Here is a 56,282-nt window from a genome sequence, read left to right as displayed (position 1 = left end):
AAGAAGCAATCGGAAGTTTGCGACTTAATTATTATAGACACATAACCACCATATAAAGTGTACAGCCAAAATAAAAAGCGTCCAAAATTGAACAACGCAATTTTGACGCTTTCTTTTTTCAAATTTAACAATGATCCAGATGTCTTATCTTTCGTAATGTGGTACAACTACACGCCATCCTTTAGGATCGTCTAATTTTCCACTTTGAATACCTGTGTAGTGATCATAAAGTTCTTGTGTAATAGGGCCTGTTTGATTATCATTAATTACAATCTGTTGATCTTTAAATTGTAATGTTCCTACAGGTGAGATAACTGCTGCTGTGCCGGTACCGAACACTTCTTGTAAAGCGCCTTCTTTATGAAGATCAAATAATTCATCAATCGAAATACGACGCTCTTCGACTTCATATCCTAATGTTTGTGCCAATTCAAGCACCGTTTTTCTCGTAATCCCTGGTAAAATACTACCGTTTAATTGTGGCGTAACCACTTTGCCATTAATGACAAAAAAGATGTTCATACTTCCTACTTCTTCAACATACTTTTGTTCTACACCATCTAACCATAGCACTTGATCAAAACCGAGTTCATTTGCATTTGCTTGGGCAAGTAAACTTGCAGCGTAGTTTCCTGCTACTTTCGCGAATCCAACGCCTCCACGCACAGCACGTACGTATTCATCTTCAACATAAATTTTAGTTGGGCGTAATGAATCACCGCCATAATATGAACCCGATGGTGATAAAATAATTAACAAGCGATATTCGTGGGACGGGTGAACACCTAACACACCTTCTGTCGCAAATACAGTCGGTCGAATGTAAAGAGACTGACCTTCTCCATCTGGTACCCAATCACGATCAATATCTACGAGCTGTTTTAATCCTTCTAACAATAATGCTTCGTCAATTTCCGGCATTTTTAAACGTGCCAACGACTGATTGATACGTTTAAAGTTTTCCTCAGGTCTAAACAAAACAACCTCGCCGTTATGTTTGTATGCTTTTAACCCTTCAAATACTGATTGGCCATAGTGAATACTCTGTGCTGACGGTGAAAGTTCAATTGGACCATAAGGAATAATCTTTAAATCGTGCCATCCTTTTTCTAATGAGTACTCAAAGCTTAACATGTAATCAGTGAAGACTTCACCGAAAGTAAGCGATGCATTGTCGGGCTTTTCTTTGAGTGATTTTCTGGCATCAAGTTTAATGAGTTCTGACATGATTATTCCTCCTAAATATGTAAATGTAATATATGCATTATAACAATGACAGTCATACAATTCAATGAGAATTCTGAAAATTAAAACAACTTATAGATTTTATTTTAATTTTTGTGAGATATTTCTGCCATTTCAAAAAGATAGCGCTATTTCGATTAACCTATACGAAACAACTATATTATCATCTATCTTACTTTCTAACTGATTGAACTTCAATTGATTTGATATATGCGTCGGCCCTCATATTGTTGTTAAATCCTGAAATGACACGATAACAAGTAAAAAACAGTAAAGTTATTGAAATGCTGAATTTCCTTCAGCCACATACTTTTCAACAACTTTACTGCTTTATTTCATATTTATTTAGGCTTTATGACTTTCTTTTTCGCGAATACCTTCTAACATACGTGTGGTCATCGCTTCTAAATCATATTTAGGGTTAAAGCCCCATTCGCCACGTGCACAACTCGTATCAATATTATCTGGCCAACTTTCAGCAATATCTTGACGTACAGGATCTACATTATAATCTAACGTAAATTCAGGCATATGCTCTTGAATTGCTGCCTTTACCATTTCTGGTTCTATACTCATTGCACTTAAGTTATATGCATTACGATGAATCAGTTTACCGCCGTCCGCTTCCATTAATTGAATAATCGCTTGTATCGCATCATCCATAAACATCATATCCATATATGTGTTTTTATCAATGTAGCTTGTGTACTTACCTTCTCGAACCGCTTGGAAATAAATATCAACGGCATAATCCGTTGTACCGCCACCGGGCTCTTTAACATAAGAAATCAAACCAAGGAAACGAACACTGCGCGTATCCACACCAAATTTAGTAAAATAGTAATCGCACAATAATTCCCCAGAAACTTTATTTACACCGTACATCGTATTTGGTCTTTGAATTGTAACTTGTGGTGTATTTTTCTTAGGTGTGTTGGGTCCAAATGCACCGATAGAACTTGGGGTGAAAAATTGTAAGTTTAAGTGACGCGCTGTTTCTAACGCATTTACAAGTCCACCCATATTCAAATTCCATGCCAATAAAGGCTTTTGTTCAGCAGTTGCAGACAATAGCGCAGCCATATGCATCAAAGTGTCAGGCTTAAATGATTCTGCAATTTGCATCATTTTATCTGCATCTGTCACATCTAATATTTCAAAAGGACCTTCCGCAACTATAGAACCTGCTTCTGGCTCACGAATATCAGTAGCAAGCACATTTTCAGTCCCATAAACTTCACGGCATTTTGCGACAAGCTCCGTCCCAATTTGTCCTAACGCACCGGTAACCATAATTCTTTTCATAACGTCATCCATCTCCATTCTGTGTTTCTCCTGAGGACACATGTGTTTTATGTACAATCATTTTCTGTAAAATATAGTACAATTATAACATTTAAGCGTTTTCTTGTATATGCATGATATACATAGAAATACACATTGATTTCAAATTCTAACTTTATCGTAATTTTAAATATCAAAGATACCTTAATGCTAAATCGGTTTGAGCTATAAGCATATTTTAAGCTAAAGATAAAGTTATAGACAAATAAAGGAAATCACCCACTAGATTTGTATTCGTTTATAACCATTTTTACGCAAATGCAGTTATCTTTACCAAGGTTTCACAACAAAATTAATTCTCTATCCTGATACGATAGACGCATAAATCAAAAAAGGGCAAGGTAAAATCATTACACTGCTATGTTAAGTGTACACCTTGCTCTTTAAAGATGACTCGAAATATTGCCCTTTACTAGCTCAAATAACGAATCTTAATATATAATTTTTAAGTTAAATGACTTCTAATTCTTTACCCACACGTTCATACACTGCTAATGCTTCATCTAACATTTCTTTTGTGTGTGCAGCTGTTGGCATATTACGTACACGTCCTGTACCACGTGGCACAGTTGGGAATACGATAGACTTAACATAAATGCCTTCATCCATTAAACGTTTACTAAATTGTTGTGTTTTCTTTTCGTCTCCAATAATTACAGGCGTAATCGGTGTTTCAGATTTGCCTGTATTAAATCCTAAACGGTTAAGACCTTCTTTTAAGTAATGCGCATTGTCCCATAGGCGATCATGAAGTTCAGTGGATGCCATTAATTTATTGACCGCTTCAGTAATAGCTTTTGTATCCCCAGGTGCCAATGAAGTAGAGAATAAGAACGGACGTGATTGTACTTTCAACCAGTCAATTAATTTTTGTGAGCCCGCAACATAGCCACCCACAACACCAATTGCTTTAGATAATGTTCCGATTTGGAAATCAACTTTGTCTTGTAAGCCGAAATGTTTAACTGTACCTGCACCTTTACCCATCACACCTGAACCGTGTGCATCATCCACGTAAACCATGATACCGTATTCTTCACAAATTTCGACAATTTCAGGTAATTTAGCAACATCACCATCCATACTGAAAACACCGTCAGTAATGTACATCACTTTATTGTATTGTCCAGATTCTACAGCTTCTTTTGCTTTTTGACGTAAATCATCCATATCTGAATGGTTAACACGAATAATTTTCGCTTTTGATAAACGGCAGCCATCAATAATTGAGGCATGGTTTAATTCATCAGAAAGAATAGCATCGTTTTTATTCATAACCGCTGAAATCGCAGCCATATTACAATTGAAACCTGATTGGTAAGCAATTGCCGCTTCTGTACCTTTAAATTTCGCCAAAGTCGCTTCAAGTTCATCATGTAAATCTAATGTACCATTAATAGTACGTACTGCCCCTGCACCTACACCATGAGAATCAATGGCACTTTTAGCTGCCTTTTTCAAATCTTCGTTTGTTGCTAAGCCTAAATAGTTATTTGAAGAAAGGTTAATGTATTTTTTGCCATTAATTTTAATTTCAGGACCGTTTGCACCTTCAATTGTATCAATTTCATTATAAAGACCATTATCTTTTAAATAACTAATATTTTCTTCAAGAAAGTCATTTAACTTTTGTACCATGGTTAAGTTCCCCTTTCAATTTTCATACACTTTAATCATAACGTATTTTGTACAAACTTAAAAGCAAGTGTATAATAAATGAAATAACTGCGAGTAAGGAGGGAGCATCGTGACTGATCGGTTCCAATTGGCTTATGAAAAAGAACAGGATATGATTGAAACACGCCGTTACCTTCATCAATATCCCGAATTGTCTTTTCAAGAAAAACATACCCATGATTATATTGTAGAGCGTCTCCAAAAATTAAACTTTCAAATTGATGCGCATGTAGGACAAAACGGTATATTAGCGCGTATATCAGGCGAAGAGCCCGGTCCTACAATTGCTTTGCGTGCTGATTTCGATGCACTACCTATCGAAGATTTAAAAGACGTCCCTTATCGTTCTAAAGTACCAGGTGTTATGCATGCCTGTGGTCATGATGGCCATACGTCTATATTATTAACCGTTGCGGAACTATTACACGCGCATCAATCGGAGTTAAAAGGAACGGTCGTTCTGATATTTCAATATGGCGAGGAATTAACACCGGGCGGCGCTCAAGAAATGATTGCAGACAATGCATTAATGGGCGTCGATAAAATCTATGGTAACCATTTGTGGACAGGCTACCCTACCGGCACGATTCATACACGACCCGGGCCTATGATGGCACAGCCAGATGAATTTCATATTACGCTCTTTGGTAAAGGTGGTCATGGCGCGAAACCTCATGAAACCATCGACCCCATCGTTATTTTGGCAGAATTCATTTTAAGTGCTCAAAAAATCGTCTCAAGAACGATAGACCCCGTCAAACAAGCAGTACTCTCTTTCGGTAAGATTGAAGCAGGAAACGCCGATAGCGTTATTCCTGATACGGCCACTTGCCAAGGCATTGTTCGAACTTTTGATTCTGAAGTTCAAACACACATCTATCATAAAATGGATAAGCTGCTTCAAGGACTCGCATTAGCAAACGATATCACTTATTCATTTGATTATATTAAAGGTTATTTACCTGTCTATAATCATGAAGCATCAGCAGAAACCGTTAAAAAGGCAGCCAATGCATTGAACTTTCGATACCATGACTCTGATCTCATGATGGTTGGAGAAGATTTCTCTTTTTATTTAAAAGCCAGACCCGGTGCTTTTTTCTTTACGGGTTGCGGTAACCCACAAAAAGAAACCGATTGGCCCCATCATAGTCCACACTTTGATATTGATGAAAGTGCGATGAAGTACGCCGTAAGTACATTCATGAAAATATTAGAACTTGAAGGCAACTTTTAGTTAAAGTTTCAAGTTGAGAGTATAAGCAATATAGAAAATCTTTTTGATAATGTTGTTACTTCTCAAACAACTAATCCAGGTGCACTATCGTACATTAATGGACAATTTCATATTTATAATGAGTTAGAAAGAAGAGGACAGTAATGATTTGATTGTCCTCTTTTTTACGTTTTATTCCCTCGTTAAAATGAACTTACTTTTATATCAAACTCCCTTTTACTTCATTTATTATTCTATATTTTTATTGTTGAAAAATTGATATTATCCAATAGCCAAAATTCATGTAACCGCTTAATACAAGTCATATCAACGACTTAATAAATTGATATTTTTAAAGTAACTATTTTCATCTAAATAATAAAAACATTGTTTTTGATTAAATTAGTTTTGTGTTCTAGACTTAAAATAGGCGTAAGTCATATGAGTGATCTATTTGATGCCTTGCTTATATATTTTAGGTATGAATCGTTCACTGATACTGACTTATCTTACATGATAAGGAAGGAATTGATAACATGACTCATCAAAACTATTCAGCTGCAGATATGGTGATTGATACTTTAAAACATCACGGTATTGACTATGTATTTGGTATACCGGGTGCAAAAATAGATTTTCTTTTTAATGCATTAAAAGATGATGGCCCTGAACTCATTGTTACGCGTCATGAGCAAAATGCTGCCATGATTGCTCAAGGAATTGGCCGATTAACTGGAAAGCCAGGGGTTGCCCTTGTAACAAGTGGACCAGGGGTGAGCAATCTTACTACTGGCCTTCTCACTGCAACTTCTGAAGGTGACCCTGTGCTTGCTATTGGTGGACAAGTTAAGCGTAATGACTTACTTCGTTTAACCCATCAAAGTGTGGACAATGCATCATTATTGAGATCTTCTACAAAATTCAGTGCGGAAGTTCAAGATCCTGAATCATTATCAGAAGTGATGACAAATGCGATTCGAGAAGCAACTTCTGGAAAAAATGGTGCAAGTTTTATCAGTATTCCACAAGACGTTATTAGTGCGCCAGTTCAAACAGAAGCAATCGCTGTTCCTCAAAAACCAAAATTAGGTGTTCCTGCAGAGGAAGACATTAAAAATATTGTCGAAGATTTAAAATCTGCACAATCACCTGTATTATTAGTGGGAATGCGTAGTTCTAGTGAAGCTGAGACACATGCGATTCGTCAACTTGTTGAAAAATCAAAATTACCTGTTGTTGAAACATTCCAAGGTGCAGGTGTCATTAGTCGTGAATTGGAGTCACACTTCTTTGGAAGAATAGGTTTATTTAGAAACCAAGTGGGTGATGAGCTTCTTAGAAAAAGTGATTTAGTTATCACAATTGGTTATGACCCAATTGAGTATGAAGCAAGTAACTGGAATAAAGAATTAGAGACTGAAATTATCAATATTGATGAAGTTCCTGCAGAAATCACAAACCATATGCAACCTAAAGCTGAATTGATTGGTAATATATCAGAAACAATTCAACTTATTTCTGAACATATTGATCATCCGATCTTAGACGAAGAAAAGTTACAAAAGCTCGATTCACTTAGAGATAATATATCTGAAGCAACAGGGATTAAAGCAACACATGTTGAAGGTGTCCTTCACCCTATCGAAATTATCGATGCGATGCAAAAAACAATTAGTGACGATTCAACAGTGACTGTCGATGTAGGAAGTCATTATATTTGGATGGCTAGAAAATTTAGAAGCTATAAACCACGTCATTTATTGTTCAGTAATGGGATGCAAACATTAGGTGTCGCTTTACCTTGGGCAATTGCTGCTGCACTCGTTAGACCTCATGAACGTGTAATCTCAGTTGCTGGAGATGGTGGCTTCCTATTTTCTGGTCAAGAACTTGAAACAGCAGTTCGTAAAAACCTTAATATTACACAATTGATTTGGAATGACGGACGTTATAATATGGTTGAATTCCAAGAGGAAATGAAATATCAACGTTCTGCAGGTGTTGAATTCGGGGAAGTTGACTTTGTCAAATACGCAGAGTCATTCGGAGCAAAAGGCGTTCGCGTCACTACACCAGCAGAATTAGAGCAAGCAATTAAAGAAAGTTATACGACAGAAGGACCTGTTTTAATTGATATTCCGGTCAATTATGCCGATAACATAAAATTATCAACAAATGTACTACCCGATGCATTAAATTAAACAGAAAAGAAAGCAAAGGAGTAATTCGAGTATGGCACACACATTATATCAACACGGTACTTTAGGTACGTTAATGGCGGGATTATTAGAAGGCACTATGAGTGTAAAAGAAGTACTGGAACATGGTGATTCTGGACTTGCAACATTAACAGGATCCGACGGTGAAGTGATTTTTCTAAATGGAGAAGCTTATCATGCAAATGAACATAAAGAGTTCGTTAAATTAAAAGGCGATGAAATGACGCCTTATGCAACAATTACACGCTTTTCTGCTGATGAAACTTACCAAACAGAAAATAAATCTTCTGAAGACGTGTTAGAAGAAGTGAAAACGCATATGCTAAGTGCAAATATGTTTTCATCTGTAAGAATTACAGGAACATTTAAAAAAATGCATGTGCGTATGATGCCTGGCCAAGAGCCACCTTATACACGTTTAATCAATTCTGCGCGTAGACAGCCAGAACAAACAGAAGAAAATATTCAAGGAACGCTTATTGGCTTTTTTACACCTGAACTCTTTCATGGGATAGGTTCTGGAGGATTTCATATCCATTTTGCTGATGATGCCCGTCAGTTTGGTGGACATGTCCTCGATTTTGAAGTCGACCATGTTACAGTTGAAATTCAAAACTTCGAAAATTTTGAGCAACATTTCCCAGTTCATAATCGTACATTTACAGAAACTGAAATAGATTATAACGACATTGCTGATGAAATTAGAGAAGCTGAATAAACCCTAAAAGTGGCTTATTCATTTAAATCTAATTAACCATAGAAGACGAGACTGAGCATTGTATTTAAACAGTATGTTGCTCGATCTTCGTCATCCTTACTTAAAGAGGGGATGAAATATCATCATATTCATATGTGCTCACTCGCGCTAGGCTTGGGAGACTGTTAGTGATTGAATATGATACCCCTCTTTTTTATAAATGATTAAAAGTTATATGCACTGTTTTTTGTAATCTATTTTAAGCCAATTACAAATGATTAAGGAGGCAGACTTCAACGTCTTGCCTTCTTATTTTTTATAAGTTAAAACCAATGTCCCCTCCTCCCTTTTTATATTTTATTGTATAGGTTGAAACGATTTTCAATTGATTAGGTCAGTTCTTCAGCTAATACTTTAAATATTCAAACGATAATCTTCAGGTTTCACAATAGGGACCACACGCATAAAGAGATATTTAAATAAGAAATTGAATCCAACCGGCGCAATAATAAAAGCAACTAACATTTTTATAAAATTAGTTATATTCCAACCACCGTCTACTAAATTTAAGTAATTAATGGGTCCAACTAAGCCACTAAATCCAAAACCTGCACTCATAGGTGTGCCAATAATATTTAATAGAGAGGCAATCAGACCGCAACAAGCCGCTGTACATACAATGGGTAGTAAAATAATGGGCTTTTGCGCTGCATTCGCCATCGACATTTTAGGCGATCCAATAAAATGTGCCACACTTGTTCCTTTCGTATTAACTGACCAACCTAATATCGCAAATCCAAAACCAGCTGCACAAATACCAATATTTGCTGCACCTGCACCAATGCCTGAAATTGAAATCGCAAGCGAAATACCTACAGTTGTAATCGGCGACACAATCATTATGCTAAATATCACTGCTATGATGATACACATTACGACTGCCTGAAGGCTCAACAGGGCTGCGACGCCATGTCCAATCCATGTGGTGATTTGCATGACATACGGCAACATCAAGCGTCCAATAAAGCCAACACCTACGAGTAATATAAGTGGTATCACTAAAATCGTATAGGCTTTTAACTTATCACCAATAAACAAAATCACAGCCGCTCCTAATGCTGCTGTCAGTCCCATATTGATCACATCACCCGTACCTTTAAGGATAATCATACCTTCTTTTCCAAATTGTGCTGCACCTGATGCAAACATCGTCGCTAATCCTAATGCTGTAGCTTGTATTGGATTAAATTTAAAATTTAAGCCGGTTAATACACCTACAACAAGTCCCATCATTGCATTAGACAATGCTAAAGCCCCTACAATAGGTTTCAAAAATGGCAGAACAGGCACTAATACTTTCATTAACTCCCCTAGTAATGCACCTGGAATAAGTACAACGACGACACCAATAGCCATGCCATTCAAAATATTCATTACAAATTGCTTTGCTGTCAAATTCTCCATGGTTTTCCCACTTTCCAATTCAAATTAAATAGTTCAATTTATCCCATCTTATACACAACACACTCAACGGAGTCATATCCCGCAATCAAAAGTGAAGTGGGAATATTTAGATAATTTCCATCATACACGCTTTAACGCTTAAAAGCAATAAATTTCGGGCAAAAGTGTACTTTTGAATTAATAGAATACTTTTACCAATAAGATGCCATTGATCTTTCAATTCAACGCAAAGCAGTAGACACTTATATATCATCAAGAAAAAATAGTTATTTTTAGCATTACTCTCTAGATAAGCTAGCTTTTTATTGTTTTACTTCTATAAATAGTTTAGTAGTGCATTGTAACATTTTATGTATGAATCATTTTGAAACGCAACAAAAAAGAGATTAAGTAACGCGATGCTACTTAACCTCTTTATTTTGCTTATCAATCCGATTTGACAGAGCGCCAATATAAAAGAGCTAACCCAACAGGGCTAGCTCTTTTATCTCATCAAATAGATGAATTATTTTTCGATTTCAGTAACAACGCCTGATCCTACAGTACGTCCACCTTCACGAATTGAGAAACGAGTACCGTCTTCGATAGCGATTGGTGAAATTAATTCAACTTCCATTTCAACGTTATCGCCAGGCATAACCATTTCAGTACCTTCTGGTAAGTGAACAACGCCAGTTACGTCAGTAGTACGGAAATAGAATTGTGGGCGGTAGTTAGAGAAGAATGGTGTGTGACGACCACCTTCGTCTTTAGATAATACGTAAACTTCTGCTTTAAACTTTGTGTGTGGTGTAATTGAACCAGGAGCAGCTAATACTTGACCACGGTTGATGTCTTCACGTGCAACACCACGTAATAAAGCACCAATGTTGTCACCAGCTTCAGCGTAGTCTAATAATTTACGGAACATTTCTACACCAGTAACAGTTGTTTTAGAAGATTCTTCAGCTAAACCGATGATTTCAACTTCTTCACCAACTTTGATTTGACCACGTTCAACACGACCAGTAGCAACTGTACCACGACCAGTGATTGAGAATACGTCCTCAACTGGCATCATGAATGGTTTGTCTGAGTCACGTTCTGGAGTTGGAATGTAATCATCAACAGCTTGCATTAATTCTAAGATTTTTTCTTCGTATTCTGGTTCGCCTTCTAAAGCTTTTAATGCTGAACCAGCGATTACAGGTACATCATCACCTGGGAAGTCGTATTCAGATAATAAGTCACGAACTTCCATTTCAACTAATTCTAATAATTCTTCATCGTCAACCATGTCAACTTTGTTTAAGAATACAACTAATGCTGGTACACCAACGTTACGTGATAAAAGGATGTGTTCACGAGTTTGTGGCATTGGACCGTCAGCAGCAGATACTACTAAGATACCACCGTCCATTTGAGCAGCACCAGTGATCATGTTTTTAACATAGTCAGCGTGTCCAGGACAGTCAACGTGTGCATAGTGACGTTTGTCTGTTTGGTATTCGATGTGTGAAGTATTGATTGTGATACCACGTTCTTTTTCTTCTGGTGCGTTGTCAATCATGTCGTATGATTGTGCAACAGAGTCACCATTTTTAGCTAATACAGTTGCGATAGCAGCTGTTAAAGTAGTTTTACCATGGTCAACGTGACCGATAGTACCAATATTGGCATGTTCTTTTGAGCGATCGAATTTTTCTTTTGCCATTATGAAATCTCTCCTCTTTGAATAAGAATTAATATTTTAAATATCTCTCATGAAAGTTACTCACCAACATGAGATAGATAATGATATTTCCTTTATAAATCATTTTACTGAAAAAATCAATTTATAAACAAGGCTTGCCCTTAGTCATATTAACATGATTCGCGCTAATTTGTAATGATTGAATTACTCGCCTTTGTTCTTTTTGATGATTTCTTCAGAGATTGATTTTGGCACCTCTGCATAGTGATCGAAGTACATTGTATAAGTACCGCGACCTTGCGTGTTAGAACGTAATGAAGTTGCGTAACCGAACATTTCTGAAAGTGGTACATAAGCGTTTACCACTTGTGCGTTACCACGTGGTTCCATACCATCTACACGTCCACGACGCGCAGTAACGTCACCCATGATATCACCCATGTATTCTTCAGGCATTTCGATAGTTACTTTCATCATTGGTTCTAAGATAACTGGATCACATTTTTTAGCAGCTTCTTTAAGCGCTAAAGATGCAGCAATTTTGAAGGCCATTTCAGATGAGTCGACATCGTGGTATGAACCGTCAAATAATTTTGCTTTAACATCGATTAATGGGTAACCAGCTAAGACACCATTTTCCATAGCATCTTTAAGACCTTGTTCAACTGATGGAATGTATTCACGAGGAACTACACCACCAACGATAGCATTTTCGAATTCGAAACCTGCACCTGTTTCGTTTGGTGTGAATTCAATGTGTACATCACCGTATTGACCACGACCACCAGATTGACGAGAGAATTTACCTTGAACTGCAGCAGATTGTCTGAATGTCTCACGGTAAGACACCATTGGCGCACCTACGTTAGCTTCAACGTTAAATTCTTTTTTCATACGGTCAACAATGATGTCAAGGTGAAGTTCACCCATACCACCAATGATAACTTGACCTGTTTCTTCATCTGTATGCGCTTTGAAAGTTGGGTCTTCTTCTTGAAGTTTCACAAGCGCTTGAGTCATTTTATCTTGGTCAGCTTTAGATTTTGGTTCAACTGATAAGTGGATAACTGGCTCTGGGAATTCCATTGACTCAAGGATGATGTCATTTTTCTCTCCACAAAGCGTGTCACCTGTACCAGTATCTTTAAGACCTACAGCAGCTGCGATATCACCAGAATATACAGTGCTGATTTCTTGACGTGAGTTTGCGTGCATTTGAAGGATACGACCTACACGTTCACGTTTGTCTTTTGTTGAGTTTTTAACATAAGAACCTGAAGTTAAAGTACCTGAGTATACGCGGAAGAATGTTAACTTACCAACGTATGGGTCAGTCATAACTTTAAATGCAAGTGCAGCGAAGTCAGCATCGTCGTCTGCTTTCGCAATCACTTCTTCATCAGGATCGTCCGCACGATGACCAATGATTGGTTTAACATCTAACGGAGAAGGAAGGTAGTCAATAACAGCATCAAGCATTAATTGAACACCTTTGTTTTTGAACGCTGTACCACATAATACAGGGTAGAATTCAACGTCTGTTGTTGCTTTACGAATCGCGTCTTTAAGTTCGTCAACAGTGATTTCTTCTTCACTGAAGATTTTTTCCATTAAGTCGTCGTTTGTTTCAGCAACAGCTTCGATTAATGTTTCACGTGCTTCTTCTGCACGTTCACGGTAGTCTTCAGGAATTTCAGTTTCTTCAATTTCTGTTCCTAAATCATTTGTGTATTTGAAACATTTCATTGTAACTAAGTCGATGATGGCATTGAAGTCATCTTCTGCACCAATTGGTAATTGGATTGGTGCTGCGTTTGCTTGTAAACGATCATGTAAAGTGCTTACTGCATAATCAAAGTTAGCACCTAATTTGTCCATTTTGTTTACGAATACGATACGTGGTACGCCGTATGTTGTTGCTTGACGCCAAACTGTTTCAGTTTGAGGTTCAACACCTGATTGCGCATCTAATACTGTCACTGCACCATCAAGTACACGTAAAGAACGTTCAACTTCAACAGTGAAGTCTACGTGTCCTGGTGTGTCGATGATGTTAACACGGTGACCATTCCATGCTGCAGTTGTAGCGGCTGAAGTAATCGTAATACCACGGTCTTGTTCTTGTTCCATCCAGTCCATTTGTGAAGCACCTTCATGTGTTTCACCAATTTTGTGGATACGTCCAGTGTAATAAAGAATACGTTCAGTAGTAGTCGTTTTACCCGCATCAATGTGTGCCATGATACCGATATTACGCGTGTTTTTCAAAGAAAATTCTCTTCCCATGGGTATTCTTTCTCCTTCCAGAATAATAGGATAATATATTTAGATATAGCTTTACCCTAAGCACGTACAGCTCTCTCAAACAAGCAAAATGCAAGTTGATTGTTACTGATACTGGAATTGCTCAGGGAATTAGCACATATCTTACCAGCGATAGTGAGCGAATGCTTTGTTCGCTTCAGCCATTTTGTGAGTGTCCTCACGTTTCTTAACTGCACCACCAGTATTGTTTGCTGCGTCTAAGATTTCGTTAGCTAAACGCTCTTCCATCGTTTTTTCACCACGAAGGCGCGCATAGTTTACTAACCAACGTAAACCTAAAGTTGTACGACGCTCTGGACGAACCTCTACAGGCACTTGATAGTTTGAACCACCTACACGGCGAGCTTTAACTTCAAGTACTGGCATAATATTGTTAATTGCTTCATCGAAAACTTCCATAGCATCGCGACCTGAACGTTCTTGAACTAGGTCGAACGCTGAATAAAGAATACGTTGAGCAGTTCCACGTTTACCATCTAACATAATCTTGTTGATTAATTTTGTTACTAACTTAGAGTTGTGAATTGGATCCGGTAACACATCTCTTTTAGGTACTGATCCTTTACGAGGCATAATACAAGTCCTCCCTTCCTATTATAGTATATTTATATTCTATCAGTCATGATTAAAAGGCTGATTTTACAATCTTTTAACCTTATTTTTTAGGTTTTTTAGTACCGTATAATGAACGGCTTTGCATACGACCATCAACACCAGATGTATCTAACGCACCACGTACGATATGGTAACGCACACCAGGTAAGTCTTTTACACGTCCACCACGTACAAGTACAACACTGTGCTCTTGTAAGTTGTGTCCGATACCAGGGATGTATGCGTTGATTTCAATGTTGTTTGATAAACGCACACGTGCATATTTACGTAACGCTGAGTTAGGTTTTTTAGGTGTCATAGTACCCACACGTGTACATACGCCACGTTTTTGTGGAGAATTCAATTTAGTGAATTGTTTCTTTTGACTATTGAAACCTCTATTTAAAGCTGGTGAGTCTGATTTTTGAGTTTTGCTTTTTCTTGGTTTACGTACTAATTGGTTAATAGTAGGCATTTCAAGTTTCCTCCTCTCTTCATTTCTTAATCCCACACATCCAGGTGGTTCATTTTTAGGTTAAATAAAATTTAGTAAGCAAAAACTTACTAATCTCATTTGAGCAAAGCAACAACCGTTGCTTTTACATTTATACCAACATATTCTCCCAATGCTTTGCGGCTTGGAAAGAATTCGATAGGTATCTTATTTTGATTGGCAAAGCATAACACGCGTGCTAAGAGATGCACATTAACATCTTCACCGATAATCAATGTTTTTACACGTTGTTTTTGAAGCGCTTTTAGCGTTTCTTTTAAACCAACAACGTAGGCTTGTTTGTTTAAGCGTGTGACTTTTTCATTAGACATTTACATATCCTCCAAAGTACTTGCTTGCATCAACCTTTACTATATTATCATTTTCATAAATGCTTCGTCAACTGTTATTCACAATAAATATTGATTTTTAGAGACTTATGAATACCTGTCAATCTTATATTGGGGATGCAGGCAGTCTGATTTCAATATTGTATACACGATATCGAAATCAGCCCCTACCTTTTATTTCTGTCAATACAGATCATATATTGACATATCCCAATATTACAACTTACTTCAATGATTCTAATTAGTCGATAATGACTTGCTCTTCAAGGCCTTGTTGTGGCGCTTCATCTTTTTCAATATCAACTTTACTGTAGCGTTTCATACCCGTACCTGCAGGAATTAATTTACCAATGATAACATTTTCTTTAAGTCCGAGTAAGTCATCACGTTTACCTTTAATCGCAGCATCTGTAAGAACACGTGTTGTTTCTTGGAAGGATGCCGCTGACAAGAAGCTTTCTGTTTCAAGAGAAGCTTTTGTAATACCTAATAAGACTGGTTTCGCAGTCGCAGGACGCTTACGTTCTTTAAAGGCTTCGCGGTTCGCATCTGTAAAGTTATGGATATCAACAAGTGATCCTGGTAATAATTTCGTGTCACCCGCTTCAATGATACGAACTTTACGTAACATTTGACGTACCATGACCTCAACGTGTTTATCGTCGATTTCTACACCTTGCATACGATAAACTTTTTGAACTTCTTTAAGCAAGTATTCTTCTGTCGCTGTTAAACCAGCAACTGCAAGGAAGTTTTTCGGCTCAATTGAACCTTCCGTTAATACTTCACCACGTTCTACGGATTGGCCAATTTCTACTTTCAAGCGTGATGTACCAGAGGCAAGATATGAGCGTGTTTCGTTCGCACCTTTAACAACGATTTCTTGTTGTCTATCTTTGCCAACTGTGATGTTATCAATCACACCTTCAATTTCAGTAATAACGGCTTGACCTTTAGGATTACGCGCTTCGAAAATCTCTTGGATACGTGGTAAACCTTGTGTAATATCACTACCAGCAACCCCGCCTGTGTGGAATGTACGCATTGTTAATTGTGTACCAGGTTCACCGATAGATTGTGCAGCGATTGTACCTACTGCTTCACCAACTTCGACTTTTTCACCTGTTGCCAAGTTTTTACCATAACATTTTTCACAGACACCATGTCTTGTGTTACATGTAAATGCAGAGCGGATATACATTTCTTCAATACCAGCATCCGTAATTTCTTTAGCGATTTCTGGTGTAATTAATTCGTCTGGACGAATGATAATTTTATCTGTCTCAGGATGACGTACAGTTTCTTTTGAATAACGACCTTCGATACGTTCAATAAATGGTTCGATCATTTCAGTACCTTCTTTAATATCTGAAACGAGTAAGCCACGGTCTGTACCACAGTCTTCTTCACGAACAATGACATCTTGTGCAACGTCAACAAGACGACGTGTCAAGTAACCAGAGTCAGCAGTTTTCAGTGCTGTATCGGCAAGACCTTTACGCGCACCGTGAGTAGAGATAAAGTACTCTAATACCGTTAAACCTTCACGGAATGATGAAGTGATTGGAAGTTCGATGATTTTACCAGATGGTGCGGCCATTAAACCACGCATACCTGCAAGTTGCGTAAAGTTAGATGCGTTACCACGGGCACCTGAGTCACTCATCATGAAGATTGGGTTCGTTTTATCAAGTGATTTCATCAATTTAGCTTGGATTTTATCTTTTGCATTTGTCCAAATTTCAATAACCGCATTATAACGTTCTTCTTCTGTTAATAAACCACGGTTGAATTGTTTTTGAACGCGCTCAACTAATTTTTCTGATTCATCCAAGATTTCTTGTTTATCTGGTAATACAACAATGTCTGCTACACCTACTGTAATACCTGCTTTTGATGAATACTTAAATCCTAAGTCTTTCATCAAGTCAAGCATCATAGACGTATCTGTAATGCTAAAGCGATTGAACACTTCTGCGATAATATTACCCAAGAATTTTTTGTTGAATGGTGGAACAAGTTCAGTATTTTCAAAGTACTCAGCTAGACCACCTTCACCAAGTTCTGATGGATCAACAAAGTATTTATCTGGTGTGTTTTTCTCAAGGTTCGTTGCTGTTGGCTCGTTAATGTACGCAAATGAGTCCGGAATAATTTCGTTAAAGATGACTTTACCTACAGATGTCGCTAAAATTTTGTTATTTTGTTCCTCAGTAAATGTAGGGTTGTTGAATGAAGAAGCTTGGACACCAATACGTGTGTGTAAATGTACATGACCATTCGCATAAGCTTTGATGACTTCATTCGTATCGTTAAACATCATTCCTGTATTCACAGCGTCTTTACGTTCTAATGTTAAGTAATAGTTACCTAATACCATGTCTTGTGATGGTGTTACGACTGGTTTACCATCTTTAGGGTTTAGGATGTTTTGTGCAGCAAGCATTAACATACGTGCTTCAGCTTGTGCTTCTTTAGATAATGGAACGTGAACCGCCATTTGGTCACCGTCAAAGTCTGCGTTATAGGCAGTTGTAACAAGTGGGTGCAAACGAATCGCACGGCCTTCAACTAATGTAGGTTCGAACGCTTGGATACCTAATCTGTGCAATGTTGGCGCACGGTTTAAAAGTACAGGGTGTTCAATAATAACATCTTCTAAAACGTCCCAAACTTCGTCTTCAGTACGCTCAATTTTACTTTTAGCATTTTTGATGTTTGTCGCAATTTCACGTTGTACTAATTCTTTCATTACAAACGGTTTGAACAATTCTAATGCCATTTCTTTCGGTAAACCACATTGGTACATTTTTAAGTTTGGACCTACTGCGATAACTGAACGACCTGAATAGTCTACACGTTTACCTAACAAGTTTTGACGGAAACGACCTTGTTTCCCTTTTAACATATGTGAAAGTGATTTTAATGGACGGTTACCTGGTCCTGTTACAGGACGACCACGACGACCGTTATCAATTAACGCATCTACAGCTTCTTGTAACATACGTTTTTCGTTTTGAACGATGATGCCAGGCGCACCTAAATCTAACAAACGTTTTAAACGATTGTTACGGTTAATAACACGACGGTATAAGTCGTTCAAATCACTTGTAGCAAAACGACCACCATCAAGTTGAACCATTGGACGAATCTCAGGTGGAATAATTGGAAGTACGTCTAAAATCATCCAAGCTGGGTTGTTACCAGAGTTACGGAATGATTCAACAACTTCTAAGCGTTTGATAGCACGTGTTAAACGTTGACCAGTTGCAGATTCTAATTCGTCACGTAATACTTTTAATTCTTGATCTAAATCAATCTCATCTAATAAATCTTTAATCCCTTCAGCACCCATTTTTGCAGTAAATTGACCAGGGAATTTATCATAATATTCACGGAATTCTGCTTCAGAAAGCAATGTTTTCTTTTCTAAGCCTGTTGGTCCTGGATCCACAACGACATAAGAAGCAAAATAAATAACTTCTTCTAACGCACGTGGTGACATGTCTAATAAAAGACCCATACGACTTGGAATCCCTTTAAAATACCAAATATGCGAAACTGGAGCTGCTAACTCAATGTGACCCATACGTTCACGACGTACTTTTGATTTTGTCACTTCTACACCACATCGGTCACAAATCATACCTTTGTAACGTACACGTTTATACTTCCCACAACTACATTCCCAGTCTTTAGTAGGTCCGAAAATTCTTTCACAGAATAGACCATCTTTTTCTGGTTTTAAAGTACGATAGTTAATTGTTTCTGGTTTTTTGACCTCACCATATGACCAAGAGCGGATTTTTTCAGGTGAAGCGAGTCCTATTTTCATGTAATGGAATTTATTTACATCAATCAAGGAGCCTACCTCCTTTAGTTTAAATTAGCTGTGCTAGTTGATTGATTCACACGATTTCATAATATATTAAAGCAATGTCTATTTAACGAACAGGATAGAGAGGATGCATGTAAGTTTCCACACATCTCTCTTCTCGAATAGCAAAAGCGCCACTCGTCTCCCTATCGTTTTAATCAAGTTCAGGTTAAGTCTTTAACGCGTTTCATGTTCTCAGCGCAATTAAATTCTTAAAAGTTACATTGAACGTACATAACTATCGGCACGCTATGACGTCTCATGCGACTTTGCGATCTCCTATTCAAGATCGATTTTGATTTTCAACATGCATTTATTCGTTAAATTCTTTTTGAGATTCTGGAACAGTAGATGGTTGAATATTGACTTTACGATCTGGAATATCATCCTCATCTAAATCGCGCATTTCAATTTCATTGTCTTGTTCATCCATCACTTTCACATCAAGGCCTAAACTTTGTAGCTCTTTCATCAATACGCGGAATGATTCAGGAACACTTGGTCTTGAAATGTTTTCACCTTTAACAATCGCTTCATAAGTTTTCACACGACCTACAGTGTCATCTGATTTGTAAGTTAAGATCTCTTGAAGTGTGTATGCTGCACCATAAGCTTCGAGTGCCCATACCTCCATCTCACCAAATCTTTGTCCACCGAATTGTGCTTTACCACCAAGAGGTTGTTGTGTAACTAATGAATATGGTCCAGTTGAACGTGCGTGAAGTTTATCATCTACCATGTGCGCAAGTTTCAACATGTACATCACACCAACTGAAATACGGTTGTCAAATGGTTCTCCTGTACGGCCATCGTAAAGTACTGTTTTACCGTCACGTGCCATACCTGCTTCTTCAATTGTAGACCATACGTCTTCATCGTTGGCACCGTCAAATACTGGTGAAGCAACGTGAATACCTAAGTTTTTAGCAGCCATACCTAAATGCAACTCTAAAACTTGTCCGATATTCATACGTGATGGTACACCTAGTGGGTTTAACATGATGTCAATTGGACGGCCATCTGGTAAGTACGGCATATCTTCTTCAGGAACAATTTTAGAGATGACACCTTTGTTACCGTGACGACCACACATTTTGTCCCCTACATGAATTTTACGTTTTTGAACGATGTACACACGAACAAGTTGGTTCACACCTGGTGAAAGTGAATCATCGCCTTCTTCACGGTTAAACACTTTAACATCAAGAACAATACCACCTGCACCGTGTGGTACGCGTAATGACGTATCACGAACTTCACGTGCTTTTTCGCCAAAGATCGCATGTAATAGGCGTTCTTCTGCTGTCAATTCAGTAACACCTTTAGGCGTCACTTTACCGACTAATATATCGCCATCTTTTACTTCTGCTCCAACGTATACAATACCGCGGTCATCTAAGTTTTTCAGTGCGTTTTCTGAAACGTTTGGTATATCGCGAGTAATTTCTTCAGGCCCAAGTTTTGTGTCTCGTGCTTCAGATTCATATTCCTCGATATGAATTGAAGTATAAACGTCATCTTTAACAAGGCGCTCACTCATAATTACGGCGTCCTCGTAGTTATAACCATCCCAAGTCATAAATCCAACAACAACGTTTCGACCTAAGGCCATTTCTCCGAGTTCCATAGATGGACCATCTGCAAGAATTTCGCCTTTTTCAACAACGTCGCCTGCTGCGATAATAGGACGTTGGTTATAACATGTACCTGAGTTTGAACGTTTGAATTTCGCTAATGGATAACGGTCTAATTCACCTTCTACTTCTTGACCATTTTCTTCAACTAAGCGACGTACTAAAACTTCGCTTGATTGAACATGTTCAACGCGGCCACGATACTTAGAAATAACAGCAGCACCTGAATCACGTGCGGCTACGTGCTCCATACCTGTACCTACGAATGGTGATTCTGGGTTTAACAATGGTACTGCTTGACGTTGCATGTTCGCACCCATCAATGCACGGTTAGAGTCATCGTTTTCTAAAAACGGAATACATGCTGTCGCAGCTGAAACAACTTGTTTAGGCGATACGTCCATGTAGTCCATTTTTTCTTTAGCCATAGTTGTGTTGTTACCACGGAAACGACAAACGATTTCGTCATCGATAAAACGTCCGTTTTCATCAAGTCTTGAGTTCGCTTGGGCAACAACATAACTGTCTTCTTCATCAGCAGTAAGGTAATCAATACGGTCTGTAATTGTGTTTGTTTCAAGGTCTACTTTTCTGTATGGAGTTTTAATGAAACCAAATTCATTCACACGTGCATAACTTGAAAGTGAGTTGATCAAACCAATGTTTGGACCCTCTGGTGTCTCGATTGGACACATACGGCCATAGTGAGAATAGTGTACGTCACGAACTTCCATTTGTGCACGTTCACGTGTTAAACCACCAGGCCCTAAAGCTGATAAACGACGTTTGTGTGTTAACTCAGCAAGTGGGTTCGCTTGGTCCATGAATTGTGATAATTGTGAGCTACCAAAGAACTCTTTAATTGATGCAATCACTGGGCGAATGTTAATCAATTGTTGTGGTGTGATTGAGTCAGTATCTTGAATAGACATTCTTTCACGTACCACACGTTCCATTCTTGATAAACCAATGCGGAATTGGTTTTGTAACAATTCACCAACTGAACGTAAACGACGATTACCAAGATGGTCAATGTCATCTGTATAACCGATACCATGCAATAAGTTAAAGAAGTATGACATAGACGCCACGATGTCAGCAGGTGTAATACATTTCACTTCTGAATCTGGGAATGCATTACCAATCACAGTTGTTGTACGTTCTTCATCATCATTTGGTACATAAACTTTAATAGATTGTACTTCTACAGGTTCATCGATAATACTATTAGGAAGTTCGTAAACTTGTGCGTTAGCATTTGTTTCAAGAACATCCATGATTTCGTCTAACTTACGACGATCTAAAACTGTGCCTTCTTCAGCAACAATTTCACCTGTGTCAGTATTTACAATAGGTTCAGCTAATTTTTGATTGAATAGGCGATGCTTTAAATGTAATTTTTTATTTGCTTTATAACGTCCTACGCTTGCTAAATCATAACGTTTAGGGTCAAAGAAACGAGAATACAATAAGCTTTTAGCATTTTCTACCGTTGGTGGTTCACCTGGACGTAAACGTTCATAAATTTCTAATAATGCTTGTTCTGTATTTTCAGTGCTATCTTTTTCTAAAGTGTTTCTTAAGTATTCATTGTCACCAATTAAATCAATGATTTCTTGGTCAGTTGAATAACCTAATGCACGTAATAATACTGTTAATGGTAACTTTCTTGTTCTATCAATACGTACATAAACAACATCTTTCGCATCTGTTTCATACTCTAACCATGCACCGCGGTTAGGAATAACAGTCGCATCATAGTTCACACGACCATTTTTATCTAACTTTTCATTAAAGTAGACAGACGGTGAACGAACTAATTGAGATACAATAACACGTTCCGCACCATTAATTACAAAAGTACCTGTTTCTGTCATTAAAGGGAAATCTCCCATAAATACTTCTTGATCTTTCACTTCGCCTGTTTCTTTAATAACTAGACGAACTTTAACGCGTAATGGCGCCGCATATGTTGCATCACGGTTTTTTGATTCTTCTAAATCATACTTCGGTTCACCTAATCTATAATCTACAAATTCCAATGAAAGATTACCTGTGAAGTCTTCGATTGGAGAAATGTCGCGGAACATTTCTAAAAGACCTTCTTTTAAGAACCAATCATACGATTTTGTTTGAATTTCAATTAAGTTTGGTAACTCTAAAACTTCTGAAATTCTTGCGTAGTTTCTACGTTTACGATGTCTTCCATATTGGACAAATTGACCTGCCAAACAGATTCACCCCTCAAAAATTGTGCGAACACTTTTCAGTTCTCATCATGTAACAAGACAAAAAGAAAACGGTAGCACATAATCGATGACACCATTTTCTATTCTATAAGTCTTATTTTGAAATGTTACAATGAAACTTTAACCGTAAAAGTACACACTTATTGAACATAATTATTTCATCTTACAACTATATCATAGTCAATATTTAAAATCAAGATTTAAAACTCTTTAATATGTGATAACCTTTACTATTTTTAACAGATGAGACGTTTCCAAAAACCTCGTCCATTTTTTTCTTAGCAGATGGCATGCCTTGCTTTTTTTGTATAACGACATACAACGCACCCTCAGTTTTAAGCACGCGGTATGCATCTGTCAAAATTTGGTGAACCACTTGTTTACCAGCACGAATGGGTGGATTAGTTAAAACGTAGTCACATGCTTCGTCTTCTATCATGGCTAACCCATCACTCTCTTGTATCGTCACATTTGAGATGCCATTCGCTTTGGCGTTTCTTTTAGCTAATGCTAATGCGCGATGGTTTACATCTAACATTGTAATATGATCATGGGGTGCAACTTTGGCCACCATTAAACCAATCGGTCCATAACCACAACCGACGTCAATAATCCTTTTCAATTGACCTGGCGGGTGTTCATTTAAAAATGTCTGTATCAATAAATCAGAGCCGAAATCAACTTTATCACGAGAAAACACACCTGTATCTGTTGTGAGTGACAGTTCGTGTTGCTGATAATAATAGCTAATTTCTCTCTCATCTGGTGTTGCATCAGGATGTGCATCATAGTAATGACTCACGGTGTCACACCTCTTTATCGTATTATATTCAAAAACCCGCTATTCCAAAAATAGCGGGTTTTTCACTTATCAACGAATTATTTTAATTCTACTGAAGCGCCAACTTCTTCTAATTGTTCTTTAAGTTTTTCAGCTTCTTCTTTTGGTAAAGCTTCTTTGATGATGCTTGGAGCACCGTCAACTAATTCTTTAGCGTCTTTTAATCCTAAACCAGTTGCTTCTTTAACAGCTTTAACAACTTTGATTTTAGATGAACCAGCTGAAGTTAACTCAACGTCAAATTCAGTTTTTTCTGCTGCTGCGTCTCCACCAGCAGCACCTGCTGCTGCAACTGGTGCTGCTGCAGTTACACCAAATTCTTCTTCGATTGCTTTAACTAAGTCATTTAATTCTAAAACAGACATTTCTTTAATTGCTTCAATGATTTGCTCTTGATTAGCCATGTTATTATTCCTCCAATTTTTAAGTTTTAATTTATCGTTTATTCTGCGTTTTCTTCTTTGTTTTCTCCAACAGCTTTAACTGCATAAGCAAAGTTGCGCATTGGCGCTTGTAATACAGAAAGAAGCATTGATACAAGACCTTCGTGTGATGGTAATGAACCAACTGTTTTCACTTCGTCAGCAGTAATGATACTACCTTCCATGATACCCGTCTTGATTTCTAAAGCTTCGTGTTCTTTAGCGAATCCAGCGATGACTTTAGCTGGGGCTACAACGTCTTCAGTAGTGAATGCTACTGCTGTAGGTCCAGTTAAGAACTCGTCTAAACCTTCAATGCCAGCTTGTTCTGCTGCACGACGTAACATAGTGTTTTTGTATACTTTGTACTGAACACCAGCTTCACGTAATTGTTTACGTAATTCAGTTACTTCTGCTACTGTTAAACCACGGTAGTCAACAACTACTGTAGAAACAGAACTTTTAAGTTGATCAGTAATGACGTCAACTTGTTGTTTTTTCGCTTCAATGATTCCAGACATTTTGACACCTCCATCGATAAGTTTTAGGTGCTTTTTATATTTAAGTCCAAGACTTAAATATAAAGCACTTTTTACCCACGGCAAAAAGTGCTTGAAAGTTCATACGTTCAAGTCCATTTTAGCCTCGGTAGGATGATTTTTAAGTTCAGTTAGAACTCCTACTGTCTTAGGTAAAATATTCAACAAAAATTAATATAACGGCTTTTGTGTAATAAGTCAACCATTATTTTCTATTTATCAAGTCACTTAATGATTTAGCGCATCATTAAGAGATAAGTCTTAAAGTTTGAAACTTGCAGTATCGACTTTGATACCAGGGCCCATTGTAGTTGTTACTGCAACAGACTTAAAGTAAGTACCTTTAGCTGAAGATGGTTTCGCTTTTGTTAACACATCTTGTAAAGTTTTGAAGTTTTCAACTAATTTTTCTGTATCGAAAGAAACTTTACCGATTGAAGCGTGTACGATACCCGCTTTTTCTGCACGGTATTCAACTTTACCTGCTTTGATTTCTTCAACAGCTTTTTTAACGTCCATTGTTACTGTGCCAGTTTTAGGGTTTGGCATTAAACCTTTAGGTCCTAATACACGACCTAATTTACCAACTTCACCCATCATATCTGGTGTTGCAACAACAACATCAAAATCAAACCAACCTTGTTGGATTTTGTTTACATATTCTGCATCTCCAACATAGTCAGCACCTGCTGCTTCTGCTTCAGCGATTTTGTCGCCTTTAGCAAAAACTAATACACGTTGAGATTTACCAGTACCGTGTGGTAATACTACTGCACCACGGATTTGTTGGTCATTTTTACGTGTATCAATACCTAAACGGAAAGCCACTTCAACTGAAGCATCGAAGTTAGCAATAGATGTTTCTTTAGCTAAGCTGATTGCTTCTTCTACTGTATAGAATGCTTGGCGATCAACTTTGTTTAAAGCTTCATGATACTTTTTACCTTTTTTAGCCATTTTTTGTCCTCCTTTAGTGGTTTTATCGGAATGTCCTCCCACATTTACTTGCTTCAAGCAAGTTGAGCGCAGATAGTCCCTAGCACAAATCTGTGCGAATCACAGTGAATGCTTTCTTGTTCATAGGCTACCTGCGTTCTTACGAAAATTTATTTTCTCATTGTCTTATTTGTTAATCAGTTGGTAATTACTCAACAATAATACCCATACTACGTGCAGTACCTTCAACGATACGCATAGCTGCTTCTTCGTCTGCAGCATTTAAGTCAGGCATTTTAGTGTTAGCAATTTCACGTACTTGATCTTTTGTTACTGTAGCAACTTTAGTTTTGTTTGGCTCACCAGAACCTTTTTCAATACCAGCTGCTTTTTTAAGTAATACAGCTGCAGGTGGTGTTTTAGTAATAAATGTAAATGAACGATCTTCATAAACATAAATTTCAACCGGAATAATTAAACCTGCTTGTTCTTGTGTACGTGCGTTAAATTCCTTTGTGAAAGCCATAATGTTCACACCGGCTTGACCTAATGCAGGACCAACTGGTGGTGCTGGGTTTGCTTTACCTGCTGGAATTTGTAACTTAACTACTTTTTCTACTTTTTTAGCCACGATGTGCACCTCCTTGATATCGTGATGTGGTCACAGGGCTCAATTTTGCCCTCCCACTCTTAACATTTCGTGACGAAATGTAGCGCTATGAATGCGCGACTTCGTAATTGTAACATTTTCATACGCTGAATACAACTCATTTTTTATAACTTTTTACACGTTTAGAGTTTTTCTATTTGATCAAATTCAACTTCAACTGGTGTTTCGCGTCCAAACATATCAACTAATACAGTCAACTTAAATTTATCCGCTTCAATTTCACTGATTTCGCCCACTTGATTTGCAAACGGCCCAGAAGTAATACGGACTTGTTCACCTAAATCCACTTCTACATCAATTGTCTTTTCTTTCATGCCCATTTGCTTAAGAATAAAACGTGCTTCATCTGGTAATAATGGGTTAGGTTTTGAACCCGCCCCAGCTGATCCTACAAATCCAGTTACACCTGGTGTATTTCTAACAACGTACCACGATTCGTCCGTCATGACTAACTCAACTAATACGTAACCAGGAAATGTTTTCTTCATTTGCTTTTTAGCTTTTCCATCTTTAACTTGTGTCTCTTCTTCTTCAGGAATCACAACTCTAAAGATTTGTTCTGTCATGTTCATTGACTCAACACGTTTTTCTAAATTCTTTTTCACTTTATTTTCATAACCAGAGTAGGTATGTACTGCATACCAACGTTTTGCCCCTAACTCTTCAGACATGCTGACAACTCCTCATTCACTATTTTATCATTTTAATTAATTGACCAATTCCAATATCTAAACCGTAGAAGAATAACAAAAAGAATAGCACTGTCATGACTACGATTGTTGTGTATTTTACAAGTTCTGGTCCAGTTGGCCAGCTTGTTTTTTCCATTTCGGATTTAACGCCTCGGAAAAAGCTTTCTTTTTTTGGCATAACGAAAATCCCTCCTATTTATTTAGATTCCTTATGAAATGTATGTGTATTACATTTTGCACAGAATTTCTTTAATACGAGCCGGTCAGTTTTATTGATCGTTTTCGGTACATGATAGTTACGGTTTCCACATTCCTCGCAATTTAATGGCACTTTTTTCAACTTATTTCACCTTGCTTCTATAATACCAGTTTACTATACATAAGTTTATGTTCAATTGTCAAACCACACTATTCGTCCAAAAGTACTTTCAATTTCTTACGGATTCGGTAGATGGCATTATATATTTTTTTATCTTCAGCCTTTAATGCCAATGCAATTTCTGACGGTTTCCATTCCTCAATCAGATATTTCAACACCTGCATTTCAAAATGACTTAATCCACGGTCCGCTAGTTTTAATACTTCATGACAAAATTGTTGCGATGTACACCCACTTTGATATTGCTGTGCCAACATAACTTGGTATTGCGTCGCATAGCGTTCAATATAGTTGTCGAATAACCGTTCATGCGTCATCTTTTTACGGCGATAGTCTATTTTACGTAAATAAATTGCGCGATGAATATAATGTTCGAAAGGGACATCGTAATAAAAATTCTCGCTTTGTATCTTTTTAAAAATGGCTAGCAACACTTCTTGGATAAGATCTTCGCAATCTGCCGGTATGATACTAAAGTCACTAAAACTTTTTCGTGCATATTGCTCAATGTAAGTGATCAATTGTACGATTGCCTCTGGTTGCTGGGCCTTTACTTGAGCAATCATTACAGAAAAAGTATCATCTAATTCATATTGATAAAGCATATGCGTTCTTCCTCGCCTTCGAAAAATATGCTTTATCATACCTATTCATAACGACTTCAGACAACTTGCGAAATCTTATTCTTCGGACTCGCCTCGCCTTAATTTCTCAAATTCAGACAATACTTCTTCAGATAAGTGAATCCGCGTTCTCGGCTTCTGTTCATGAAAATGATGCATCGACTTTGTGACGGTCTCTTTATTTTCTTTTAAATGGCGCCACATTTCTCTTGAAGATAAACGATAAGCGCCCGTCCCAAAAATAGCATGCTGTTCACTCATATCACTTGTTACAACTGTGATATGCGTTGTATGTTTGTTGTAAATATTGTAAACATAACGCTCAATAAAACTATCAGCCGTTTCATTTTCTTTCGTAAAAATCACATGCACACCATGATAGACAGACTCTGACTGAGGCGTACCTTGTAAAACACAAACAATTTTCCCTTTTATGACCGCATTATAGTTTGCGATTTCAATCAGCAGTTGCTCTCTTGCTTCTTCTAAGTTTTCTTTAGCTACTCGACTTAATTCTGGAGACTGACCTATCATGTTGTACCCGTCAATGATTACATAATAGTCTTTCATCTTTTAATCTTCACCGCCAATGGGCCGCCGTTTTCTAAACACTTCATACATCATTAAACTTGCTGCAACAGAAGCATTCAAACTATTCACATGGCCAACCATAGGAATTTTAATATAAAAATCACATTTTTCTTTTACCCGACGGCTCATTCCTTGACCTTCACTTCCGATAACAATAGCTAACGGAACGTCCACTTGCATTTGTCTATAATCTGTCGCATGATTTGCTTCTGTGCCCGCTATCCAGTAGCCTTTATCTTTCAATTCATCCATCGTTTGAGATAGATTCGTGACTCTAATAACCGGGACATGTTGAATCGCGCCAGTAGACGCTTTAGCTACTGTTTGTGTCAATGCAACAGAGCGTCTTTTCGGAATAATAATCCCATCCACACCAGTTGCATCTGCTGTTCTTAATATTGACCCTAAATTATGCGGATCTTCCAAGCCATCTAAGATTAATACTGTAGAAAGTGTCTCTTTTTCAGCTTGTTGCTTTAAGAAATGATCTAATGTCTCATATTCGTAAGGAGCGACATAAGCTGCTACGCCTTGATGAGGTGCATTCGAGATTTGATCTAATTTTGATTTTGGAACGGTTTGTACAACAAGTTTTGCTGATTTTGCAGCTTTTAAAATATCTTCAATCTGTTGCTTTTTAATGCCTTCTTGAATCAGTATCTTATTAATGGTATGTCCGGTTGTCACAGCTTCTCTTACTGCATGACGGCCAACAATGATTTCTGAATCCATTTCATTCAACGCCTTTCTTCTACATATTCAACTATTGTCGTTAATAATGCTTCCAGTCTCGCATTTTGTTGATCTAAATATAAATAGCCAATCAGCGCTTCTAAGCCAGAACTTTTTCGATAGGTTTGAATATCTGTGTTTTTCGCTTTTGTATAACTTTTAGCATTACGTCCACGTCGAATGATATCTCGTTCTTCTTCTGTAAACCAATTGTTTTCAATTAAAGCTTCAAGTGTTGCAGCCTGACTTTTAGCTGAGACAAATCTTTTCGCTTCTTGATGCAAGCGGTTCGGTTTGCTCTGTAATTTGAGAATGATATATGTACGGACGTGCTGATCTAAAACAGCATCGCCCACATATGCTAAAGAGAGTGGATTTAATAATTTTTTGTTGATGTCATTAGCCACGTTTAAATCTCACGCCCTGTGGTGTATCTTCAAGAATAATATTTTGTGCTTTTAATTGATCACGAATTTCGTCTGCACGTGCAAAATCTTTAGCTTTTCTAGCTTCATTTCGTTCTTCAATTAATTTTTCAATCTCTTCATCAAGCAGTTGCTCATCTTTTTGAGAAGTAAGTGGGATACCCAGTACGTCACTGAAGATTTGGAATACTTCTTTAAAACGTTGAATCACTTGTGTCGACGTATTATCTTCTAACATGTATTTATTTGTAAGTTTAACTAAATCATACCACGCTGTAATGGCATTCGCTGTATTAAAATCATCGTCCATCACTTTTTCAAATTGCTCAAGTACTTGTTCAATTTGTTCTAAATAATTCGTATCGTCTACAAGATTTGTAGCAACCGCTTCTCGTTCAATGAGCGCTTGATAACTGTTACGAATACGCTCAAGACCACTACGTGCAGCTTCTACACGCTCGATGTTATAGTTGATGGGACTTCTATAATGTACGCTGATCATAAAGAAACGCAATACATCGGGGTCGACCTCTTTAATAATATCGTGAACTAAAATAAAGTTACCTAATGATTTACTCATTTTTTCATTGTCAATATTAATAAAGCCGTTATGCATCCAATAGTTTGCAAATGGTGCATGATTATGCGCTTCTGATTGTGCAATTTCATTTTCATGGTGAGGAAATTGTAAATCACTTCCACCAGCGTGAATATCAATCGTTGCACCTAGTTTTTCATAGGCCATCACTGAGCATTCAATGTGCCAACCCGGACGTCCTGTACCAAATGGACTTTCCCAACTGATTTCGCCCGGTTTTGCTTTTTTCCATAAAGTGAAGTCTAAAGCTTCTTCTTTTTGTTCACCTTGTTCGATGCGAGCACCAATTTTCAAATCATCGATAGATTGATGGCTTAACTTTCCATAACCATCGAATTTGCGTGTTCTGAAGTAGACATCTCCGCCACTTTCGTAAGCATAGCCTTCATCGATTAAATTTTGAATAAATTTGATAATATCATCCATATGTTCCATAACACGTGGGTTGCATGTTGCCGGTTTGACATTTAATGCACCCGTATCTTCGTGGAATGCTTTTATATAACGATCTGCAATTTCAGGTACTGTTTCTCCAAGTTCTTGAGAACGTTTAATCAGTTTGTCATCGACATCTGTGAAATTTGATACATAATTCACTTCATAGCCTTTATATTCGAAATAACGTCTGACAACATCATAGTTAATAGCTGGACGTGCATTTCCAATATGAATGTAGTTGTAAACAGTCGGTCCGCAAACGTACATTTTGACTTTCCCAGGTTCAATCGGTTTAAAAGTTTCTTTTTGACGCGTTAGTGTATTATATAATGTAATCATCTTTAATCTCTCCATTTTTAGTTTGTTCAAGTTGTCGTTCAAGCTGCTTGAGTTGTTCATAAATAGGGTCAGGCAAATTGAGATGATCAAACGTTTTACCGGTGCGAATGCCGTCTTGTTTTACCACACGACCAGGAATGCCTACAACAGTTGTATAACTAGGCACATTTCTTAATACAACAGAATTGGCACCGATATTGACATTCGAGTCTACTTTAATATTTCCTAATACTTTAGCCCCTGCTGCAATCAAGACGTTGTCTCCAATATCGGGGTGTCTCTTACCTTTTTCTTTCCCAGTCCCCCCTAAAGTCACACCTTGGTAAATCGTTACATTATCACCTATTGTACATGTCTCTCCGATAACGACACCCATGCCATGATCGATAAAAAGACGACGTCCAATTTTAGCGCCTGGATGGATTTCTATACCTGTAAAAAAGCGAGAAACTTGAGATATGACACGCGCTAATGTGAAGCGTTTTTTATTGTATAAACGATGTGCAATAAGATGACTCCACACGGCATGCAAGCCCGCGTATGTTGTAATCACTTCAAAAGTCGAACGCGCTGCTGGGTCTTGTTCAAAGACCATTTTTACATCATCCATCATTCGTTTGATCACTGCATTTCCTCCTAAAATAGTTATTCTTATTACTTAGTACAAAAAACACCTCTGACACAAATTATGTCAGAGGTGCTTAAGCACGGTTCCACTCTCAATTAGTATATCGACGAGAATCATTAAATTCTCTTTGACCTACTCACTCATTCATTATTTAGTTCTTCTTATAAAGGTGCATTCAACAAATATTGTGATGTACTTGCAGCAACCGTACACTCTCTAAAACACGCAATTTGCCTACTAATCCTTTATTCAAATCAAAATCCACCTTTATGGTAGTGGATTTTGAACGTGATATCAAGTTATAAATTTGGAAACGGCTTGAAAACAGTCTAAATCGCTCTTTAAGCCTCATTTTATAATTAAGGCAGTCATTACAATAATTGATTAATTCGACGAAGTACTTTTGTTTTGCCAAGCACTTCCATTGTATTCGGCAATTCTGGTCCATGCATTTGTCCAGTTACCGCAACACGAATTGGCATGAAGAGTTGTTTCCCTTTAATGCCTGTTTCTTTTTGGACTTCTTTAATTTTCTTTTTAATTTCAGCAGCTTCAAATGGCTCTAACGCTTCTAATTTACCATATAGTGCATTCATTAATTCAGGAACTTGTTCACCATTCAACACTTCTTGTGAAGCTTCGTCTAATTCTTTTTCGTCTCGGAAAAATAGCTCTGATAAAGGTACGATTTCTCCAGCGTAGCTCATTTGTTCTTGATAAAGTGCCACGAGTTTACGTCCCCAGTCTAATTCAGCTTCTGATGGTGATTCAGGTAACAAACCAGCTTTAACCATATGCGGTAATGTCATCTCAAAAACTGTTTCTGAATCTTTTTCTTTCATGTATTGGTTATTAATCCAAGCCAATTTTTGTTTATCGAAAAATGCAGGAGATTTTGATAGACGCTTTTCAGTAAAGATATCGATGAACTGTTCTTTAGAAAAGATTTCTTCTTCACCTTCAGGAGACCACCCTAATAATGCGATAAAGTTAAATAACGCTTCTGGTAAATAACCTAACTCTTTATATTGCTCAATAAACTGTAAAATTTGACCGTCACGCTTACTTAACTTTTTGCGTTGCTCATTCACGATTAATGTCATATGTGCAAAACGAGGCGGTTCCCAACCAAATGTTTCATAAATCATTAATTGTTTCGGTGTGTTAGAAATATGATCATCGCCGCGAATCACATCTGTAATTTCCATATAGTGATCATCTACAGCAACTGCAAAATTGTATGTTGGAATACCATCTTTTTTCACAATTACCCAGTCGCCGAAGTTATCAGATTCAAAAGAAACTGTCCCTTTCACCATGTCATCGAACTGATATGTTTTATTTTGTGGAACACGTAAACGAATAGCAGGCTTACGTCCCTCTGCTTCAAACTGCTGTCTTTCCTCTTCTGTTAGATGGGCATGTTTACCACCATAACGTGGCATCTCACCGCGTTCGATTTGTGCTTGACGCTCTGCTTCTAATTCTTCTTCCGTCATGTAACATTTGTACGCTTTGTCTTCAGCTAACAATTGATCCACAAGCGGTTGATAAATGTGACCACGTTCAGATTGACGATATGGACCATAACCTTTATCTTGATCCACAGATTCATCCCAATCCAAGCCTAACCATTTTAAATTTTCAAATTGTGAAGCTTCACCATCGGCAAGGTTACGCTTAGTATCCGTGTCTTCAATACGAATCACAAAATCTCCATCATAGTGTTTCGCGAATAAATAGTTAAATAATGCAGTACGTGCGTTACCGATATGCAAATAACCTGTTGGGCTTGGTGCATATCTGACTCTTACTCGGTTACTCATTTCGTTCACTCCTGTTTTGTTCTTCAATTTTTTAATTATAACATGTCATGTCATGTTGTGTATATGTTACTTTTAACTATGCTTGCGCTGTTAAGGATACGATGGCTTGTGCTGCGATACCTTCTTGACGACCTGTAAAACCTAACTTTTCACTTGTTGTTGCTTTTACATTGACTTGTTGTATTGCGACTTCAAACAAATCAGCAATGACAGCACGCATTTCATCAATATAAGGGCGGAATTTAGGGCGCTCAGCAATGATGGTTGCGTCAATATTATTAATAATGTAACCTTCATTTTTAACTTGTTCATATGCAGCGACTAACAATTTTTTAGAATCTGCATCTTTGAACTGTGGGTCTGTGTCAGGGAATAATTTCCCAATATCTCCTAGTGCACATGCACCTAACATCGCGTCGGTGATCGCATGAAGCAAAACATCGGCATCGCTATGGCCTTTTAACCCATGTGTATGCGGCACTTCAATTCCACCGATAATTAATGGGCGCGTTTCGTCAAAAGCATGAACGTCATAACCTAATCCAACTCTATACATGATTTTCTTTTCTCCTTTTATCAAATATTGCTTCCGCATATGTAAGATCTTCTTCCGTCGTTACTTTAATATTATCATAGTCGCCTTCAACCATATAAATCGGCTGACCAGAAGCTTCTAATAGCGAAGCGTCATCAGTGCCATTGATTTTTTTAGACAGCGCATCATCATAGGCTGTTTTTAAATGCTGAAATTTAGAGCCCTGTGGTGTTTGTACTTGCCATAAAGCGGAACGGTCTAAAGTTTGTGACACAAACTGATTTTGAACCAATTTAATCGTATCTTTCGCTTTAACACCTACGATAGCCGCACCACATGCTTCGATTGCTAAAGTAACTTCTTTAATGGTCTGATGTGTAATAAAAGGTCTCGCACCATCATGAACAAGTACGACTTCATCTTCAGCCACATTCATATGTTGGATGACTTTATGAATGCTTTCTTGACGTTCTTTTCCACCTTCAATTAAGCCTTTAATTTTACTATAAGGCGCTAAAAGATTTTGTAATTGCTCACGGTCTCTTGGATGGATGGCTAAATAAATACTTTCACATTGATCATCTTTTTGAAATACGTCTATCGTATGTTCTAAAATTGTACGCCCTGCAACACGAATCAATAATTTATTATAAGCACGTCCCATTCGATTTCCAGTACCTGCTGCCGGTATGATCACATGATAATTTGTCATTTATTCCTCCACCTTTTTTGCAAATATAATGCGCCCAGAAGCTGTCTGTAACATACTAATCACTTCTAAAGGAATCGTTTGATTAATATATTGCTTCGCATCGTCGACCACGACCATCGTTCCGTCATCAAAATAACCTACACCTTGACCCGGTTCCTTACCTACTTTAGTTATCATAAGGTCAAATCGGTCTCCTTGATGCACTTCAGGTCGAATTGCGTCTGATAAATCATTAACATTCAACACTTTAATGCCTTGAATACTACAAACTTTGTTTAAATTATAATCCGTTGTAATCACGTGAGCACGATAATGTTGCGCCAATCTTACGAGTAAATCATCAATATCATGATGACTTCGCTGTGGATGAACAATACGTGTCGGGTGTTTTGACATATGGATCGCATTAAGAATCTCTAAGCCACGACGCCCTTTGTCACGTTTAATACTATCATTTGCATCAGCCACAACTTGCAACTCGTTAATCACACCTTGCGGAATTAAAATCTCACCATCTATAAAGCCCGCTTCCATAATTTTTAATATTCTACCGTCTATAATCGCACTCGTATCAATAATTTTTGGCACCGCGTTACGTGCGCTAATTGCCATCGAACGTGCCATGTTTTCCGGTAAAAACAGCAACATTTCATCTCGTTTTTTAAGACCAAATTGGAAACCTAAATAACTTAAAATTAAAGTTAAAATAATCGGGATAATACGATTAATAAAGTCTGTTCCAATAAATTCTAAAATAAAAGAAATCATAACAGAAATGAGCAAGCCCATAAACAGGCCAATAGTCGCAAATATAATTTCAATCGCACTGTATCCTAACACAAATTGCTCTAAATCTTTAATAGCATATGCAATGCGTGGAATAAACCAACCAAATAATAAAAACATCAAAACTGTACCCATAAACGCTGCAAAATAGCTATTTTCTATCATCGGCGGATGACTGACTTCAAAGTCTACAACAATCTCAGGAATCAATACAATGCCTAAGACACTCCCGATAACAATGTATGATAGGATAACGAGCAGTTTGACAAAATCCATTTTTCCTCCCTCCTTTCTATTATTTTATGGCATATTTTAATGCTTCATTTACAGTAGAAACACCAATCACTTCAATACCTTGCTGGAATTGCCATCCCCCTATATTTGTTTTAGGTAATATCACACGTTTAAAACCGAGTTTTGCCGCTTCTTGTACCCGTTGTTCGATACGGGAAACGCGTCGTACTTCACCTGTTAATCCAACTTCTCCAATAAAGCAATCTAATCCATCGACAGCTTGGTCTTTAAAACTTGATGCTGTTGCGATAATAATACTTAAATCCACTGCTGGCTCAGACAACTTCACGCCTCCTGCTACTTTAATATAGGCGTCTTGTTGTTGTAATAGATAGCCTTCTTTTTTCTCTAACACTGCCATTAATAAACTCAAACGATTATGATCTATGCCTGTAGCCATTCGTCGAGGGTTATTAAATGTCGTCGGCGTAACGAGCGCTTGAACTTCAATAAGTAGCGGACGTGTCCCTTCCATCGTCGCAACGATTGTTGAGCCAGGTACGTTGGTAGAACGCTCTTCTAAAAACATCTCTGATGGGTTCAATACACTTTTCAATCCAGACTGTTTCATTTCGAATATGCCCATTTCATTCGTGGAACCAAAACGGTTTTTAACGGCTCTTAAAATACGATAAGCATGATGTTCGTCGCCTTCGAAATACAGCACCGTATCCACCATGTGTTCTAACAAACGCGGTCCAGCAATTTGGCCTTCTTTTGTCACATGCCCTACAATAAAAGTAGCAATATTCATTTGTTTTGCAATATGCATTAAGCTTTGTGTACTTTCACGAACTTGTGACACAGAGCCTGGAGCCGAACTAATCTCTGGATGATAAATCGTTTGAATTGAGTCCACTACAATAAGCTCCGGTTCAATTTTCTTTACTGCTTCATGAATCACTTCTAAGTCTGTCTCAGCAAAAACATTCAATTGACTCGCATCTTCGTCTAGGCGATCTGCTCTTAACTTTGTTTGATTAAGTGACTCCTCACCTGTAATATATAATACATTTTTACTTTGGGACAATGCTGCACACATTTGTAATAACAACGTCGATTTCCCAATACCTGGGTCACCACCAATGAGAACGAGCGATCCTTCTACAATACCTCCGCCAAGTACACGGTTAAACTCATCACTATTTGTTAGGATACGCGGTGCTTGCTCTTGTTTAATTTCATTTAGTTTTTGAATTTTGGAAGTACTCGTTTTTTGAGATCTGACCCCATGTTTAGGGCTCGCTACTTTTTGCTCTATCGATTCTTCCATTGTATTCCATGCACCACAATTTGGACATTTGCCCATCCATTTTGGAGATTGATAACCACAAGCTGTACATTCAAATATCACTTTCTTTTTCGCCACAAGGCCACCCCCATCTCTTCGGATAACATATATATTTTATACTTGTTAAAGATTTAAGACAAATTTTGCGTAAGGCTGATTGTGCTTCACACTACAACCTATGAAATAATGCGTAATCATTCAATGTACATCGTAATTAACACCGTATCCATAGTCAATTTTAATACATATCTAGACTTTACCTGTGTGCCTGTTGCAAGCAATCGAATACCCGCCAACTTGACCAAATACAAAGTCACTTAACAAAAGGAGATCAATGCTAATGATTTTCTATTTTATATCTATCACTCTAATAAATACAACATAAAAGGAGACGATCTCTTATTTGTCATAAGATTTAATCGTCTCCTTAAAAGCATGTGACTCAAAAGCGCAGGGTTATGTGCGCTTTTCAATCACTTTAAATATGTTAGTTCTTTTCAGACATTTTTACGATTATGCTTCAGATGATGTTGTTGCTTGATCTGATTCTCGTTCAGAAATGTCGTATTGGAAAGATTCACCGTCAAAGTCAACAGTAACGTTTTTACCTTCTAGTTCTTTACCTTCTAAGATTAACTCACTTAAGTTATCTTCAACTGTTTTTTGAATTGCACGGATTAATGGACGTGCACCATATTCTGGATCATAACCTTCAGCGGCAATTTTATCTTTCGCTGCATCTGTGACACTCACATGAATGTTTTGTTCAGATAAGCGATCTGTTAATTTGCCTACCATCATTGTTACGATTTCTTTCAATTCTTCTTTATTAAGTTTGTGGAATACAATGATGTCGTCAACACGGTTTAAGAACTCTGGACGGAACGCATTTTTCAATTCTTTCATCATTGTTTTACGAATTGTTTCATAGTCATTACCTTCTGAATTGCCACCAAAGCCTGCGAATCGTTGGTCTTGCAATTCTTGTGCACCGACGTTAGAAGTCATAATAATGACTGTATTTCTGAAATCTACTCGGCGACCTTTCGTATCAGTCAAGTGACCATCGTCTAACACTTGTAATAAGATGTTAAATACATCTGGGTGCGCTTTTTCAATTTCATCAAATAAAATAACTGAGTATGGTTTACGACGTACTTTTTCAGTTAATTGACCTCCGTCATCGTGACCTACGTATCCAGGAGGGGCTCCAACCAAACGGCTCACTGCATGTTTTTCCATAAACTCACTCATGTCAACACGAATCATCGCATCTTCTTCACCAAACATAGATTCCGCTAATGCACGTGCAAGTTCTGTTTTACCTACACCTGTTGGTCCTAGGAAAATGAAGCTACCAATTGGACGTTTTGGATCTTTTAAGCCTGCACGCGCGCGACGTACTGCTTTAGAAATGGCAGCAACTGCATCATCTTGACCGATTACACGTTGGTGTAATGTTTCTTCCAAGTTAAGTAATCGATCTGATTCTGTTTCGTTCAAGCGTGTTAATGGAATACCTGTCCAACCCGCAATAACTTCTGCAATATCTTCAGGGACAAGTGTTGTGTGTTGACCACCTTGATTATTTTTCCATTCATTTTTAGCTTCTTCGTATTGTGTTTCTAATTTCGTTTGTTTATCTCTAAGATTTGCAGCGTTTTCGAATTCTTGTGCATGGACTGCAGCATCTTTTTCTTTTTTCACTTGTTCAATTTGTACTTCAATCTCTTTTAGGCTTGTTGGTGTTGTATGGCTTTTTAAGCGTACTTTTGAGCTAGCTTCATCAATTAAATCAATCGCTTTATCTGGTAAGAAACGATCTTGTACATAACGATTACTTAATTTTGCAGCAGCTTCAATCGCTTCGTCGGAAATGTTAATTCTGTGATGTGCTTCATAACGATCACGTAAGCCTTTTAAAATTTCAATTGTATCCGCAACACTTGGTTCATCTACTTGTACCGGTTGGAAACGTCGTTCAAGTGCAGCATCTTTTTCGATGTGTTTACGGTATTCATCTAATGTTGTCGCACCAATACATTGTAGTTCACCACGTGCAAGGGCAGGTTTTAAAATATTTGAGGCGTCAATTGCACCTTCTGCACCACCCGCACCAATGAGTGTATGCAATTCGTCAATGAATAAAATGACATTACCTGCTTGGTGAATTTCTTCCATTACTTTCTTAAGACGTTCTTCAAACTCACCACGGTATTTTGTACCTGCGACAACAGTTCCCATATCTAAAGACATAACACGTTTATCTTTTAATGTTTCTGGAACTTCATTGTTGACGATTGCTTGAGCAAGACCTTCCGCAATAGCAGTTTTACCTACCCCAGGTTCACCGATAAGAACGGGATTGTTTTTTGTACGTCGGCTTAACACTTCAATCACACGTGTAATTTCAGCGTTACGGCCTACGACTGGATCTAACGTACCGTCTTTAGCAATAACTGTTAAATCTCTCGCTAATCCATCTAAAGTTGGTGTGTTGTTTGATTTAGCCGCTTGTGCACCTTTATTAGACATTTCTGGGCTACCTAACGCTTTAACAACTTGTGCACGTGCTTTAGTGATATTTAAATCTAAGTTTGCAAATACACGTGCAGCTACACCTTCGTTTTCACGGATCAAGCCAAGTAAAATGTGCTCTGTTCCTACAAAGTTGTGCTGTAATTTACGTGCTTCATCCATTGAAAGTTCAATGACCTTTTTAGCGCGTGGTGTATAGTGTAACGCACCCATTTGTTCTTGACCATGTCCAATCAATTTTTCTACTTCTGCAACAACTTTATCTTCTGTAATATCAAAACTTTCTAATACTTTTGCCGCAATGCCTTCTGGTTCTTTCATTAAACCTAGTAGTAAATGCTCTGTTCCAATATTAGAGTGATTTAAGCGAATTGCCTCTTCTTGTGCATGTGCTAAAACACGCTGCGCACGTTCTGTTAATCTTCCAAATAACATATGCCAACCTCCTAGTTTTATATATGCGTTCTTAAAATTTCTGCTCTTTTGGCTTCAATGGATTGTTCTTCTGCATCATCAATTAAAAATGGCGATTGAATCGCAATCATTAATTCATTAAATCGAAAGTCATCCATTTCTAAAATGCCCAAATCAACACCTAATTTAATATCACTCAAACGATATGACGCTTCCTCTACCGAAATTAAACGACTATATTTTAATATACCCAATGAACGATAGATTCTATCAAGTGTCTCAGTATGATTGTGTTGATTTAAACGATCTCGTAATGCGAGTTCTTCATTAATAATTTGATGAACTAATTCTGTTAGTGCATCGATAATTTCTTGTTCACTTTTACCAAGTGTTAATTGATTTGAAACTTGATAAACATGTCCATAAACTTGCGAACCTTCACCGTAAATACCTCTAATTGTAAAACCAAATCGGTTAATCGTTTGTGCAATACGATTCATCCGCTTCATAATAGACAATCCTGGCAAGTGCAACATCACACTTGCACGCATACCTGTGCCAACATTCGTCGGACAAGTTGTCAAATAACCCAGTTGTTCATCATAACTGATATCGAGCGAAGCATCTAAGACGTCATCTATTTTAGAAGCTTTTTGATAAAGCGTATCTAATGATAAATCATTGCCCATTGCTTGAATACGTATATGGTCCTCTTCATTTACCATTACACTAATAGATTCATCTTCATTCAACAATACAGCAGATGCGGGTTGCTTTGTCAGCTCTGGGCTAATTAAATGCTTAGCCACTAATTTATATTTACTTTGTTGATCTAATTCATCTAATCTTAAAACTTTCATATCTTTTAAAACATCTTGAACTTCATTAATCACACGATGTCCTTCCTCTTCAGACGGGAACATCAAAGGATGTACATGGTTTTCAAGATTACGCGCTAACCGAATACGTGAAGACATAATCACAGGTTGTGATTGAACTTCTTGCATCCAATCACTCATGTGCTGATCAAGATTATTCGTCATCAGATTTGGACACCTCACTTTGTTGTTGGAGTGCTTGAATTTCATCTCGTACAATCGCCGCTTCTTCAAAAGCTTGTTTCGCAACAAGTGATTCAAGATGAGCACGTTTTTCTTCGAGTTGTTTTTTCAATGCCCGTTTTTGTTGCGACGACTGTGGACATTTTCCAGAATGTTCAATATGACCACCTTGGACGCGTCTCACAATGTCATAAACATCTTCTTTGAAAGTTTGATAACAATCATGACAGCCGAACTTGCCGACATGCGCAATATCTTTTAATGTCATTTGACACGTTGGACAGCGCTTTTCTTCTCGATAAACCACTTGATCGACACTCAAGCCGTGTTTAGCTGCCAAATGTTGTAAAATTTGTTTGATGACAAAAGTCCCTTCAACATCCTCTGCTTCTTGCCAATCATCGTCAGACTGTCCATAGATAGGTTGCTGTGACAATTTGACTTGCTGACGGTAAGGGCTTGTCGCTTGATGTCGTTCAAGTTTATATTTATCGGTATTCATAGCACATCATCCTTTAATAATAGTTAATAACCGGTAGTAGGCGTTTCAAAATATTTGCACGGATAATATCTCTTGCTGCCACATCCATTTTCAATGTTTCCCTATCTACAATCGCCGCAATCATTTTGGCTTCTCTTTCAGTAATCAAGTTGTTTTCCAACAAACCATCTATGATATAAAGCGCTTGTTGCTGAGAAATGGCAGGTCCAATTAATTCCATTAGCCGTTTAATATAATTGCCTTGATCTTTTGTTTCAACTTTTGTGATTCGAATATACCCGCCGCCACCACGTTTACTTTCTATTTCATAACCATGTTCATTCGTGAATCGTGTTTTGATGACATAATTCAACTGAGATGGTACGCAATCAAAACGCTGTGCAATGTTTGCGCGTTGAATTTCAACAACGTCATCTTGTGCTTCTTCAAATAACTTTTTAATGTACTGTTCTATGATGTCAGACATATTGTGCATCGTATCACCTCTTTTGACCATCTTTGACTATATTATAGAACCCACTTTGACCTTTTTCAACCAATTTGATTTTAAATTTATAAAATTGCTATGTTACTGCTTACATTTTTGGTGTATGATAGTTCTAGTGAAATTTAATTTTGAAAAGCAGAGGTGGAACTCACATGCATATTTTAATTGGGGTTGTTGGGATTGTTGTATTTTTAGCCCTAGCTTTTTTAGCAAGTTCTGATAAAAAGCACGTACGTTGGCAATATATTGGCATCATGCTTGTTATCCAACTTGTTTTAGCCTTTTTCTTACTTAAAACAAATATTGGGATTCAAATTGTCGGCGGCGTTGCGACTGGCTTTGGTTATTTATTAAAACAAGCTGCAGTCGGTGTCGATTTCGTATTTGGTGGTTTAGCCAACAAAGGGGCATCGCCTTTCTTCTTTAATGTATTACTGCCAATTATCTTTATTTCAGCGTTGATTGGTATTTTGCAATACACAAAAATCTTGCCATTAATTATTAATGTTCTTGGATTTTTAATTTCTAAAATTAACGGTATGGGTCGTTTAGAATCATATAATGCGGTAGCTTCTGCTATTTTAGGGCAATCCGAAGTGTTCATTTCATTAAAAAAACAACTTCCTTATATTCCTAAACATCGCTTATATACATTAACTGCTTCAGCAATGTCTACAGTATCTGCATCAATTGTCGGTGCCTACTTTACACTTGTTGAACCAAAATATGTTGTAACCGCAGTCGTATTAAACTTATTCGGTGGTTTCATTATTGCCTCTATTATTAATCCATATAAAGTCAACGAAGAAGATGACAAATTATTGATTGAAGAAGAGAAAAAGCAACAATCTTTCTTTGAAATGTTGGGCGAATATATCTTAGATGGATTTAAAGTTGCTGTTATTGTAGGTGCGATGTTAATCGGTTATATCGCTTTAATCTCATTACTCAATGGTATCGTAGGCGGTATTATCGGTTTTGTTTCTGGTGGTCAATTGGATTGGAATTTCCAAACATTGATTGGTTTCATTTTCGCACCATTAGCATTTTTAACAGGTATTCCTTGGCATGATGCAGTTCATGCAGGTTCAATTATGGCTACAAAGCTTCTATCTAATGAATTTGTAGCAATGACTGAATTAGGAAAAGCAAATGGGCTGTCACCTCGTACACTAGGCGTTGTCTCTGTATTCTTAGTATCTTTTGCGAATTTCAGTTCGATCGGTATTATTTCCGGAGCCATTAAATCTTTAAATGATGAAAAAGGTGACATGGTTGCACGCTTTGGCCTTAAATTATTATTTGGTGCTACATTAGTATCATTCGTGTCTGCAACAATCGCAGGCTTCTTCTTATAATTGAAATCGAGTTTTTATGGTTCTTTGTCAACGTCGGTTGGCGAGACGATAACGCATTAAGCAACGTTATTTTGTTGTTTAATGCGTTTTTTATATTCACTTACAAATACCTTGGAAATGATTAAGATTCGATTCCTAAAATTCCAGAAATTTCTATAACCATAAGAAACCCGTTTAATCAGTTTTATTTTATTATTAATGCCCTCAATTGGCCCATTCGTTAAATGTGGATAACGCATCGTATTTGAGATATAGGGCAAATATTTGATGAATGTTTGAATGACGCGCTTGAGTCCTTGTGAAATATCTTTTGTTTTTGAATCCTGTAAGATGAAGCGTAATTGCTGGATATCGTTTACTTTCAGAGCACTTAAAAGACGATGCCCCGTTTCATATGTCTCTTTGAGCCTCTCATCAAGCTCCAATAAATACTGAACTAAACTGTATTGACTCTGCCAAGACTTAAAAAGTCCGTATGACTGATATATCATTCGATCTAAATCTAAGGGCGCTTTTAATAGTAACTTCCAATAACGCTTTAATTTATTATATTGAGGTCTATCTTTTGTCCTAAAACCATTCATAACTTGAACTCGGCATCGATTGATTTCACGATTGATAGCCTGCACGATATGAAAGCGATCCATAATTATCTCCGCATGAGGAAATAAGTCTTGAATGAGTGCGATATAAGGTGGAAACATATCTATAGAGATGGTTTTCACTCTTTCACGTTGCTTTCTAGAGAACTTTAAAAAATAGGCTTCTCATTTATGTTTGCGACGATCAGGTAAAATATCGATGATATCATGGGTTACACTATCACAGTAAATAAAGCTCATCGCACCTTCGACATCTTTCGTTGATTTGAATTCGTCAAAAGCTAAGTGCTCCGGTAAAACATGATGTGCCTGCGTCTTCACCGAATCACTTACCTCTTTTAAATGGCGATGGACAGTTGAAGGTGATACACATAGACTTTCAGCGACATCCTTTTCAGAGATGACTTTAGATAGTTTCCGGGTCATCATGCGTTTGACCTCATTTGAGATGGTACATCGGGGTTGAATATAGGGTGTTTGAGCTGTAAAGGTTTGTTGACAAGCTTTACAGTAAAAGCGCTGTTTCTTCAATTTTAAATAGGCAGGTCTTTCAAAAATTAATCCCATATAAACTTTCGTTTTACGAAAGCCATGTTTAATAATTAAATGGGCATCATTTTTAATTCCACAACACGCACAAGCACTGGGATGATATGTCAATTGGCCTTCGTATAATAATGCCTTTACGTTTTTATGTACATCTAATCCTAGATTTTGAGTGATTTTTAAATTTTTGACTTTAATTCCAAGCATTTCTGATATATCATTACACATAGGCACAATATCTCCTTAATCGTTGGTTTGGTCACTTACAATTATAGAGATATTTGTGCTTTTTTAATATCAAAAATTAAAATAACGGTCAGTGAATATTTCACCAACCGTTAAAAATATACAACCGTTTTTATAAAAAGAAGCGCTAAGGTGATTTTCTATTAATAAATCATCTTAGCGCTATTTATTTTGAGATTGCTTTCCAGCTCAACCACTTTGATATTTGATATCGTTATAATCCTAGGTTAACACTTGATGCACAACTATAAGATTAGACAAAGACGGCTATCATTCAACTGCAGTTCTTTGCGATGTGCTGTTCGGGATAACCTGTTCTATAAAATACTGTGTCATACTGTAATCATCTGTTAATTCTGGATGAAATGAAATCCCTAAATATTGATTTTGACGAACTGCGATAATCTTATCTTCAACTCGACCTAAAATTTCTACGTGTGGGGCTGCAGATTGGATATGAGGTGCTCTAATAAAGACACCCTCTACAGGTTGATTTATCCCTTTAATTTGAAGTTCTGATTCAAAACTGTCTACTTGACGACCGAATGAATTGCGTTCTACAGTAATATCCAATTTTTGTAAATAACCTTCTTCGTCAACGATATCCTGTGCAAGCACAATCAAGCCTGCACAAGTGCCAAACATTGGCAATTGTGATTCGCGTAATGCTTCTTTAAAACCATAAAGCCCCATTAAGCGACGTAACGTGGTTGACTCACCACCAGGGACAATTAACCCCTCTATTTCTTCTAATTGTGCTACTTTTTTAATTGGCACACCTTCATGCCCTGCAGCTTCAATATGTCGAATGTGCTCGCGAACAGCACCTTGTAATGCAAGTACTCCGATTTTCATTTTACCAACCACGCTCTTGCATACGTTCTTCTAATGAAAGTTGATTAATATCTAATCCTTTCATTGCAGTACCTAATTTTTTAGCTAACTCGCCAATCAGTTTGTAGTCTTGATAATGTGTTGTCGCTTGTACAATAGCTTTAGCAAAAGTTTCTGGATCTTCTGATTTAAAGATACCTGAACCAACGAATACACCATCTGCACCTAATTCCATCATTAATGCAGCGTCTTGAGGTGTTGCGACACCACCAGCCGCAAAGTTAACAACCGGTAAGCGACCGTGTGCTTTAATATCTTTTAAGATTTCATAAGGTGCACCTAAGTTTTTCGCTTCAGTCATTAATTCGTCATCACTCATCACTGTGATACGCGCCACTTCTTGATTAACTTGGCGCATATGACGTACCGCTTCAACGATATTTCCTGTACCTGGTTCGCCTTTAGTTCGAAGCATCGCAGCACCTTCGCCAATACGACGTGCAGCTTCTCCTAAGTTTCGGCATCCACATACAAATGGGACAGTATAGTCACTTTTCTTTAAGTGGAAGACTTCGTCAGCAGGTGTTAATACTTCTGATTCATCAATGTAGTCCACACCCATTGCTTCTAAAACTCTTGCTTCTGTAATATGGCCAATACGACATTTAGCCATAACTGGAATAGATACCGCATTCATTACTTCTTCTACTATAGAAGGATTACAAGCACGTGCCACACCACCAGCAGCACGAATATCTGATGGTACACGTTCAAGTGCCATGACTGCAACAGCACCAGCTTCTTCCGCAATTTTTGCTTGTTCAGCGTTAACCACGTCCATGATAACGCCACCTTTTTGCATTTCTGCCATACCGCGTTTAACACGCTCTGATCCGATTAATTTTGACATAGGCGATTGTCCTCCTTTTCATACGTTCACAAGTAGATTATACTAATAACTGAACTGGTTAAAGTGTCAGAATAATAAAAAATAAGCAGGTCAGATTGGAGTAATATGATGGAAATGTTAATGTTCGATATCCAACAGTCACAAACTTCACCTATTTACATTCAACTATATGAAAATATTAAAAAAAGCATTATTAATGGGAGTATGCAAGAAGGCGAAAAATTACCTTCAAAAAGACAACTCAGTCAGTACTTATCTGTAAGTCAAACGACTGTTGAGAATGCGTATGCACAACTTATAGATGAGGGCTATATTTATAGCAAACCTAAATCTGGGTTTTATATTAGTGCGATTGAGACGCTCCCCTTTATTAACGAAAAACCTGCACCGTCACCACAACGTTCCTTAGCGTCAGAACATAACCCTCAATATGCATTCAAATTAGGCATGGTGGATCAAGCTCATTTTCCTTTTGAGCAATTTCGTAAATATGCGAAAGAAGCATTTGAGGAGCCTCAATATCCGCTAGTTGAAATAGGTCATAGGCAAGGGGATTATGCATTACGACAACAGATTAGTCAGTATTTATTTCATAGTCGCGGCGTACAAGCGACTCCCGAGCATGTGATTGTCGCTTCTTCAACTGAACAATTGTTGTCCATCATTACTGATTTATTACCATCCCATAGCCAATTCATGTTAGAGGACCCTATTTATCCTCAAGTCCATCAGTTACTAAAGCGAAAGCATATTCCTTTTCGCTTTATTCCAGTCGAAAAAGATGGGATTGCAATTGAATCAATGAACCAAACTGATTATAACATTGTATACATTACACCGAGTCATCAATTTCCGAGCGGGGTGACAATGCGTTTGAATAAACGGATGCAACTCCTAAAATGGGCACATCAAAGCCAAAATCGCTTTATTATTGAAGATGACTACGATTCAGAATTTCGATACGAAGGTAAGCCCATTCCTGCACTTCAAGGTCTCGATCAATCAGGACGTGTCATTTATGTGAGTACTTTCTCAAAATCCATTTCACCGTCTATTCGTATCGCCTACGCGGTTTTACCTGAAGCATTACTTCAACGTTATCATGCACGTCAAAATCTTGAAGGAGGGACTGTTCCGAGACATACACAATTTATGGTCACACGTTTTATGCAAACCAACCAATTTGAGCGTCATTTAAATCGAATGCGAAAAATTTATAGACAAAAGCGAGATAAAGTTTTAAACGCTTTAAAACAGTACCCAGAATTATTCATTATCAATGGTGAAAAAACAGGCATGCATTTTATTATCACCATCCAAAACGGGTGGGATGAAGCGACATGTATCCGTCAGCTTAAAGTAAATGATATCGATATCCATCCCCTCTCTGATTATTCATTCGACAAAGTAATAGGGCCTCCTCGTTTTGTATTGGGATTTGGCGGGATTCCTATAGATAAAATTGAAGCACACACACAACAACTCATTGCTAGTTTTAATGCAGACTGAGACACTACTCAATGCAATCAATCATTGACATGCCTTTGATAAACAAATCGATGTAAGATAGATCTCTATCAGTAAACCCTCATAAAAAGGGATCACGTGCACTAAATTGATTTTAGACACGGGATCCCTTTTTTCGATATGACTAAATAAATAGACTAATCTTTTAATAAATTTGGGTTTCTATGATTTTGATAATCGTAAAGTTCAATATTTTGCAACTGCATCAAAGAGCGACGTAACTGCGCGTAGTACTCTAATTTAGGAAGATCTATCAATTGAGTTTGGTATCGCCCTTGCTCAAATAATTTAGCAACATTTTCAAATGCTACTAAATACTGTCCCATAGCTTCGTTATTCAAGTATTTAGGCTTATCATCATATAAGGCTTGAATTAACTTAAAACTCATCTGTTCAAGTATAAACATTGCTGGATATAAATACTGCGTCCGTTTTCGATTAGATAACAACTCACCATAAGCAAAACGATACATGGTTTCCATATTATCGATATTGAGTTTTAACCGTAATCTTTCACGATAACGATTGTGTGATGTCTCTTCACTTTTACTAGAAAATATGGAGTGAAACATTTGTGCTTCAATACGTGTTACATCGGCAATAATTTCAGGTAAACGTTTGGAAGCAAGACGTCTTCCGATAATCATCACACCTATCACAGCAATTAAAATCCCTACTGTTGTATCTAATAATCTTGGCACCGCAATCATAATCGTTAAGTTACCTTGAGCAAGACCACTCAGTAAAATCACTTGAACCGTAATCGCAAACATCGCTAGCGCATAATTCGCACCAATCAACATCTCAGTTAACGCACCACTTAAACAGAGTAAAATGACTGCGAGGATAAGTGGCGGGTGAAACATTAAAATCACGACCGCAATGCCTACCCCTACAATCGTTCCAAACCAACGCGCCCCTGCACGCTCAACACTGGCAATCGTCGTCCCACCAAGTAAAACCGTATGGGCACTTAATGGAATCCAGTACGCCCTTTCAAAGTCAAAGATTAAAGCAATCAAAATAGCGATGCCTATAATAACTGAATATTTGACTGTAGAGATGAAATTCATTGATTTTGGCGTTAAATTATAACGTAATCTTTTCCAATACTGAGGCGATTGGATAGTCGCATTTTTAGAAATTGTCGCATCAGGTGCAGTCAAAATTTCATCAACTTTAAAAATCAATTCTACTAAATTTTCATACTCTGGTGAGACATCCACATGTTTTTTCCAAGTGCGATGGCTATGCGCTGAATCTAAAATTTGATACATCACAAACGTCATCATATCAGATATGATTTCAGGAATAGGCCGATGTCCCTTCGCATTGAGCTCTAATAATTCCGAGTAAATCCCTTCAGCAGCACGATGCAACAACGTCAGACGTTGAGAATCAATGGACTTTTTCTTTAGAAGTGAGCGCGATGTTTGAAGTATTTCCGAAGTAGAAATTAAAGTACGAACGACTGTCTTAGTTAAGTCATTAAACTTCACTTGATCATTGAAGTGGTCAATGAGCGACTGGATTTGTTTAAATTCTTGAGCAACTGCATCATACTCCGGTTGTTCTTTTCTTAGTTTAATTTCAATGCAAACAAACAAGATCGCCAGCAAACCACCTACTCCTACCATAGCACCTCGAAACGCAAAAGCTTGTGGGTCATGAGGCATCACGCTCGATAAGCTATATGCAATAATAAAGAACGTAGATGAAGGACCAGGAATGTTAAGCGTACTGAAAATATAGTATGGCACCACCGCTACAATTAAAAGACAAATCCCAAACAATAAAGGGGTACCAGAAGTTAATGTCCCTAACATCATCGCCACCGTCAAGCCTAAAGCTGAAAAAGTAACCGCCCGTAATCGGGAGTTAAATGTCCCCTTAAAGACATAGATATTCGCAAACGTTCCAATTGTCGCCAGGAGTGCCGCTGAAAAGTTATTAAAAACCATCCCAAAACATAGGGGTAAAAACATTAGCAGCCCTTGACGAAACGCGCGTTGAAAATCAATTTTATGACAATCTATATAGGTCACATTTTTTAAATAGTTCATCATCGAGATGCTCCCTTTCCTCATATTTACCGTCTTACCTCTATTATATAAAAGAAAAATCATCGAGCATACATTGTGTTTTTGATATTTAAGACGGTACAATCACTTTCAAATACTTTCTAAAGTATTACGTCTACTGCGATTGATGATCACGTCCCATATTGTAACATGACAAATTCCATGTTAGTGTCATCATTGTCATTTTTATAGTAAATGCTGCAGTATATGTTGAATTATTGTAGTAAGAATCTGGTTGTTTAAAAAAATCGTGGCGTTTTTAATATCAGAAATAAAAAACAGTTATCCTCAACAACATTTGTTTTAGAAGTAAAAGTCCGACCACAAACCCTACATTTAAAACGTTGTTTTAACAGATTTAAATACACTGCTATCTCTTGGAATCTTAAAAAAGTAATTCGCGATAAACGTTTTCCGTGTTTGTGTATTCGGTTTGGATTCGTATGATAACAGTGAGGACAAGTCATAGGCTTGTATGAAAGGGTACCAAAGATGACGTTAGATTTCTTATCTCTAATAACTACATCTTCTTCAACTTTAGTGATTTTAATATTATTATCTTTAATATATCATTACACATAGGCGCAATATGTCTCCTTTATTTTTGGTTTAGTCACTTAAAATTATAGAGGCATTTGCGCTATTTTTGTACAAAAAAGCAGGATGACTTATGTCATCCCACCATAAAAAATGAAGAACCATTATAAGTTAAGTCACTTACAATAGTAGAAATAATCGTGCTTTTTAGACTCATAAAGACAATTCGAAAAGGTTGAAATGAACCATGCATGCTCACAATCCTCTTGCGTAGAGCGCTGTTGATAACAGCCCCCATACTTTGAGAGCATATAAAAATACACCCCAAAAGATGATCTCTCACCTTTCGGGATGTACGCGGCTCATCGCATCCAATTATGCGTTTATTTCTGCTTGGCAACGTCCTACTCTCGCGGAACGTCAGTCCGACTACCATCGGCGCTAAAGAGCTTAACTTCTGTGTTCGGCATGGGAACAGGTGTGACCTCTTTGCCATAGTCACCAAACAAAAATGCTTTTGAATGTTATACATTCAAAACTAGATAGTAAGTATACATTCACAAGTAAAACCTTATGAACAAATTTGATTAAGTCTTCGATCGATTAGTATTCGTCAGCTCCACGTATCACTACGCTTTCACCTCGAACCTATTTACCTCGTCATCTTCGAGGGATCTTATAACCGAAGTTGGGAAATCTCATCTCGAGGGGGGCTTCATGCTTAGATGCTTTCAGCACTTATCCCGTCCATACATAGCTACCCAGCTATGCCGTTGGCACGACAACTGGTACACCAGAGGTATGTCCATCCCGGTCCTCTCGTACTAAGGACAGCTCCTCTCAAATTTCCTACGCCCACGACGGATAGGGACCGAACTGTCTCACGACGTTCTGAACCCAGCTCGCGTACCGCTTTAATGGGCGAACAGCCCAACCCTTGGGACCGACTACAGCCCCAGGATGCGATGAGCCGACATCGAGGTGCCAAACCTCCCCGTCGATGTGAACTCTTGGGGGAGATAAGCCTGTTATCCCCGGGGTAGCTTTTATCCGTTGAGCGATGGCCCTTCCATGCGGAACCACCGGATCACTAAGTCCGTCTTTCGACCCTGCTCGACTTGTAGGTCTCGCAGTCAAGCTCCCTTATGCCTTTACACTCTATGAATGATTTCCAACCATTCTGAGGGAACCTTTGAGCGCCTCCGTTACACTTTAGGAGGCGACCGCCCCAGTCAAACTGCCCGCCTGACACTGTCTCCCAGCACGATAAGTGCTGCGGGTTAGAAATCCAATACAATTAGGGTAGTATCCCACCAGTGCCTCCACGTAAGCTAGCGCTCACGCTTCTAAGGCTCCTACCTATCCTGTACAAACTGTACCGAATTTCAATATCAGGCTACAGTAAAGCTCCACGGGGTCTTTCCGTCCTGTCGCGGGTAACCGGCATCTTCACCGGTACTATGATTTCACCGAGTCTCTCGTTGAGACAGTGCCCAAATCGTTACGCCTTTCGTGCGGGTCGGAACTTACCCGACAAGGAATTTCGCTACCTTAGGACCGTTATAGTTACGGCCGCCGTTTACTGGGGCTTCGATTCGTAGCTTCGCTTGCGCTAACCACTCCTCTTAACCTTCCAGCACCGGGCAGGCGTCAGCCCCTATACGTCACCTTACGGTTTAGCAGAGACCTGTGTTTTTGATAAACAGTCGCTTGGGCCTATTCACTGCGGCTCTTCAGAGCGTGAACCCCAAAGAGCACCCCTTCTCCCGAAGTTACGGGGTCATTTTGCCGAGTTCCTTAACGAGAGTTCGCTCGCTCACCTTAGAATTCTCATCTTGACTACCTGTGTCGGTTTGCGGTACGGGCACCGATATTCTAGCTAGAGGCTTTTCTCGGCAGTGTGAAATCAACGACTCGAGGAAACAATTTCCTCTCCCCATCACAGCTCAATCTTAATGAGTGCCGGATTTGCCTAACACTCAATCTTACTGCTTGGACGTGCACTCCAACAGCACGCTTCGCCTATCCTACTGCGTCCCCCCATCGCTTAAAACGAATATTGGTGGTACAGGAATATCAACCTGTTATCCATCGCCTACGCCTGTCGGCCTCAGCTTAGGACCCGACTAACCCAGAGCGGACGAGCCTTCCTCTGGAAACCTTAGTCAATCGGTGGACGGGATTCTCACCCGTCTTTCGCTACTCACACCGGCATTCTCACTTCTAAGCGCTCCACATGTCCTTGCGATCATGCTTCAACGCCCTTAGAACGCTCTCCTACCATTGTCCTACGGACAATCCACAGCTTCGGTAATATGTTTAGCCCCGATACATTTTCGGCGCAGTGTCACTCGACTAGTGAGCTATTACGCACTCTTTAAATGATGGCTGCTTCTAAGCCAACATCCTAGTTGTCTGGGCAACGCCACATCCTTTTCCACTTAACATATATTTTGGGACCTTAGCTGGTGGTCTGGGCTGTTTCCCTTTCGAACATGGACCTTATCACCCACGTTCTGACTCCCAAGTTAAATTATTTGGCATTCGGAGTTTGTCTGAATTCGGTAACCCGAGAGGGGCCCCTCGTCCAAACAGTGCTCTACCTCCAATAATCATCACTTGAGGCTAGCCCTAAAGCTATTTCGGAGAGAACCAGCTATCTCCAAGTTCGATTGGAATTTCTCCGCTACCCTCAGTTCATCCGCTCACTTTTCAACGTAAGTCGGTTCGGTCCTCCATTCAGTGTTACCTGAACTTCAACCTGACCAAGGGTAGATCACCTGGTTTCGGGTCTACGACCAAATACTCATTCGCCCTATTCAGACTCGCTTTCGCTACGGCTCCACATTTTCTGCTTAACCTTGCATCAGATCGTAACTCGCCGGTTCATTCTACAAAAGGCACGCCATCACCCATTAACGGGCTCTGACTACTTGTAAGCACACGGTTTCAAGTTCTCTTTCACTCCCCTTCCGGGGTACTTTTCACCTTTCCCTCACGGTACTGGTTCACTATCGGTCACTAGAGAGTATTTAGCCTTAGGAGATGGTCCTCCTAGATTCCGACGGAATTTCACGTGCTCCGTCGTACTCAGGATCCACTCAAGAGGGTATTCGTTTTCGACTACAGGATTATTACCTTCTCTGATTAACCTTTCCAGGTTATTCGTCTAACAAATACTTTTGTAACTCCGTATAGAGTGTCCTACAACCCCAACAAGCAAGCTTGTTGGTTTGGGCTCTTCCCGTTTCGCTCGCCGCTACTCAGGGAATCGATTTTTCTTTCTCTTCCTCCGGGTACTAAGATGTTTCAGTTCTCCGGGTCTACCTTCTCACATACTATGAATTCATATGCGGATAACACGACATAACTCGTGCTGGGTTCCCCCATTCGGAAATCTCTGGATCAAAGCTTACTTACAGCTCCCCAAAGCATATCGTCGTTAGTAACGTCCTTTATCGGCTTCTAGTGCCAAGGCATCCACCGTGCGCCCTTAATAACTTAATCTTTTATGATTGAGCTTTCACTCAATTCACCAGTTATTAATTATGTGAGTCGTCTGTCGACGACTAGCGATAATTTTGTTTCAAGCTTTCGCTTGTCACTCGGTTTTGCTTGGTAAAATCTATACTTACTTATCTAGTTTTCAATGTACAATATCAAATGGTGGGCCTAAGTGGACTCGAACCACCGACCTCACGCTTATCAGGCGTGCGCTCTAACCAGCTGAGCTATAGGCCCATTTGATTTTGAATCCTCAATGAATGAGCATTCAAAACTGAATACAATATGTCACGTTAATTCCGTCTATCACCTGTTGGTGATATTTCCGTATATTATCCTTAGAAAGGAGGTGATCCAGCCGCACCTTCCGATACGGCTACCTTGTTACGACTTCACCCCAATCATTTGTCCCACCTTCGACGGCTAGCTCCAAAATGGTTACTCCACCGGCTTCGGGTGTTACAAACTCTCGTGGTGTGACGGGCGGTGTGTACAAGACCCGGGAACGTATTCACCGTAGCATGCTGATCTACGATTACTAGCGATTCCAGCTTCATGTAGTCGAGTTGCAGACTACAATCCGAACTGAGAACAACTTTATGGGATTTGCTTGACCTCGCGGTTTCGCTGCCCTTTGTATTGTCCATTGTAGCACGTGTGTAGCCCAAATCATAAGGGGCATGATGATTTGACGTCATCCCCACCTTCCTCCGGTTTGTCACCGGCAGTCAACTTAGAGTGCCCAACTTAATGATGGCAACTAAGCTCAAGGGTTGCGCTCGTTGCGGGACTTAACCCAACATCTCACGACACGAGCTGACGACAACCATGCACCACCTGTCACTTTGTCCTCCGAAGAGGAAAACTCTATCTCTAGACCGGTCAAAGGATGTCAAGATTTGGTAAGGTTCTTCGCGTTGCTTCGAATTAAACCACATGCTCCACCGCTTGTGCGGGTCCCCGTCAATTCCTTTGAGTTTCAGTCTTGCGACCGTACTCCCCAGGCGGAGTGCTTAATGCGTTAGCTGCAGCACTAAGGGGCGGAAACCCCCTAACACTTAGCACTCATCGTTTACGGCGTGGACTACCAGGGTATCTAATCCTGTTTGATCCCCACGCTTTCGCACATCAGCGTCAGTTGCAGACCAGAAAGCCGCCTTCGCCACTGGTGTTCCTCCATATCTCTGCGCATTTCACCGCTACACATGGAATTCCACTTTCCTCTTCTGCACTCAAGTTTTCCAGTTTCCAATGACCCTCCACGGTTGAGCCGTGGGCTTTCACATCAGACTTAAAAAACCGCCTACGCGCGCTTTACGCCCAATAATTCCGGATAACGCTTTCCACCTACGTATTACCGCGGCTGCTGGCACGTAGTTAGCCGTGGCTTTCTGGTTAGGTAGCGTCAAGACGTGCACAGTTACTTACACATTTGTTCTTCCCTAACAACAGAGCTTTACGATCCGAAGACCTTCATCACTCACGCGGCGTTGCTCCGTCAGGCTTTCGCCCATTGCGGAAGATTCCCTACTGCTGCCTCCCGTAGGAGTCTGGACCGTGTCTCAGTTCCAGTGTGGCCGATCACCCTCTCAGGTCGGCTACGTATCGTCGCCTTGGTAGGCCGTTACCCCACCAACTAGCTAATACGGCGCGGGTCCATCTATAAGTGACAGCAAGACCGTCTTTCACTGTTGAACCATGCGGTTCAACATGTTATCCGGCATTAGCCCCGGTTTCCCGGAGTTATTCCAGTCTTATAGGTAGGTTACCCACGTGTTACTC

At 38.5% G+C, this 56,282-nt stretch carries 43 protein-coding genes, 1 tRNA gene, 3 rRNA genes, 1 pseudogene and 1 other annotated feature; of the genes and pseudogenes, 5 read left to right on the top strand and 43 right to left on the bottom strand.

The genetic code is table 11. The annotated features are described in order from the left end of the window. Positions 1-144 precede the first annotated feature (144 nt). The 3 genes from HMPREF1208_RS00230 to HMPREF1208_RS00220 all read right to left on the bottom strand — a co-directional run bounded on the left by HMPREF1208_RS00230 (position 145) and on the right by HMPREF1208_RS00220 (position 4,227). Positions 145-1,227, bottom strand: a complete 1,083-nt coding sequence (locus HMPREF1208_RS00230; protein ID WP_016424313.1) for a branched-chain amino acid aminotransferase — start codon at positions 1,225-1,227, stop codon at positions 145-147. 363 nt (positions 1,228-1,590) lie between these two features. Continuing rightward, on the bottom strand, positions 1,591-2,550 hold the full coding sequence (locus HMPREF1208_RS00225; RefSeq protein ID WP_037559178.1) for an NAD-dependent epimerase/dehydratase family protein: 960 nt from the start codon (positions 2,548-2,550) through the stop codon (positions 1,591-1,593). Positions 2,551-3,039: 489 nt separating this feature from the next. Continuing rightward, a complete protein-coding gene (locus HMPREF1208_RS00220; protein WP_016424311.1) occupies positions 3,040-4,227 on the bottom strand; it encodes a glycine C-acetyltransferase in 1,188 nt (395 codons plus the stop codon). Positions 4,228-4,336: 109 nt separating this feature from the next. Between HMPREF1208_RS00220 and HMPREF1208_RS00215 the strand changes: the two genes are divergently transcribed. From HMPREF1208_RS00215 to budA, 3 genes are all read left to right on the top strand, one after another. Continuing rightward, positions 4,337-5,503 carry a M20 family metallopeptidase gene (locus tag HMPREF1208_RS00215; protein WP_016424310.1) on the top strand — a complete coding sequence of 389 codons (1,167 nt, stop codon included), beginning with the start codon at positions 4,337-4,339 and terminating at the stop codon, positions 5,501-5,503. A 515-nt stretch (positions 5,504-6,018) separates the two neighbouring features. Further along, a complete protein-coding gene (alsS, locus tag HMPREF1208_RS00210) occupies positions 6,019-7,683 on the top strand; it encodes an acetolactate synthase AlsS (protein WP_016424309.1) in 1,665 nt (554 codons plus the stop codon). A gap of 31 nt (positions 7,684-7,714) precedes the next feature. Then, entirely contained in the window at positions 7,715-8,419 is a 705-nt protein-coding gene (gene budA, locus HMPREF1208_RS00205; protein WP_016424308.1) for an acetolactate decarboxylase, read from the top strand. Positions 8,420-8,812: 393 nt separating this feature from the next. On the opposite strand, the gene HMPREF1208_RS00200 is transcribed toward budA, so the two are convergent. From HMPREF1208_RS00200 to HMPREF1208_RS00055, 31 genes are all read right to left on the bottom strand, one after another. Continuing rightward, entirely contained in the window at positions 8,813-9,862 is a 1,050-nt protein-coding gene (locus HMPREF1208_RS00200; RefSeq protein WP_016424307.1) for a PTS transporter subunit IIC, read from the bottom strand. A gap of 505 nt (positions 9,863-10,367) precedes the next feature. Further along, positions 10,368-11,555, bottom strand: coding sequence for an elongation factor Tu (tuf, locus tag HMPREF1208_RS00195; RefSeq protein WP_016424306.1), 1,188 nt, complete (start codon positions 11,553-11,555; stop codon positions 10,368-10,370). Between the two features lie 183 nt (positions 11,556-11,738). Further along, complete coding sequence (gene fusA / locus HMPREF1208_RS00190; protein ID WP_016424305.1) at positions 11,739-13,820, bottom strand: elongation factor G; 2,082 nt, start codon at positions 13,818-13,820, stop codon at positions 11,739-11,741. 141 nt (positions 13,821-13,961) lie between these two features. Continuing rightward, positions 13,962-14,432, bottom strand: a complete 471-nt coding sequence (gene rpsG / locus HMPREF1208_RS00185) for a 30S ribosomal protein S7 (protein WP_014614746.1) — start codon at positions 14,430-14,432, stop codon at positions 13,962-13,964. Positions 14,433-14,514: 82 nt separating this feature from the next. Then, a complete protein-coding gene (gene rpsL / locus HMPREF1208_RS00180; protein WP_016424304.1) occupies positions 14,515-14,928 on the bottom strand; it encodes a 30S ribosomal protein S12 in 414 nt (137 codons plus the stop codon). Positions 14,929-15,023: 95 nt separating this feature from the next. Then, a complete protein-coding gene (locus tag HMPREF1208_RS00175; RefSeq protein WP_016424303.1) occupies positions 15,024-15,278 on the bottom strand; it encodes a ribosomal L7Ae/L30e/S12e/Gadd45 family protein in 255 nt (84 codons plus the stop codon). Positions 15,279-15,537: 259 nt separating this feature from the next. Then, positions 15,538-19,158 (bottom strand): DNA-directed RNA polymerase subunit beta', encoded by a 3,621-nt coding sequence (gene rpoC, locus HMPREF1208_RS00170; protein ID WP_016424302.1) that lies wholly within the window; start codon positions 19,156-19,158, stop codon positions 15,538-15,540. A gap of 328 nt (positions 19,159-19,486) precedes the next feature. Then, complete coding sequence (gene rpoB, locus HMPREF1208_RS00165) at positions 19,487-23,038, bottom strand: DNA-directed RNA polymerase subunit beta (protein WP_016424301.1); 3,552 nt, start codon at positions 23,036-23,038, stop codon at positions 19,487-19,489. A gap of 211 nt (positions 23,039-23,249) precedes the next feature. After that, positions 23,250-23,858: a class I SAM-dependent methyltransferase gene (locus tag HMPREF1208_RS00160; RefSeq protein WP_016424300.1), complete on the bottom strand. Its 609-nt coding sequence runs from the start codon at positions 23,856-23,858 to the stop codon at positions 23,250-23,252. Between the two features lie 77 nt (positions 23,859-23,935). Further along, positions 23,936-24,301 (bottom strand): 50S ribosomal protein L7/L12, encoded by a 366-nt coding sequence (rplL, locus tag HMPREF1208_RS00155; protein ID WP_016424299.1) that lies wholly within the window; start codon positions 24,299-24,301, stop codon positions 23,936-23,938. A gap of 38 nt (positions 24,302-24,339) precedes the next feature. After that, a complete protein-coding gene (rplJ, locus tag HMPREF1208_RS00150; RefSeq protein WP_016424298.1) occupies positions 24,340-24,840 on the bottom strand; it encodes a 50S ribosomal protein L10 in 501 nt (166 codons plus the stop codon). Between the two features lie 49 nt (positions 24,841-24,889). Next, positions 24,890-25,029, bottom strand: a sequence feature (ribosomal protein L10 leader region). A 90-nt stretch (positions 25,030-25,119) separates the two neighbouring features. Continuing rightward, the gene (gene rplA, locus HMPREF1208_RS00145; RefSeq protein ID WP_016424297.1) at positions 25,120-25,815 is read right to left on the bottom strand and encodes a 50S ribosomal protein L1; all 696 of its coding nucleotides are present in this window, start codon (positions 25,813-25,815) and stop codon (positions 25,120-25,122) included. A gap of 187 nt (positions 25,816-26,002) precedes the next feature. Then, positions 26,003-26,425, bottom strand: a complete 423-nt coding sequence (gene rplK / locus HMPREF1208_RS00140; RefSeq protein ID WP_016424296.1) for a 50S ribosomal protein L11 — start codon at positions 26,423-26,425, stop codon at positions 26,003-26,005. A gap of 161 nt (positions 26,426-26,586) precedes the next feature. Further along, on the bottom strand, positions 26,587-27,135 hold the full coding sequence (nusG, locus tag HMPREF1208_RS00135) for a transcription termination/antitermination protein NusG (RefSeq protein ID WP_016424295.1): 549 nt from the start codon (positions 27,133-27,135) through the stop codon (positions 26,587-26,589). Between the two features lie 19 nt (positions 27,136-27,154). Further along, entirely contained in the window at positions 27,155-27,334 is a 180-nt protein-coding gene (gene secE, locus HMPREF1208_RS00130; protein WP_016424294.1) for a preprotein translocase subunit SecE, read from the bottom strand. Positions 27,335-27,352: 18 nt separating this feature from the next. Further along, positions 27,353-27,496, bottom strand: a complete 144-nt coding sequence (rpmG, locus tag HMPREF1208_RS11610; RefSeq protein ID WP_081635116.1) for a 50S ribosomal protein L33 — start codon at positions 27,494-27,496, stop codon at positions 27,353-27,355. A gap of 68 nt (positions 27,497-27,564) precedes the next feature. Next, positions 27,565-28,140 (bottom strand): sigma-70 family RNA polymerase sigma factor, encoded by a 576-nt coding sequence (locus tag HMPREF1208_RS00125; RefSeq protein WP_016424293.1) that lies wholly within the window; start codon positions 28,138-28,140, stop codon positions 27,565-27,567. A gap of 75 nt (positions 28,141-28,215) precedes the next feature. Further along, entirely contained in the window at positions 28,216-28,728 is a 513-nt protein-coding gene (locus HMPREF1208_RS00120; RefSeq protein WP_016424292.1) for an NYN domain-containing protein, read from the bottom strand. A 3-nt stretch (positions 28,729-28,731) separates the two neighbouring features. Then, positions 28,732-29,481, bottom strand: coding sequence for a 23S rRNA (guanosine(2251)-2'-O)-methyltransferase RlmB (gene rlmB, locus HMPREF1208_RS00115; protein ID WP_016424291.1), 750 nt, complete (start codon positions 29,479-29,481; stop codon positions 28,732-28,734). Between the two features lie 5 nt (positions 29,482-29,486). Next, positions 29,487-29,876: a Mini-ribonuclease 3 gene (locus HMPREF1208_RS00110; RefSeq protein WP_037559176.1), complete on the bottom strand. Its 390-nt coding sequence runs from the start codon at positions 29,874-29,876 to the stop codon at positions 29,487-29,489. Positions 29,877-29,880: 4 nt separating this feature from the next. Beyond that, positions 29,881-31,281, bottom strand: a complete 1,401-nt coding sequence (gene cysS / locus HMPREF1208_RS00105) for a cysteine--tRNA ligase (RefSeq protein ID WP_016424289.1) — start codon at positions 31,279-31,281, stop codon at positions 29,881-29,883. Continuing rightward, entirely contained in the window at positions 31,265-31,894 is a 630-nt protein-coding gene (gene cysE, locus HMPREF1208_RS00100) for a serine O-acetyltransferase (protein ID WP_171839470.1), read from the bottom strand. The genes cysS and cysE overlap by 17 nt, the downstream gene beginning before the upstream one ends. 386 nt (positions 31,895-32,280) lie before the next feature. Continuing rightward, complete coding sequence (gene gltX / locus HMPREF1208_RS00095; RefSeq protein ID WP_016424287.1) at positions 32,281-33,735, bottom strand: glutamate--tRNA ligase; 1,455 nt, start codon at positions 33,733-33,735, stop codon at positions 32,281-32,283. Between the two features lie 76 nt (positions 33,736-33,811). Continuing rightward, positions 33,812-34,291, bottom strand: a complete 480-nt coding sequence (ispF, locus tag HMPREF1208_RS00090) for a 2-C-methyl-D-erythritol 2,4-cyclodiphosphate synthase (protein ID WP_016424286.1) — start codon at positions 34,289-34,291, stop codon at positions 33,812-33,814. Beyond that, positions 34,284-34,982, bottom strand: coding sequence for a 2-C-methyl-D-erythritol 4-phosphate cytidylyltransferase (gene ispD / locus HMPREF1208_RS00085; protein ID WP_016424285.1), 699 nt, complete (start codon positions 34,980-34,982; stop codon positions 34,284-34,286). Before ispD ends, ispF begins: the two co-directional genes overlap by 8 nt. Then, positions 34,983-36,044, bottom strand: a complete 1,062-nt coding sequence (locus tag HMPREF1208_RS00080; protein WP_016424284.1) for a PIN/TRAM domain-containing protein — start codon at positions 36,042-36,044, stop codon at positions 34,983-34,985. A 19-nt stretch (positions 36,045-36,063) separates the two neighbouring features. After that, on the bottom strand, positions 36,064-37,431 hold the full coding sequence (gene radA, locus HMPREF1208_RS00075; RefSeq protein ID WP_016424283.1) for a DNA repair protein RadA: 1,368 nt from the start codon (positions 37,429-37,431) through the stop codon (positions 36,064-36,066). A 435-nt stretch (positions 37,432-37,866) separates the two neighbouring features. Further along, positions 37,867-40,326 (bottom strand): ATP-dependent Clp protease ATP-binding subunit, encoded by a 2,460-nt coding sequence (locus HMPREF1208_RS00070; RefSeq protein WP_016424282.1) that lies wholly within the window; start codon positions 40,324-40,326, stop codon positions 37,867-37,869. Positions 40,327-40,343: 17 nt separating this feature from the next. Continuing rightward, on the bottom strand, positions 40,344-41,348 hold the full coding sequence (locus HMPREF1208_RS00065; protein ID WP_016424281.1) for a protein arginine kinase: 1,005 nt from the start codon (positions 41,346-41,348) through the stop codon (positions 40,344-40,346). Further along, positions 41,338-41,868, bottom strand: coding sequence for a UvrB/UvrC motif-containing protein (locus HMPREF1208_RS00060; RefSeq protein WP_016424280.1), 531 nt, complete (start codon positions 41,866-41,868; stop codon positions 41,338-41,340). Before HMPREF1208_RS00060 ends, HMPREF1208_RS00065 begins: the two co-directional genes overlap by 11 nt. 13 nt (positions 41,869-41,881) lie before the next feature. Then, positions 41,882-42,343, bottom strand: a complete 462-nt coding sequence (locus tag HMPREF1208_RS00055; protein ID WP_016424279.1) for a CtsR family transcriptional regulator — start codon at positions 42,341-42,343, stop codon at positions 41,882-41,884. A gap of 164 nt (positions 42,344-42,507) precedes the next feature. Here HMPREF1208_RS00055 and HMPREF1208_RS00050 point away from each other — a divergent pair, with 164 nt between their 5' ends. Continuing rightward, positions 42,508-43,713, top strand: a complete 1,206-nt coding sequence (locus tag HMPREF1208_RS00050; RefSeq protein ID WP_016424278.1) for a NupC/NupG family nucleoside CNT transporter — start codon at positions 42,508-42,510, stop codon at positions 43,711-43,713. Positions 43,714-43,769: 56 nt separating this feature from the next. Here HMPREF1208_RS00050 and HMPREF1208_RS12595 read toward each other — a convergent pair. From HMPREF1208_RS12595 to pdxS, 3 genes and pseudogenes are all read right to left on the bottom strand, one after another. Then, positions 43,770-45,089: pseudogene (locus HMPREF1208_RS12595) on the bottom strand (ISL3 family transposase). A gap of 288 nt (positions 45,090-45,377) precedes the next feature. Further along, positions 45,378-45,962: a pyridoxal 5'-phosphate synthase glutaminase subunit PdxT gene (pdxT, locus tag HMPREF1208_RS00040; protein WP_016424275.1), complete on the bottom strand. Its 585-nt coding sequence runs from the start codon at positions 45,960-45,962 to the stop codon at positions 45,378-45,380. A 1-nt stretch (position 45,963) separates the two neighbouring features. Further along, on the bottom strand, positions 45,964-46,851 hold the full coding sequence (pdxS, locus tag HMPREF1208_RS00035; protein ID WP_016424274.1) for a pyridoxal 5'-phosphate synthase lyase subunit PdxS: 888 nt from the start codon (positions 46,849-46,851) through the stop codon (positions 45,964-45,966). Between the two features lie 108 nt (positions 46,852-46,959). Here pdxS and pdxR point away from each other — a divergent pair, with 108 nt between their 5' ends. Continuing rightward, positions 46,960-48,360 carry a MocR-like pyridoxine biosynthesis transcription factor PdxR gene (pdxR, locus tag HMPREF1208_RS00030; protein WP_016424273.1) on the top strand — a complete coding sequence of 467 codons (1,401 nt, stop codon included), beginning with the start codon at positions 46,960-46,962 and terminating at the stop codon, positions 48,358-48,360. A gap of 155 nt (positions 48,361-48,515) precedes the next feature. Here pdxR and HMPREF1208_RS00025 read toward each other — a convergent pair whose 3' ends face one another. From HMPREF1208_RS00025 to HMPREF1208_RS00005, 6 genes are all read right to left on the bottom strand, one after another. Continuing rightward, a complete protein-coding gene (locus tag HMPREF1208_RS00025; protein ID WP_081635113.1) occupies positions 48,516-50,444 on the bottom strand; it encodes an FUSC family protein in 1,929 nt (642 codons plus the stop codon). Between the two features lie 254 nt (positions 50,445-50,698). Continuing rightward, a complete protein-coding gene (locus HMPREF1208_RS12590; protein WP_154840296.1) occupies positions 50,699-50,926 on the bottom strand; it encodes a transposase family protein in 228 nt (75 codons plus the stop codon). A gap of 461 nt (positions 50,927-51,387) precedes the next feature. Next, positions 51,388-51,502: ribosomal RNA gene (gene rrf, locus HMPREF1208_RS00020) — 5S ribosomal RNA — on the bottom strand. Between the two features lie 77 nt (positions 51,503-51,579). Beyond that, positions 51,580-54,503 (bottom strand): 23S ribosomal RNA (locus HMPREF1208_RS00015). Positions 54,504-54,660: 157 nt separating this feature from the next. Beyond that, positions 54,661-54,737: transfer RNA gene (locus HMPREF1208_RS00010), tRNA-Ile, on the bottom strand. Positions 54,738-54,842: 105 nt separating this feature from the next. Further along, positions 54,843-56,282 (bottom strand): 16S ribosomal RNA (locus HMPREF1208_RS00005); the annotation flags it as partial.

It is taken from the genome of Staphylococcus sp. HGB0015 (genome assembly GCF_000411275.1).
In the GTDB taxonomy this organism is placed as follows: domain Bacteria; phylum Bacillota; class Bacilli; order Staphylococcales; family Staphylococcaceae; genus Staphylococcus; species Staphylococcus schleiferi.
The sequence above is the reverse complement of the archived record's forward strand: the minus strand, read 5'-3'. Positions and strand labels throughout refer to the sequence as shown.

Bases quoted from the DNA above. Each gene is read 5' to 3' on its own strand.
- HMPREF1208_RS00230 (WP_016424313.1), bottom strand. From the start codon at position 1,227: ATGTCAGAACTCATTAAACTTGATGCCAGAAAATCACTCAAAGAAAAG.
- HMPREF1208_RS00225 (WP_037559178.1), bottom strand. From the start codon at position 2,550: ATGAAAAGAATTATGGTTACCGGTGCGTTAGGACAAATTGGGACGGAG.
- HMPREF1208_RS00220 (WP_016424311.1), bottom strand. From the start codon at position 4,227: ATGGTACAAAAGTTAAATGACTTTCTTGAAGAAAATATTAGTTATTTA.
- alsS (WP_016424309.1), top strand. From the start codon at position 6,019: ATGACTCATCAAAACTATTCAGCTGCAGATATGGTGATTGATACTTTA.
- budA (WP_016424308.1), top strand. From the start codon at position 7,715: ATGGCACACACATTATATCAACACGGTACTTTAGGTACGTTAATGGCG.
- HMPREF1208_RS00200 (WP_016424307.1), bottom strand. From the start codon at position 9,862: ATGGAGAATTTGACAGCAAAGCAATTTGTAATGAATATTTTGAATGGC.
- tuf (WP_016424306.1), bottom strand. From the start codon at position 11,555: ATGGCAAAAGAAAAATTCGATCGCTCAAAAGAACATGCCAATATTGGT.
- fusA (WP_016424305.1), bottom strand. From the start codon at position 13,820: ATGGGAAGAGAATTTTCTTTGAAAAACACGCGTAATATCGGTATCATG.
- rpsG (WP_014614746.1), bottom strand. From the start codon at position 14,432: ATGCCTCGTAAAGGATCAGTACCTAAAAGAGATGTGTTACCGGATCCA.
- rpsL (WP_016424304.1), bottom strand. From the start codon at position 14,928: ATGCCTACTATTAACCAATTAGTACGTAAACCAAGAAAAAGCAAAACT.
- HMPREF1208_RS00175 (WP_016424303.1), bottom strand. From the start codon at position 15,278: ATGTCTAATGAAAAAGTCACACGCTTAAACAAACAAGCCTACGTTGTT.
- rplL (WP_016424299.1), bottom strand. From the start codon at position 24,301: ATGGCTAATCAAGAGCAAATCATTGAAGCAATTAAAGAAATGTCTGTT.
- rplJ (WP_016424298.1), bottom strand. From the start codon at position 24,840: ATGTCTGGAATCATTGAAGCGAAAAAACAACAAGTTGACGTCATTACT.
- rplA (WP_016424297.1), bottom strand. From the start codon at position 25,815: ATGGCTAAAAAAGGTAAAAAGTATCATGAAGCTTTAAACAAAGTTGAT.
- nusG (WP_016424295.1), bottom strand. From the start codon at position 27,135: ATGTCTGAAGAGTTAGGGGCAAAACGTTGGTATGCAGTACATACCTAC.
- secE (WP_016424294.1), bottom strand. From the start codon at position 27,334: ATGCCAAAAAAAGAAAGCTTTTTCCGAGGCGTTAAATCCGAAATGGAA.
- HMPREF1208_RS00125 (WP_016424293.1), bottom strand. From the start codon at position 28,140: ATGCTTTATCAATATGAATTAGATGATACTTTTTCTGTAATGATTGCT.
- HMPREF1208_RS00120 (WP_016424292.1), bottom strand. From the start codon at position 28,728: ATGAAAGACTATTATGTAATCATTGACGGGTACAACATGATAGGTCAG.
- rlmB (WP_016424291.1), bottom strand. From the start codon at position 29,481: ATGGATTCAGAAATCATTGTTGGCCGTCATGCAGTAAGAGAAGCTGTG.
- cysS (WP_016424289.1), bottom strand. From the start codon at position 31,281: ATGATTACATTATATAATACACTAACGCGTCAAAAAGAAACTTTTAAA.
- cysE (WP_171839470.1), bottom strand. From the start codon at position 31,894: ATGATGGATGATGTAAAAATGGTCTTTGAACAAGACCCAGCAGCGCGT.
- gltX (WP_016424287.1), bottom strand. From the start codon at position 33,735: ATGAGTAACCGAGTAAGAGTCAGATATGCACCAAGCCCAACAGGTTAT.
- ispF (WP_016424286.1), bottom strand. From the start codon at position 34,291: ATGTATAGAGTTGGATTAGGTTATGACGTTCATGCTTTTGACGAAACG.
- ispD (WP_016424285.1), bottom strand. From the start codon at position 34,982: ATGACAAATTATCATGTGATCATACCGGCAGCAGGTACTGGAAATCGA.
- HMPREF1208_RS00080 (WP_016424284.1), bottom strand. From the start codon at position 36,044: ATGGATTTTGTCAAACTGCTCGTTATCCTATCATACATTGTTATCGGG.
- HMPREF1208_RS00070 (WP_016424282.1), bottom strand. From the start codon at position 40,326: ATGTTATTTGGAAGATTAACAGAACGTGCGCAGCGTGTTTTAGCACAT.
- HMPREF1208_RS00065 (WP_016424281.1), bottom strand. From the start codon at position 41,348: ATGACGAATAATCTTGATCAGCACATGAGTGATTGGATGCAAGAAGTT.
- HMPREF1208_RS00060 (WP_016424280.1), bottom strand. From the start codon at position 41,868: ATGAATACCGATAAATATAAACTTGAACGACATCAAGCGACAAGCCCT.
- HMPREF1208_RS00055 (WP_016424279.1), bottom strand. From the start codon at position 42,343: ATGCACAATATGTCTGACATCATAGAACAGTACATTAAAAAGTTATTT.
- HMPREF1208_RS00050 (WP_016424278.1), top strand. From the start codon at position 42,508: ATGCATATTTTAATTGGGGTTGTTGGGATTGTTGTATTTTTAGCCCTA.
- pdxT (WP_016424275.1), bottom strand. From the start codon at position 45,962: ATGAAAATCGGAGTACTTGCATTACAAGGTGCTGTTCGCGAGCACATT.
- pdxS (WP_016424274.1), bottom strand. From the start codon at position 46,851: ATGTCAAAATTAATCGGATCAGAGCGTGTTAAACGCGGTATGGCAGAA.
- pdxR (WP_016424273.1), top strand. From the start codon at position 46,960: ATGGAAATGTTAATGTTCGATATCCAACAGTCACAAACTTCACCTATT.
- HMPREF1208_RS00025 (WP_081635113.1), bottom strand. From the start codon at position 50,444: ATGATGAACTATTTAAAAAATGTGACCTATATAGATTGTCATAAAATT.
- HMPREF1208_RS12590 (WP_154840296.1), bottom strand. From the start codon at position 50,926: ATGACTTGTCCTCACTGTTATCATACGAATCCAAACCGAATACACAAA.